Origin of the sequence: Bradyrhizobium sp. Leaf396 (assembly GCF_001424605.1) — a bacterium.
GTDB lineage: Bacteria > Pseudomonadota > Alphaproteobacteria > Rhizobiales > Xanthobacteraceae > Bradyrhizobium > Bradyrhizobium japonicum_C.
Window position 1 is genome coordinate 280801 of sequence record NZ_LMQJ01000012.1, and the last position, 54893, is coordinate 335693.

Below are 54893 nucleotides of genomic sequence, written 5' to 3' on the forward strand. Positions count from 1 at the left end.
TTGGCGACCATCGCCGGATCCTGCGGCACGCGGTCGTCGACGGTCCTGCCCCAATAGCAATAGGGCCAGCCGTAGAAGCCGCCGTCGCGCACCGAGGTGAGATAATCCGGCGGGGTTTCGTCGCCGAGGCCGTCGCGCTCGTTGACGACCGTCCACAGCACGCCCGTGTTCGGCTCCCAGGCGAGGCCCACGGGATTGCGCAGGCCGCTTGCGAAGATGCGATGCGTGCCGGCCGCGAGGTCGAGCTCGTAGACCGCGGCGCGGCCTTCCTCGACCTCCATGCCCATCTCGGCGATGTTGCTGAGCGAGCCGACGCCGGCATAGAGCTTCTTGCCGTCGGGGCTTGCCAGAAGACTGCGCGTCCAGTGCCCGCCCGGCTTGAACGTCGTGAGCCGCTTGCCCGGCGCGGTGATGCGATCGGCATCGGCAACGTAAGGGAAGGCCATCACGCCGTCGGTGTTGCCGACATAGAAGGTGTCACCGACCAGGGCCATGCCGAAGGGCTGGCTCAGGTTCTCCATGAAGGCGCCGCGAACTTCGGCGACGCCGTCGCCGTCGTTGTCGCGCAGCAGCGTGATGCGGTTAGCGGAAACGCCAAGCGCCGCGGCACGCCGCATGGTCGCCTGCATCGCAAAGTGAAACACCGTGCGCGGGGGACCTGCGATCTGCGTTGCTTCCGCGATCAGCACATCGCCATTGGGCAGCACTTCGATCCAGCGCGGATGGTCGAGACCGGTCGCGAACGCATTGGCCTTGAGGCCGGGTGCAACAGTCGGCTTCTGACCCTCGCGCCAGCCGCGCGCGGTCGGCATCTTCAACGTCGGAATCGCGCCTTGCGGCTTCGCCTCGGGAATCGCCGGCGTCTCGCCCCAGGCCGGCGCGGGCTCAGTGCCCGACATCTTTCGCCATTGCAGCGCGATGCCGCCGATGAGAGCGACGAACTGCGCGAAGATGCTGGAAAACGTCATGACAGGCCCCCGTGTGCGCGCGCATCCAACTGGCTGACGGGGCTGACGTCAACCTGCGCGGCCGGCCACCGGGGCCTATTCCCGGGGAATGGCAGCCGATCGAATTTGCATGGGATCGACGCCGCGTCGCCGCGATCAGCGGCCGATCTGCCGCTCCAGCCGCCGCGCCGCGCGAAAATCTTCCAGGTGGTGGATGTTGGGGGCCAGCGCGGCTTCTCTGGACAACAGATGGTAGACCCGGGCCACCGTGCGCTGCTTCTGCTTCGCCCGGCCACGCGGAAGCGCCCGCGCCTTGCGGACGGCGGCAATGGCGTGCTCGCGAAAATAATCGTAGGCGTCCGACATGGCTCGGTGCTCTGCGAATGGTACAGGTGTCGAGGGAGTAACGGGCGTGGGGAGGGGCGGTTCCCTGGCCAACAGCGTCGTCGCCGGATGAGCGAAGCGCGATCTCCGGGACGACAGGTCCCGCATGTCGTCTTGCTCGTGCGGGCTACAGGCTCGCGCTTCGGCCTACCGTGGCGACAGGAACGGAATGATCATCGGCACGCGGCGGCAATAAGCACCATAGGCATCTTCACCGAGTTCCTTCGACAGGAACACCTCTTCCATCCGGCCCTTTTGCCACATGCCGAGCGAGATCAGGATGGCGCCGAGGATAGCAGTCACCGTGCCGACGGCGATGCCGGTCGCCAGCATGCCCGCGATCAGGCCGGTGTAGATCGGATGACGCACGATGCCGTAGGGGCCGGTGTCGATGACGCGATGGTCTTCCTTGTGGGTGATGGTGTTGGACCAGAACTTGCCGAGATGCAGCCGGCCCCACCAGGTGAACGAGATGCCGGCGAGCACGATCAGCGCGGTGACATAGACAGCCGTGTTGCTGAACACCCAGAGCGGCTTCTCGTTCAGCACTTCCGCAGTCCACGGCGTGAACAGGATGCCACCGACGAGAATCGGGATGCGATAGCGGCCGGACTCCAGCGTCATCACCTGCTTCTGCGTGCGGCCCTGCCAGAACGAGGCGCCGATCCAGCTGGCGAGCCAGGCAAGCCAGATCAAGGCGAGGAGTTGCGTCGGCCAGGTCGTGGTCCAGCCACCCCAGGCGACAGACAGAAGTTTGCTGAAATCGAAGGACATGAAGGTTCTTTGCGTTGGGCGGCGACTCTAGCTCGCGCGCGAGGAGAGCGCGTGATGCTTGAGGGCGCCGGAGGGCTGCTCGCCGTTGCGGGCGAGCAGATGGGTAATGGTTTCGCGCAACACCGGCTCGATCGGACGCGGCGAATAGCCGAGCTCGGTGCGAGCCTTGCCGATCGACAGATCGCTCGCGGCAAGCGCGATGCGCACGCCCTCGGCGGTGCCGTTGGGCGGCCGGCGGGTCACGTGATCGGCGATGTATTCGAGCATGATGGCTGATAGCTCAGCGAGCTTTCCGGGCACGACGACCGGAAGCTGCCGGCGGCCGCTCATCGCCGACATCATCCGCAGGACACTCCCGAGCGTGACGCAGTCGCCGCCGAGGATGTAGCGCTGGCCGGCGCGGCCGCGCTCCATGGTCAGCAGGAGGCCCATGGCGACGTCGCGGACGTCGACGAGATTGACCAGGAAGTCGAGATGCGGCTGCACCTTCTTCTGGAGGAAGTACCAGAGCATCGCAGTCGGCGGCGTCAGATTGTGGTCGGCAGCGCCGATCGGCATGGTCGGCGTGCCGATCACAAGAGGGAAGCCCGCGGCTGCAGCCTTTGCGACATGATGCTCGGCGAGCGCCTTCGACCGCGTATAGGCGCCGGGCATTGCCTCGGCCGCCTGCAGCGCTTCCTCGGCGGGAACACCCTTGAGGTCGGAATAAGGGAACAGGATCGATTCGGTCGAGCAATGCAGGAACCGCGAGACGCCGCGCTTCATCGCCGCCGCGAGCACGATCTCGGTGCCGCGGCAATTGACCTCGTGGAAGTCCTGCTTGTTGGCGACCCACATGCCGGGCAGGGCGGCGAGGTGATAGACCCGATCGACACCGGCGAGCGCCGCATCCACCGCATCGCGGTCCAGCACCGAGGCATGGGCATATTCAACGTCCGCGTTCGCGGCGGCCGGTGGACGGACATCGAGAACCCGCACCCGCTGCCCACGGGCGCGGAGCGCTTCTACGAGATGATGTCCGATGAAGCCACTGCCACCGGTAACCAGGACGAGAGCCATGCAGAAGGTTGCTGTTTCGCTTTTGGGGTTATCGGGCGGAAAGGGAATTGGTCGGAAGAGGCGCCAGAATCGCGGCAAGGTCGCGACGGAAGCCCAAGGCAATGAATAATTTTGCCATCACGAACATCGGTCCAAGCAAAAGATGCGAGGGAAAAGTGAACAACGAGGCCTCGCGGCCCTCAAAAACCTTGTGGCCGATGGTTTGCGCGGCGAGGCCGAGCACCACCAGCGCGGCGAAAATCGCCCACATCGTCGCGATGCTGACTTGGGCCGTGATCGTCGTCGCCACCGAAAACAGCACGATGGAGACGGCCAGAATGCCGAGCCCGAGCGCCACGTCGAGCAGCAGCCAATAAATCAATACCGGCAGGGCCAGGATCACTGCCAAGCTGACGTCGAAACCGAACAGCGGAAACTTGACCAGCGTCAACGGCAGCACTGCGCCGGTGAAGAGCAAGAGAATACCGATCACATGCATCGCCGTGTTCCGGGGATCGCGATGATACTCGACGTAGACGGCAAGTTGGCGCTGGAAAAAGCCACCCATTTCGGTCTCATGCAGCATGTTGGTCGGGAAGGGCGAACATTGGCTATAGCACTGGACCGGGCGGTGCACAAACCGGTGCTTTGTCGCTTGAAGCCGCATTGGCGCGCCTGGAACACGCTACAAATCAACAGCACTTCAACAGGTTCCGTCGGCAGCGAAGCCCGCGTTCGTTCAGTGCTTCCTGGCGGGTTTTTTCGCCGCAGGCGCAGGAGCAGCCGGACGCGGCGCCTCCTCCGGCAGCTTGGCATAGGTCAGGATCTGCAACTGGCCGTTGACGGGCGAGGTCGGCTTGGCCCGGTCGAGAAGCTGCTCCTCGCCGAGGCCGATCGGATGCAGTCGCTTGGTCGAGATCTTGAACGTGTTCACCAGCACATCGCGGATTGCATCTGCGCGGCGCTGGCTCAGGATCGCATTGGCCTCGCGCGTCTTCGAATTGGATTCGACATGGCCGACGATCAGGAACGTGTAGGGCAGCAGCGAGGAATGCACCAGCGCGTCCGCGATGCGGCCGACGGTCTGGTAGGAAGCCGGCTGAATGATCGGCGTGTCCGTGTCGAACTGGATCTGCGCATTGAAGGCGGGCAGCTTGGCCAGATCGGGCGCTATCAGCGGCCGGTTCACGGGTCCTGGATCGTTCTTGATCCTGGTCTTGGCGCGCTCCATCACCTGCTGCTTCAGCGTCGGCAGATCGAGCTCGGCCGCTTCTTCGAACCGGTTCAGCTTGCTCACGATCTCGTCGCGGGTCGGCGCTGACGTCTGCGCGCCCGCGGTGCCCGGCAGCAAGGCGAGCCCCAGCGCAACGGCCGCTCCAGTCATGATGTGCCTGGGCGCGCGCATCAGCGATACCCCGCGTCGTCAACGGCCTTCAGGCAGTTGTTGCTGATGCCCTTGGGCGTCGAGACCAGGCAGGGAATCGACTTGCTTGTCTCCTTGGTCGAGCCCCCGCAGACTTTGACGATCTCGCGCTGACAGGCATTCGCCACGGTCACGCGCGCGGCGACGCGCTTCTGAATGGCCTCGAAAGCGCCGAGGTAATCGCTCGCGCATTGCGGCGAGAGGACGTCACGGTTGCGCGACAGGCACTCCTTCAGCCGGTTCGAATCCGGGTTGACGCCGCGGCAATTGGCGATGATCTCTGCACCGCAGCTCGCCGCCAGCTTGCCGATCGAATCACCAAAGCTCATGGTCTCCGCCGCCGCAAGCGACGGCATCCCCAATGCAAGCACGATCAGTGTGACGGATCCCCGGACCATGGGGCGCATCTGATACGGGGAAGTTCGCGATGGTCAAGACCTGTTCGGGCGAGAACTGTCGGGAGTCGGCCCGGTGAGGCGAACAGTCCTCAATCCGCAGCCGGGAGGGGCGGCCATTCGACCAGGACGGCCGTGTGGTTCCTGAGGTCGTCGGCAAATTCAGGGGCGGCCCTGAGCTCGTCCAGCGTCCGCGGCGGAGGAAGCTCGCGCCCCTCCGCGATCAGCTCCTGCGCGTAGAACGCGATTGCCTCGGGCGCATTCTCCAGCGCCTCGTCGACGTCGTCGCCGCCGGAGATGCAGCCGGGCAGGTCGGGAAACCAGAGGCTGACCGCGTCCGGGGCTGCGTCCTCGATGATGGCAACGTACTGAGCCATACCGGCCGTCACGCCCTCTGCACGAAGCTGTCCACGACCTTCTTCTCGCCGGCCTTGTCGAAGGCGATGGTGAGCTTGTTGCCGTCGATCCTGGTGACGCGGCCATAGCCGAATTTCTGGTGGAAGACGCGGTCGTCCAGCGCAAATTCCGAGGTCGTGCCGGTGGATTTGGCGACCAACTCGCCTTCGATGGTCATCGGCCCGCGACGGCGCGAGGAGAAGCTGCCGAAATCCGGTCCGGATGACGAGGCCGAGGAGAACGTCGCCGTCTCTTCCTCGAAGCCGCTTCTGCCGCCACCGCGATTGCGATTGGCCTGCGCGCGCTGCCAGCCCGGCGTCGAGTAGCTGGAGCCGAACGCCTCCATGTCGTCGAAGCGCGAGGCGCCGTAGCCGCCGCTGCCGCCCCAGCCGGAGCCGCCCTTGGATTCCGTGATCTCGACATTGGCCGCCGGCAATTCGTCGAGGAAGCGCGAGGGGATCGTGGTCGACCAGGTGCCGTGGATGCGCCGGTTGGTCGCAAAATAGATCTTCGCGCGGCGGCGCGCGCGGGTCAGGCCGACATGGCCGAGCCGGCGCTCTTCTTCCAGGCCAGCGCGGCCCTGTTCGTCCAGCGTGCGCTGGCTCGGGAACAGGCCTTCCTCCCAGCCGGGCAGGAACACGTTATCGAATTCGAGGCCCTTGGCCGAATGCAGCGTCATCAGCGACACCGCGTCGTCCTCGGCGCCGCCCTCGCGGTCCATCACCAGCGAGATGTGCTCGAGAAATCCTTGCAGGTTCTCGAACTCCTCCATCGAGCGCACCAGCTCTTTGAGGTTCTCCAGCCGGCCTGCAGCATCCGCCGAACGGTCCTTCTGCCACATCTCGGTATAGCCGCTCTCGTCGAGCACGATCTGGGCGAGATCGGTGTGCGCGGTGACCTCGCGCTGGGCGCGCCAGCGGTCGAACTGTGCGATGAGATCGCGCAAGGAGCCGCGCGCCTTCGGCTTCAGCTCGTCGGTCTCGACCACGGCGCGCGCGGCCTCGAACAGCGGAATGCGGCGCTTGCGGGCATGGTCGTGCAGCATCTGCACGGTGGCGTCGCCGAGGCCGCGCTTGGGCGTATTGACGATGCGCTCGAAGGCGAGATCGTCGGCCGGCGAATTGATGACGCGCAAATAGGCCAGCGCGTCGCGGATCTCGGCGCGCTCGTAGAAGCGCGGGCCGCCGATGACGCGATAGGACAGGCCGAGCGTGACGAAGCGGTCTTCGAACTCGCGCATCTGGTAGGAGGCGCGCACGAGAATGGCGATCTCGTTGAGCTTCTCGCCCTGGCGCTGCAGCTGCTCGATCTCCTCGCCGATGCCGCGGGCTTCCTCTTCCGAATCCCAGGAGCCCGTGACGGTGACCTTCTCGCCGTCCTGGTCCTCGGTGCGCAACGTCTTGCCCAGCCGGCCTTCGTTGTGTGCGATCAGATGCGAGGCGGCGGCGAGGATATGCCCGGTCGAGCGGTAGTTGCGTTCCAGACGAATGACCTTGGCGCCGGGGAAATCGTGCTCGAAGCGCAGGATGTTGTCGACCTCGGCGCCGCGCCAGCCATAGATCGACTGGTCGTCGTCGCCGACGCAGCAGATGTTCCTGGTGGGGCCCTTTTCGCTCGCGGAAACAAGCCTCGCATCATGTCTCTCGTCATCAGGCCGACGCGCAGCGTCGAGACCCGGTGATCCATCTTGTGACGAAGCGATGGATTGCCGGGTCAAGCCCGGCAATGACGAACTGGAGGACGGCGCCTGCGACAGCAGCCGCAGCCACAGATATTGCGCGACGTTCGTATCCTGATACTCGTCCACCAGGATGAATTTGAAGCGCTGCTGGTACTGCCTGAGGATATCGGGATGCTCGCGGAAGATGCGGATGTTCTCCAGCAGCAGATCGCCGAAATCGGCCGCGTTCAAGATCTTCAGCCGCTCCTGGTAGCTCGCATAGAGCTTGCCGCCTTTGCCGTTGGCGAACATCGCAGCTTCGCCCGAAGGCACTTGCGAGGGCATCAGGCCGCGGTTCTTCCAGCCGTCGATGAGGCCTGCCAGCATGCGTGCCGGCCAGCGCTTGTCGTCGATGTTCTCGGCCTGCAGCAGCTGCTTCAGCAGCCGTACCTGGTCGTCGACATCGAGCACGGTGAAGTTCGACTTGAGCTGCGCCAGCTCGGCATGGATGCGCAGGATGCGCCCGCCGATGGAGTGGAAGGTACCGAGCCACGGCATGCCTTCCACGGCATGGCCGAGCATCTGGCCGAGCCGGTGCTTCATCTCGCGGGCGGCCTTGTTGGTGAAGGTCACCGACAGGATCTCGGCGGGGCGGGCGCGGCCCTGGCTGAGGATGTGGGCGATGCGCGTGGTCAGCACGCGCGTCTTGCCGGTGCCGGCGCCGGCCAGCACCAGAACCGGGCCGTCCAGCGTCTCCACGGCCTCGCGCTGCTCCGGATTGAGCCCGGAGAGGTATTTCGGGCCCACCGAGGCGCGCGCACGCGCGGCGATGCCGCCGGCTGCGGGTTGGTGGTCGGGAACGGCTGTGATCTTGCTTGGCTCGGTCATGCGAATCATTGGCCCCACGATGGCACCGCGGGGTGACGGAAGGGAGCCTTCTTAACAGGGATCGGTGGCTATATGGGGTGCCGAAACCGGGTTTTCCACGTGCGGGACAAGCCGATTTGTTCCCGCGAAGGACGCGAATTTCGCGCCTGGATGGGGCGGAACAATCGTTCCCGCCTTGAGATTGTCTGGGCATGTGGCGCGGCAAGCCGCGTCGACGCAGACAACATCAGGACGAGGGATTGACCATGCTAGGCTGGGTTGTGACGTTTCTGGTTATTGCACTGATCGCCGGCATCCTTGGCTTCGGCGGCATCGCCGGCGCTTCGATCGAGATCGCCAAGATCATCTTCTTCATCGCCGTGGTGCTGTTCCTGGTCTCGGCCGTGGTCGGCTTGGCGCGCGGCCGCAACAGGATATAGCAGCGATGGTCACCTCTCCCGCAGGGAGAGGTCAACCGCAGGCAGCACGACGCTGTCACCGCTTCGAGGGCATCGCCACGTTCCGGCCGATGCCCTCCGGTCGCGCCACGGCGCTGTGGGCCTTGGTGACCACAGCGATACGCTCGCGGATATCGGGCGGAAACGGCGCGACGCGCCGCGCGCTCATGTCCATGTGCAGTGACATGTTCTCCGAGGTCGCCGACAGCCAGCCTTCGCTCGCGTGCCGCATCTCCTCGAACGTGTGCAGCCGCTTGTCGTCCGCTTCCAGCAGCCAGACGAAGATCTGCACGGGATCGCCGAGATGGATCTCGCGCAAGTACCGCACGTGGCATTCGGCGGTGAAGGTCGAGCCGCCGCGCTCCTTCATGTAGCCGGGCCCGATCCCGAGCTCGAGCCAGAGCTGGTCGATCGCGCGGTCGAACATCACGTTGTAATAGGCCATGTTGAGGTGGCCATTATAGTCGATCCAATGCGGCTCGATTTGCATGATCGAGGCGCGGAACGGTCCGGCTTTGGGCGCTGAGGCGGCGGTGTCCGGCATGTTTCCTTCCAGCTATGCGTCCGGTCGCTTGACTTGACCGGTTTTATGTCCTTTGCCACGGTTCTTCTGTCGGGAGGAATTCCGTGGGCACCACCATCACCAATAATCCGCCGCGGCCGGAGCCGAAAGCCCTTGCGAGCGCGCTGGAGCAGCTTGCCGCACGCTTCGGCAACCGCCTCATCACCTCGCAGGCCGTGCGCGAGCAGCACGGCCATACCACAACATGGCTACCCAACCAGCCGCCGGATGGCGTGGTGATGGCGCAGGAGACAGCCGACATCCAGGACGTGGTGCGGATTTGTGCCAGAAACCGCGTGCCCGTCATCGCCTTCGGCACCGGCACCTCGCTCGAAGGCCAGGTCAACGCGCCGGCCGGCGGCATCTCGATCGACTTGCGCGACATGAACAAGGTGCTCGCGGTGCATGCCGAGGACCTCGACTGCGTGATCCAGCCCGGCGTCACCCGCAAGGCGCTCAACGAGCATCTGCGCGACCAGGGCCTGTTCTTCCCGATTGATCCCGGCGCGGATGCCTCGCTCGGCGGCATGGCCTCGACCCGAGCCTCCGGCACCAACGCGGTACGTTACGGCACCATGCGCGACAGCGTGCTGGCGCTGAAGGTGGTGCGCGGCGACGGCGAGATCATCACCACCGGCACGCGCGCCAAGAAGTCATCCGCCGGCTACGACCTGACGCATCTGTTCGTCGGCGCCGAGGGCACGCTCGGCATCATCTCCGAGCTGACCATCCGCCTGCGCGGCATTCCCGAGACCATCGCCGCCGGCGCGGTGTCGTTCGGGACCGTGCACGGTGCCTGCCAGGCCGTTATCCTTGCGATCCAGACCGGCATTCCCGTGGCGCGCATCGAACTGCTCAACGCCGCGCAGGTGAAGGCCTGCAACGCCTATTCGAAGCTGACGCTGCCGGAGACGCCGCTCCTGCTGATGGAATTCCACGGCAGCGAAATCGAGGTCGCCGAGCAGTCCAAGGCCTTCGGCGAGATCGCCAAGGAGTGTGGCGGCGGCGATTTCTCCTGGACCACCAAGCCGGAGGACCGTACCAAGCTATGGCAGGCGCGGCACGACGCCTATTGGTCCGTGAAGGCGTTGCGGCCCGGCGACAGCATCGGCGTGGTCGCGACCGACGTCTGCGTGCCGATCTCGCGGCTCGCCGATTGCGTCGGCGAGACCGAGGAGGATCTCAAGCGCCTCAATCTGCTGTCGCCGATCGTCGGCCATGTCGGCGACGGCAATTTCCACTGCTCGCTGGTCTGCGACATCAACGACCCCGACGAGATGGCGCGTGGCGAGGAGTTCATGCATCGCCTGGTCGAGCGTGCACAGTCCATGGACGGCACCTGCACCGGCGAGCACGGCATCGGCCAGGGCAAGCAGAAATATCTCAAGGCCGAGCTCGGCCCCGAGGCGATCGAAGCGATGCGGGCGCTGAAGAAGGCGCTCGATCCGCTCAACATTCTGAACCCCGGCAAGATCGTCCCGGAAGCATAGCGCACAGCGCAAACCCCGCTTATGCTCGCTCCGACATTGACGGAGCGGGCAATGCGCTGGTTGGCGCGCAAGATGCGACAGGACATCTGGGACGAGGCGATCGAAGGGCCGCTCGGCGACATCGAAGCCGCCGCGCGCATTCGCGCCATCTGCGATTCCGCTTCAGCGATTGCGGCACAGGCCGGCGAGCGCCAGCGCTATGAACGCGCCGCCCGGGTCGCCATGGAAGTCGCGATGAAGATGTCCGACGATCTGATGCGCGATGACGCCGTGCGCCGGATCGTCAATCTCTGCATGAAGGCCGATGATCTCAAGACCGCGCAGATCCTGTCTCGCGCGATCCAGGCCGGCTGGATCCGGGAAGCAGTCCAGCGGGACCACCCGACGCTGTCGCAGGAAGCACCGGCTCGGGCCTGAGCGCGAGCCGGTGCGATATTGTGGCGGGTCGGATCAGTATCTGCGGTAGTCGCCGCGTGCCGGGCCGCCATGGCCACCAACATAGCCACCGCCGTAGCCACCGCGGCTCATGCCGATTCCGATCCCGATGCCGACACCCACGGCTGCGGGTGGGGGGGGCGGCGGGGCACGCTCGTAGACGACCACTTCGTCGGGCGGGGGCGGCCGGCGCGGCTTCGGCGGCGTCTCGACCACCTTGCGCTTTGGCGGGGTATCGTCGACGCGCTTCTTGAGGGTGGGCGGAACACTCGGATTGACAGGCGTCGCCGGCGTCGAGCACGGGCAGGTCGGTGCCGTCGCGACGGCGACCGGGGTCGCCGCCGCAGCGGTAGGCACGCCATAATTGCGGTTCTGGACGCGGAGCAGCAGCCGGCGCGCAGTTGCCGCGAGGTCGCTATTGTCCCAGTTCGCAAGATAGGCCTCGAACGAGGCGCGCGTGTTGATCGCCGTTGCACGCTCCCACGCCAGCATCTGGCGCCGTCGCTCCAGCACGGTGCGCAGGCGCGGCGTGCGGGTGTCCTGCGCGTAGAGTTCGATGTAGGCCTGATACGCCTCGACGGTGTCCTCGGTGATCACGAGCTCATAGGCGGTCATGGCTGGCTTGCCGCGCAATTCCTTGCGCCAGTCCTCGAGGCTGCGCGTGCCGCCGGCGAGCGCCATCGCGGATGCGCCGGGAAGGGCGGGCGTGTTGCCGCTGCTCTCGCCGAAGAACCTGAAGTCGGTGGTCAGCGACGAGCTTTCCCAGGGAATCTGCCGGCCGTCGGTCGATTGCGCCACGGCGACGCGGATGCGCTTGAACATCTCCTCGATCGGCAGATTGGGCTGTTTCGCGATCGTCAGCACAGCCGCGGTGTAAGGGCTGTCGATGCCGTTGCCGTCCTCGGCTTCGGCGCCGGGCGAGGTCGAATAGGAGATGAAGGAGCCGGGGGCGCCGGCCTTGGTGTCGACGATCGCAAGCCCGTGGCCGGCGCCGCGGAGCGCGGGGAACGGATTGTTGCGGCAGGCATCCAGCATGAAGATGCGCGCCCGCGTCGGCAGAGCGCCGAGCGTGTTGAGCATGTCGTTCAGCCGCACGCCCTGCAGCGGAATGTCGGCCTCGCGCTTGGGATCGAGATCCACGGGAACGAGATAGTTCTCGCCGTCGATCTGCAGGCCGTGGCCGGCATAGAACACCAAGGCGACCGTATCGGGGCCGCTGGCACTGACCTTGCCGGCGAAGTCCGAGATCGCCGCCCGCATCTCGTTCTGCGCCAGATTGGCGGCGGTCGTGACGGTAAAGCCGGCGTTGCCGAGCAGCTCCGTCATGCCCTTGGCGTCGTTGGCGGCGTTGGGCAGCTCCGGCACCGTCCGATAGGCGGATTGGCCGATCACCAGCGCGAGCCGCGCTTCGGCCGCGGCATCGGCCGGAATCATCAATTGCGTGAGCGCGAGAAGACCGGAAGCAAGCAGAAAGTTGGATAACGTAGGGCGGCGCATGGTGTCACCTCCATCGGCAATGCGCGCGATGATGTCACTTTTTCTAGGTCGGCGCCATGAGGCAGTCTGTGCGCTGGATCACGCTCATAGCCGCGACAAACGGTCAGGTGGTGTTTCGACACGTCGAGGCGACAGGCGGCGACCGTGAACGGCCCTACAGCCGATCCACCGCCCTGAACGTCCCGTCCTTCTGAATCACCGTCAAGTACACCTTCGGCGGCGCATCGATCATGCGAATGCCCACGGTGACGGTGCTGCCGCTGATGTCGAAGCGCCCGACATCGTTGATGGCGCGCAGCAGGCTTGCGCGCGTCGGTTGCGGTCCGGCCTTCTCCAACGCCGCGGCCACGAGACGGCCGGAGAGATAGCCTTCCAGGGACACGAAGTCCGGTGTCAGCGTCGGATCGAACGCCCGCTGCGCCGCCTGGTAGTCGGCGACCAGCTTGAGCGAACGGTCCCAGGGAGACGGCACGACCTGCGAGACGATGACGCCTTCGCCCTCAGGGCCGAGCTCCGTCGCGAGCGCATTGGCGCCGACGAAGGAGATGTTGACGAAGGTCGGATAGAAGCCGCTGCGGTGTGCGAGCTTGATGAAATCCGCGCAGGGCCCGTAGGTCCCGACCATCACGATGGCCTCCGGTTCGGCACGCTTGATCATCCGCCAGGCCCCGCTGACCGCGCGGGTGTTGCGTTCGAAAGTGCCTTCGGCGGCGAGCTCGAGGCCGCGCTTCGCGAGCGCGCGCTTCACGCCGAGGAGACCGTCGCGGCCGAAGGAATCGTCCTGGTAGAAGATGCCGATGCGGGTGAAATGGCGATCCTCGGTGAGGTGCTTGATCCATGCCTCCGCCTCCGCGCCATAGCTCGCGCGGATGTTGACGACGTTGGGAAGCTCGAGGTCGCGCAGGAACTCGGCGCCGCTGAAGGGGCCGATGAACGGAATGTTCCTCGCACTTGTGATCGGTATCGTCGCCATCGCTGTCGGCGTGCCCACCGCGCCGATCAGCGCGAACACCTTGTCGTCCTCGATCAGGCGCAGCGTCTGCGCCACAGAACGATCAGGGTCGTAGCCGTCGTCGCGGCTGATGAGCTGGAGCTTGCGGCCGTGGACGCCACCCTTGGCGTTGACTTCGGTGAACGCTGCGACGATGCCTTGCCGCATGCGCTGTCCGAGCGCCGAGGAGGGACCCTCGAGCGCAGCGGCCTGTCCGAACAGGATCGCATCCTCGCTGACGCCGGCCTCGTCGCCGCTGGCGGCCAACGTGGTCGCGGCCAGGAACACGACTGTCAGGACGACGGATCTCGCGGATCGGAATCGATGCATCGTATGGTTTTGCCGAATGTGAGGTACATGCCTGCCGCAACATATTCCTGCGAGCCTGAATCGCTCACTAAGCGCCGCTCTGTCGGAGGTCCGTACTACTCCGGGCTAAACCGGCAATTTGTTTCCACTCTGGCGGGTTGTCTGCACACTTCATTAACTAATTCGTGCACCGCGGAACGGCCGGGTTCCGACATTGTGCATTTTCTTAACCGCGGTCTTGTTCCGATAGCGGGGCCGGCACCTCAACCAGAGGTTCGGTTCGTCGAGAGAGGGGACGGCGGTTTCAACATGGGCGATCGCGATCAGAATGATCAGGATCGGAGACGTTCGAGCGGATGGTGGCGCGCCGCGCCGCTGCTCGGGCTCTATCGCCCCGCGCTCGTTGCGATCGGCGTCGGCCTGCTATTCTCGGTTGCCGGTGCTGCCGCCGTGGCGCGATGGGAGGATCGCGTCAACAGGATCGAGTTCGGCAACGCGGCCGAGACCCAAGCGATCGTCATGCAGAACGGCATGAACGAGTACATCTCGAGGCTTCTCGCACTGCGCACGCTGTTCGAATCGACCAGTGACGAAGTCACTCGCAGCGAGTTCGAGACCTTCAGCGCGCGCCTGTTCGAGCGCCATCCCGGCATGCTGCGCATTGCCTGGTTGCCGCGCGTCAGCCGCAAGGAGCGCGCAGATTACGAGGCTGCAGCGATCAGGGAAGGCGTGTCCGGCTATCGCATCAGATCGCTCCAGGGCGAGAGTTTCGCCACCGCGCCGCAGAGCGACGAATATTTTCCGGTGTTCTACTCGACGCAGCCGAAGACCTCCCCGGTCTACGGCATGGACTACACGACCGTTCCCGAACGGCGGGCCGTGCTGGAGCGTGCGCGCGACAACGATCGCGTCGCCGGCATGCGCACGCGCCTGTTCGTGCCGCGGGAGGGGAGCCGGCTGCCCGACGTCCTCGTCGCGATTCCAGTCTACGCCAAGGGTACGTCGCGCGATGAGATCGCGGACCGGCGCCGCAATCTCGCCGGCTTCGTCGTCGGCATCTTCGACCTGCCTTTGCTGATCCAGTCCATTCGCACGACCACCGGAGCGAGCTCTGCCGTCAGCATGAACGTTTATCCGCCCTTCACGCCCCAGATCGTGAGCCTGGAGCAAACGCTGCCGGATTATTCGTCGGACGCCACGGCGCCCCAGTCGATGCCGGACGTCGCGCGGATCCGCCACTGGTCGGGCACTCTCCGTATCGGCGATAGCGAGTGGCAGGTGCGGGCGGTTCCAAGCGCCGGCGGTCCGCTGGCGACCAGTTACGATCGCGCCGTTGCCGTCCTCATCGTCGGCATGCTGCTGACGCTGTCGCTGTCGACCTATCTGATGCTCGCGAGCCGCAATTCGCGACGGCTGTCGCTTGCCAACCGGCGCGTGCTCGAGCTTGCCCAGACCGACATCCTCACCGGGCTGCCGAACCGCGCTTTTTTCCTCGCCCGGCTAGAGGAGATCAACATGCAGCTGAGCGTGAGGGGCCTGCCCTTCTCGATCCTGATGCTCGACCTCGACCGCTTCAAGAACGTCAACGACTCCCTCGGCCACGCAGCCGGTGATGCGCTGCTGCGCCAGGTCGGGCAGCGGCTGAAATCCGCCCTGCGTCCCAAAGACGTGCTGGCGCGGCTCGGCGGCGACGAATTCGCCATCATTCAGGAAACGGGCGAGGATCAGCGCACCTGCTCGACCGAGCTGGCGGCCCGGATCGCCAGGCTCGTGAGCGAGCCGTTCCTGCTGCCCGGGCATCGCGTCGAGATCGGCACCAGTATCGGCATCGCGATCGCGCCGGATCACGGCAGCGACCAGGAGCAGCTCCTGAAGAAGGCAGACCTCGCGCTCTATCGTTCGAAATCGGCGGGCCGCAACTGCTTCACCATCTACGACGAGGCGATGTCGGCCGAGCTGGAGGCTCGCAACACGCTGGAGGGGGATCTGCGCGACGCCATCGCGCAGTGCCAGCTTGAGGTGCATTACCAGCCGTTCGTCGACGCGCTCAGCGGCGCCCGGCGCGGCTTCGAGGCGCTGGTGCGCTGGCGGCACCCGATGCGCGGACTGATTCCGCCGGACCAGTTCATCGCGCTCGCGGAGGAGACCGGGTTGATCGTGCCGCTCGGCGAGTTCGTGCTGCGGCGCGCCTGCGAAGATGCCGCCGGATGGCCCTCCGATCTCAGGGGCGCCGTCAACCTGTCACCGATCCAGTTCAAGGAGGCCGAGCTGTTCGGGATGATCTGTGCGGCGCTCGCCGATTCCGGCCTGCCGCCGCAGCGGCTTGAGATCGAGATCACTGAATCGGTGTTGCTGGAGCGCGGCGCCGAGAACCATGCCTTCATGGAGCGGCTGAAGGGCATCGGCATCGAACTCGCGCTCGACGATTTCGGCACCGGCTATTCGTCCCTCAGCTATCTCACCGCGTTCCCGTTCGCCAAGATCAAGATCGACAAGTCGTTCATCCGCAATCTGACGCAGCAACCGCGCAGCTCCGCGATCATCTCCGCGATCGTGACGCTGGCGCGCGGGCTCGGCATGTCCGTCACCGCCGAGGGCGTGGAGACCCGCGAGGAATTCGAGCGGCTGAAGGCGCTCGGCGTCAATTTCGCGCAAGGCTATCTGTTCGGCCGACCGCAGCCCATCGAGCGGATCGCGATCGACGCGCCGGTCAAACGCTCACGCCTCGACGCCGCCTGAGCACGCTGTCCAAACGGCAACGTATGAGTTGACCCCGGTACGCTGAAGCGTCCGCAGCGTCATGTCCGGTATTCCTCCGTGAAGACCTCACACGCGGAATTCGCTTGACCCGGACGGCCCCGGATGTTCGGTAGAACCGTCTAGGGGTGAAACAATCTGATCATGCGGCTTCCGTTCTTCTACGGCTGGGTCGTGGTGGCCGTGACCTTCGTTACCATGGCCATCGGCGTCAACGCGCGCACGGCCTTTTCGCTGTTCTTTCCGCCCATCATCTCCGAGTTCGGCTGGGAGCGCGGTGTCACCGCGGGCGCCTTCTCGTTCGGCTTCGTGGTCTCGGGCGTGGTCAGTCCGCTGATCGGCCGCCTGATGGATCGCGCCGGTCCGCGCGCGGTGATGGAGCTCGGTGTCGTGTTGATGGGCGGCGGGCTGCTGCTGGCTCCGCTGACGAGCGCGCCTTGGCATCTCTACGTCACCATCGGCGTCATGGTCGGGGCCGGCTCGGTTTGTCTGGGCTATTCCGGCCAGTCGCTGTTTCTGCCGAACTGGTTCATCCGCAAGCGCGGCTTCGCGATCGGGATCGCTTTCGCCGGCGTCGGCATCGGCTCGGTGACGCTGCTGCCATGGGTTCAGCACATGATCGAGCAGACCGGTTGGCGTACCGCCTGCACCGCGATGGGCCTGCTCATTCTGGTCGTGCTGGCGCCGATCAATTTGCTGCTGCACAAGCGGCCGGAGGACATCGGTCTTTCGCCGGATGGCGATGCCGCTCCGGCGGCGGGCGCGGCCCAGCCGATCTCCAATATCGTCGATCCCGCCTGGGTCGGCACCGATTGGACGCTCAAGCGGGCCGTCGCGACCGCGCGGTTCTGGTGGATTGCTCTGGGCTATTTCTGTGGTCTCTACATCTGGTACGCAGTGCAGGTGCACCAGACTAAATTCCTGCTCGACATCGGCTTCAGCCCGGGCGTTGCGGTGTGGGCACTTGGCATTGTCAGCCTGCTCGGCATTCCCGGCCAGATCCTGCTCGGCCACGTCTCGGACCGCATCGGACGCGAATGGGTCTGGGCGACCAGCTGCGCAGGTTTCGTCATCTGCTTCGCAGCGCTGATCGCGCTGAAGTACCTGCCAGCACTCTGGCTCGTTTACGTCATGGTGTTCGTGCAGGGCGCGCTCGGCTACGGCCTCACCTCGATCATGGGCGCCGTGGTGTTCGAGATATTCCAGGGCAAGCATCAGGGCAGCATCTTCGGCACGATCATGCTGGCGGCGCTGGCCGGCGGTGCGGCCGGACCGTGGGTGACCGGCCTCCTCCATGATCGCGCCGGCGATTACACGCTCGCCTTCGGTATCGCCATCGCCATGAGCGGACTGTCGGCATTCGCGATCTGGCAGGCCGCACCGCGCAAGGTGCGCGCCGTCGCCGGCCGGCTGCACAAGCTCCGCGGCGGTGTCGGGACTTAGGTTCTCGAACGCTGCATTACCGTTCTTCTTTTTGGGAGAACGTTAAGCATGCCGCCTCTTGCCGGGACCGCCACGGCATCGCAAAAACGTCTTGGACACCATCGGAGCGCTAGCGTCGGGAGAATGCCATTTATTCCCGATGCCTTCTGGGTCCGATGATGACTGCCTCAGATTGTCTTGTGACCGAAGCGCCGGACGTGCTGCGGGCGGCGCTCGAACGCGCCGACGACGGCATCGTCATCATCGACGGCGCGCGCCGCATCACGCATTTCAACGCAGCCGCAGAGCGAATCTGGAAGCTCGCGCGCGCTGAGGCGCTCGGTCTCGGCGCCGCAATTCTCGATCTCAGATGCCTGCAGGCGGATGCGGTCGCGGAGTTGCGCGACGAGATCAGCCTCACCCGGCGCGACGGCAGCAGGATCCGGGTGGCCATTTCGGTTTCCTGCATCGACAGCGGCACAGGGGTTCATCACGTCGTGTTCGCGCGCGACGTCACCGCCGAGGTCGAACGGCGCGCGCGGATTGCGCTGCTCGACGCCGTCTCGGACCAGACCAACCGCGCCGTGCTCGTCACCGACCCGGAGCTGGGCATCCGCTACACCAATGCGGCGTTCACATCGTTGTTCGGCTACTCCGCCGCGGAGGCGGAAGGCCGGCGAGTGACCGATCTTCTGGCTGGTCCCCACACCGACCGGAAGGCCATGATGACGATCGGAAGGCGTCTCATCAAGGGCGGTCCAGGCGGCGAAGCCGATATCCTCACCTATGCCAGGGACGGCGAGGAAATCTGGGTCTCTGCCCGGATCGATGCCTTCCGCGACGGGAAGGGCCGGGTCAAGCACATCTTCGCGCTGCTCCAAGACATCACAGAAACCAAGCAGCTGCGCTCACTTCAGCAGCTCATCATGACCGCGCTCGCGGACGAGGTGCCGATCGGCGAGATCGCCGACCGGCTGTGCCGCCGCGTCGAGGAGATCGCGCCCGACGTCGTCTGCTCGCTGCTTCACATCGATGCCGCCGGCCTGATCCATCCCCTCGGCGGTCCCAGCCTGCCTGAGGATTATTCCCGCGCGCTGGACGGCCTCGCCATCGGTCCCAATGTGGGCTCTTGTGGCACCGCCGCCTTCTATGGCGAGCCGGTGCTGGCGACCGATCTCGACACTGATCCGCGCTGGCAGCCTTTCAAGGCGATGCCGCTCGGGGTCGGCCTGCGCGCCTGCTGGTCGACTCCGGTCAAGGCCAAGGACGGCCGCGTCATTGCGACCTTTGCCTTCTACTATCGGGAGTCACGTGCCCCGAGCAATTGGCACCGGCGCATTGTCGAGGCTTGCGTCAATCTCGGCGCCTTCGCGATCGAGCGCAAGGAAGCCCGCGCCGAGATCGCGCGGCTGGCCTATCATGACATCCTCACCGGGTTGCCGAACCGCGCTCAGCTGCGGCACCTGATCACCACGGCCATTGATGCCTGTCCGACCGGCGGCCATGTCGCACTGGCCTTCCTCGACGTCGATCACTTCAAGGACGTCAACGACACGCTCGGCCACGCCGCCGGCGATGAGCTGTTGGTGCAGCTCGCGCAGCGCCTGCGCGAGCATATCGACCCCGGCGACATGCTGGGGCGGCTCGGCGGCGACGAGTTCGTCATTCTGCTGCCGCAACGCAACGCCGCGAGCGCCGAGCGCGTCGCTGCCGAAATCACCCGAGCGCTGGCCCGGCCGCTGCGTCTCGGATCGAAGCTGATGCCGATGTCGGCCAGTATCGGCATCAGCCTCTACCCCGATCACGCCACCGATATCGACACGCTGATGCAACAGGCCGACGCTGCCATGTACATGGCCAAACAGGCCGGCCGCTCGACCCATCGCATCTTCAATGCCGAGATGAACGGGCTGGCCGAGCAGCGGTTGGCGCTGATCGCGGCGCTGCGCCGCGCCACTGCGGAGGGCGCGCTGAGCCTCAGCTACCAGCCGCAGATCCGCAGTTGCGACGGCGCCATCCACGGCGTCGAGGCACTGGCGCGCTGGCGTGATGCCGTGCTCGGCGACGTCTCCCCCGCAAAATTCATCGCGCTCGCGGAGGAATGCGGGCTGATCGAGCAGATCGGCATGTGGTCGGTGCGCGAAGCCTGTCGGCAGATGGCGAGCTGGCGTCGCGCCGGCCTCAACATTCCCTGTGTCTCGGTGAACCTGTCGCCGATCAATTTCCGCAACGTCACGCTGGCTGCGCGGCTCAAGGACATCCTCGCCGAATACGATCTGCCGCCGGACGCGCTGGTGCTGGAGATCACCGAAGGCGCGTTCATGCAGGACGGCGCCGCAGCGCTGGAGACGATGAACGCGATCCGCGAGCTCGGCGTCGGCCTCTCGGTCGACGACTTCGGCACCGGCTATTCCAGCCTGAGCCGGCTCGCGCATCTGCCGATCCGCGAACTCAAGATCGACCGCAGCTTCATGCGCGACATCGAGACGGATGCGGGCGCGCTTGCGATCGCCACCGCCGTGGTCCGCGTCGGGCAGGGCCTCGGCATGACCGTGGTCGCCGAGGGCGTCGAGACCGAGGGACAGCGCAAGACGCTGGCCGAGCTCGGCTGCGACATCGTCCAGGGCTTCCTCTATGCACCGGCGCTGCCTCCGGTCGCCTTCGAACGTTGGCTGATCGAGCACTGCGCGGAGCAGGCGAGGACGATGCTGGGACGGCTCGATGTCGCGGCAGTCGGACACGAGGCGGTGAAGCGGACGGCGTAGCTGCCTTTGGGCGATATTCCCCGCAGATTGGAACGCATCGGTATCCGGCGATTTGGTCTTCGACTTCCGCCGGAGGGGCACCGCGCCATGCCCTGTTTGCAATTTGCGTGGGCTCGATGAAAAGACCGGAAAGCAGCGCCACCGTCCGCGCGGCAGGCTTTCGACCTTCGCAAGCGCAGCTTAGGGCCATCACGGCCTGGGTGGCTCGTCAGAACGACAAGCCCGGCCTGTCGGAGGCAATAAGCCGCCTGGTGGAGCTGGGGCTGGCGTTCCACGCCGAGCCGGATCGCCAGAAGCAGCGCGCCCGCAAAATGGCCGCCGATGCGATCGACGGCATGGGAGACACGACCACGACGGTGGAGGGTAGGGCGGTCCGCAAGCGGGATCTGCTCGATGGACCCAAGGAGTTCGGCCGGGTACGAATTGATCGGTCGAAGCGCAACAAGCGGGTCCGGGAATAGGCCGAGCTCGAAGAAGCCGCCGACATCGGGGACTTCGAATCACCAAAGACATGGAGAACAAGCAATGAAACGGCATTCCCAATCGCGTGCAGCGATCGAGGCGAACAATGTCTTCAGGCAGGCCGCAGCGAAGCCCGCCACCGATTACGAAAAGGCGGAACAGGCTTTCCAGGCAAATCGAGAGCGCTTGAAGGCCGAACGGCTGGCGCGTGAGGCTGAACGACGAGGCCAGTCCGAAAGGACGAGCTAGTGTCGCAATTCTACTTCGATATCTGGGATGGTGAAGCGCTCGCCGTAGACGAGGAAGGTCTCGATCTTGCCAGCCGGCGGGCCGCAGAGATCGAGGCGGCGCTGTCCCTTGCCGACATCGCCAAACAGCTCGAGCCGTTCGCCAGCAGCGATGGCGTTGCCATCAATGTTCGGGATGCTGGTGGTCCCGTCTTGAGCGCGACGTTCGTCCGCGAGAGAGTTCGGTTGGTCAATTGAGATCGATCAAGGTGCTCACACTTGCGTGCTCCGGCTAGAGCATCGAAAGCACGACAATCCCGTCTTCGAGCTCGCCTGAGGCCATTCGCGCCCGCGCCATGCGCTCGAACTCCGTTCGGTGCTTCTGCAGATAGCTGAAGGCCTGCTTCTGTGTGTTGAACGTCGTGGCAAGCCGGCACATCTGGCGATTTGCGCCGGAGGCGAGAAAGAAGGTGATGGTTCCGTGGTCTGGCTTGAGTCTAGGCACGATCTGCTCTCCGGCATGTGATCGGCATTTCAGATCTTCGCCGGCGACGCTGAAGGCGACTATCGCGCCGGCTTCCTCAAGCGCTTCTTGGGCGTCGGCGGCGGCAACGCCAGCCGAAGAGCTTCATCGGCCGATTCCTTCGCCTGGCGCGCCTCGCGAAGCCGCGCCATGTTCTTGCGAACCTCGATGCCTTGCCTCTCGACGTCAGCCAACGCCCGCGCGCCTTCTTCAGCGGCCAGGCGCTTGCGATCGGAACGCGCGATGCTTGTGGGTGACGGCTCTGCCGATTTCTTGGTGCTCATCGTTCACTCGGCTCCGCAAACGACTAAACCCGCTCAATCCCTAGAATTGAGCGGGCGGAGCGGCCGTTTCAGTACATCCGTGAAACGGCGCCACGATCTCAAGCCAGCGAGAGGTTCTCGGCGCTGGATTTGCCGCGCATCTTGTCGGTCTTGATCTCGAAAGTGACCTGTTGGCCCTCTCCGAGCCCGGCAAGCCCAGCCCTTTCAACGGCGCTGATGTGAACGAACACATCGTTGCCGCCGTCGTTTGGCTGGATGAAACCGAAGCCCTTTTGGCCATTGAACCACTTGACTGTACCAGTCGTCATTTTCTTCTCCAAAGCGCGCAAGCGCATCCCGCGTGACAATCACGCGTTTATCTTCAACTTCGTCGATGTCTTTGGAAAAGGAGCCCGCGGGCGCATTCAACAAGGCACAGCGGCTAATCGAACGAAGCTCAATATATATGAGTTTCGCGGATTTGCAAGGAGCGAAGCCGGTTTGTTTACGGCAGGGCAGGTTCGTCTGCTCCGATCAAGGCGCTTTGCGTGCCTCCATCGACCTGCCACCCGGACGTTATCGATTGACAGCGATGCACGACGGTGGTCACGTCCATGCTACCAAGCTGCTCCCCGCAACAGGCAGATCGGCTCATCGGAAGCCGCGACGAATGTCGCCGCTACTATCCCCAAGAATCGAGAATGAAGCTCCTGCGCAATTGGCTGCCCTGCAGGACGTGTCGCTTTCGCAGCCCGCGCGCCAGGAGGATCAATGCACGTACTCGTCAGAGACAACAATGTTGAGCAGGCACTTCGCGTTCTCAAGAAGAAGATGCAGCGCGAGGGCGTCTTCCGGGAAATGAAGCAGCGCCGGTCCTACGAAAAGCCGTCCGAGCGCAAGACCCGCGAGAAATCCGAGGCCATTCGCCGTGCCCGCAAGCTCGCCCGAAAGCAGGCGATCAGGGAAGGGTTGCTGCCTGCACCGCCGAAGAAGAAGCCTTTCGAGCGCAAGCCGCCCTTGCCGGAGATCAAATCAAAGTCGGAGTAGAAGCCGTCTTCGTCTCCTTATGGAGTTATGGCTTGAAATCGATGCCTCGAAGCACGATGCCCGGCGGCGTGCCTTCGAACTCCGTGGCGCGATACTTGTTCGCAGCGCATGCTTCGATGCGAGCCCGCAGACGGGTGAATTGGGCTTCCCGCTGTTCGGGCTTGACCTGGGGGCCTCGCTCGAGATTGTCCATCGCGGACGTCGAGATCGCGCAAGGGATCTCCCGTGCGCCGTCATGCATCGAGAACCGGACGATCATCCGGTCGTATTCGTGGCCAATAAAGCGGCCGCTCGTCAGCGTCATGGCTCACTCCGTTGCGTAAGTGCCTCTTCGCTTCCCGGCCCGCATTCAGAATGCGCATAGAGAATGCGAGCGACGTCGCTCGGCTCAGCCCTCGCCGGCCAGCCGGGCGAAATCGTCGAACAGCGCCGACACAAGCGCGCGGTGGCGCGTGTCCTCGGCGGGCAGGCTCGCAGCATAGAGGTTGAGCAGATGGCGCGCCTTCACCGCAGCCTCCGGCCATGACGCCGCGGGCACCGTCATCATGCGGTGTTCGAGATCGGCCTCGCGCTCGCGCAGCTCTCTGACATGGGCCTCGACCTCGGCCAGCGCGCGGCGCAGGTCGGTTGCCTTTTGCGCGGCCATGCCACGGTGCCTATCGAGATCGACCGGCTGATCACTCATGGGTCATGCTCGCGTCTGCAGCTTGCGCATTCGCAAGATCGACAGAGCCGATCGACAGTCGCTCCATCGCACCGCGCGCACCCTCGGCGGGCACGGTGATCATCGTGGCAATCCGGCGATAGGCGGCGAAGGTCAAGCCGTCGATTGTCTCCTCGTCCGTGACGACCTCATAGGCGCCCGCCGGCAAGATGCGCTCGATGCCGCGGATCTGAAACGGATGTCTGAAGATCACGGTCTCTCGCCGCGAGCGGATGGTCATGCACGCCTGCCTTTCGCAAGTGAAGCCCCAACCGGTGCCGGCTGCCTGCGAGCACGCGCCTTTGGCACGGCAATAGCCAGCACTATCGTCTCCGCACCGGCGCGGTAATGTCACGGCGCGGCGGCAGCCCGCGACCCATTTAACGCTCGCTATTGGTTCGGCCCGGGCGTAGGGTCGTCGGCATCACCGCGCTTCTCAACGGCATCGACCGGTGACTGAGGGTCACGTGTGCTCCCGCCGAAGGCTTCGCAGGAGCATTCGATGTCGCGTGTACGCATCTCGGAATGGATCGTGCCGCCGGTGATCGTTCCGCTGTTTCTTCTGCTTCTCGTCTGCGCCGCTGCGGTCTTCAATGGCTAGGACGATACGCGTGCCGTATCTGGTGAGCGGAACCAACGAATACGGCAGCTCCAATCTCGGCCGTGGAACTGCGACCGTCGCGCTACGTCTCGCGGAAAAACTGCTGCGCGAGGGCTACATGGACGTCAGGGTCTGCACCCCGCGTGGCCGTGTCCTGCAGCCGAATGAATTCGACGAACTCAAACCAGCAAGGGAGAGCGACATGGCAAAGGGCCAGCAACGCGGCAACCGCGAAGCCAAGAAGCCGAAGAAGGACAAGGCCAAGGTCATCGCTGCGGCACCGTCCCGCAAGGAAGCCGCCTGGCAGCCGGATTTCGGACCTGCAAAGAAGAAGTAGCAGCCGGCCGGCCGCATCTGAGGATTTTCACGGCCTTGCCGGTGGGATCGCCGGAAAGCTTGCCGTCTAGTCCGAGGCCAATCCCGTCCTGCGCCTGAGATCCGTGATGGCGCGCAGGAAACTGTCGGCCGGGGTCGTTTCCGGGTCGATCAGCCGGTGCAGGCGAAATCCGTCTTCCAGCGCGAGCACGATCGAGGCCATCCAGGGCGGGTTTACCGAGCTGTTCCTGCCATTGCTCTTCAATGTCGCCTCAATGATGTCGGCGACCAGCTTGCGCCGCGCCCGCAGGCGTTTTGCCAGTTCGGGCCGGCGCTTCTCGGCGCGCGCGACGAACAGGATCATCTCCATGTGGAGGAGGGGCGAGCGGCCGAGCGGATCCTGCCGGCTCCGGTCCATCGTCTTCAGCGCCGCGATGAAATCGTCGAGATTGTCGTGCTGGGCGAGGATGTCCATGTTGCGCCGGATCGATTGCTCGACATGGTCCTCCAGCATGGCGATGATCAATTCGTCCTTGCTGCCAAAATTCGAATAGAACGCGCCCCGGGTGAAGCCCGCCGCCGCCGCGATCGCCTCGATGCTGGCGCCGCCGATGCCGTCCGCCTCGAACACGCGGGCGGCCGCCTCGAACAGTTTGTCGCGCGTGTCGTCCCTGGTCGGTCTCGTCCTCACCCTTGACATCGCGCAAGGCTAGGGCAGAATGCAACTCGATACAAGAATGTATCGAGTTGATAATTTTCAGGGATGGTTACGCCGGGCGCATGGGGCAGCCTTGCGTCTTCGTGTCATGCGGCAACCGATCTGAGGTCACCATGAACGAGCAAGTGCAACCGGCCGGCGGACCGCTGTTCAACCCGCTCTCGCCGGATTTCATCCGCGATCCCTACCCGCATTACGACCGGCTGCGCACGCTCGATCCGATCCACGTGACGCCGTTCGGCCAGTTCGTCGCCAGCCGCCATGCCGAGGTCAGTCTCGTGCTGCGCGACAAGCGCTTCGGCAAGGATTTCGTCGATCGCACCACGCGCCGCTACGGCCCCGAGATCATGAAGGAGCCGGTGTTTCGCAGCATGAGCTACTGGATGCTGCAAGCCGATCCGCCGGACCATACCCGCCTGCGCGGCCTCGTGGTCAAGGCCTTCACCGCCCGCCGCGTCGAGGACATGCGGCCGCGGATCCAGCAGATCGTCGACCAGACCATCGACGCCGTGATCGACCGCGGCCATATGGACCTGATCGAGGATTTCGCCTTCCGCCTGCCCGTCACCATCATCTGCGACATGCTCGGCATTCCCGAGGAGCATCGCGAGACCTTCTACAAGAGCTCGCGCGACGGCGGGCGGCTGCTTGATCCCGTGCCCTTGTCTCCGGAGGAGATCAGCCAAGGCAACGCCGGCAACCTGATGGCGCAGATGTATTTCCAGCAGCTGTTCGAGCTGCGCCGCAAGAATCCCGGTGACGACCTCATCACCCAGCTCGTGCAGGCCGAGGAGGACGGCAACAAGCTCACTAACGAGGAGCTGACCGCCAACATCATCCTGTTGTTCGGCGCAGGCCACGAGACCACGGTCAACCTGATCGGCAACGGGCTGCTCGCGCTTCACCGCAATCCGGATCAGCTTGCGCTGCTCAAGGCGCGGCCGGACTTGATGGAGGGCGCGATCGAGGAATTCCTGCGCTACGATTCCTCGGTCCAGATGACCGGTCGCGTCGCGCTGGAGGATTTCGACGACCTCGGCGGCGTGAGGATACCCAAGGGCGAGACCGTGCTCTGCCTGCTCGGCTCGGCCAACCGCGACCCCGCGGTCTATCCTGACCGGCCCGACCGGCTGGACGTCACCCGCCAGAACGTGAGGCCGCTCTCGTTCGGCGGCGGCATCCATTTCTGCCTGGGCGCCCAATTGGCGCGCATCGAGGCCGAAATCGCCATCGCCACGCTGCTGCGGCGGCTGCCGGATCTGCGCATCGACGATGTCGAAAACCCGGAATGGCGGCCGACCTTCGTGCTGCGCGGCCTGAAGCGGCTGCCCGCGAGCTGGTAGGCGCTGGCCGGTAGGAGCCGACATCGCGGGCGCAGCGCCTCACCATGAGGGTCGTCCCGTTAACCGCCGCGCGCAACAGTCGCTGTGACTTCGCCACACTTCCCTCTATATAAGGGCTGTTCCGGCACGCCTGAAGTCCGCTGCGGCCAGGGTTTGGTCCGGATGCCGGTTTGGCCGAGGGGAGACCCGTGCAGACGACGCTGCTCGGATTGGCGATTGCCTTCATCATTGCGCTGCTGGCCGCGCTGATCGGGCCTTACTACATCGACTGGAACCAGTTCAGGCCCCAGTTCGAGGCGGAGGCTGCCAAGATCATCGGCGTGCCGGTGCGGGTCGCGGGCGAACTCGACGCACGGCTGTTGCCGGCGCCGACCCTGCGGCTGCGCGGCGTCACCTTCGGCGGCAACAACGATCTCGGGCGCCTGCGCGCCGACAAGCTTGACGTCGAGTTCAGCCTGGGCTCGCTGATGCGCGGGGAATGGCGCGCCACCGAGCTTTCGGTGGGCGGCATGGCGGTCGATCTCGGCTTGGACGCGCGCGGGCGGGTCGACTTGCCTTCCACCGCGAGCGGCACCTTCAATCTGGCCTCGCTCGCCATCGAGCGGCTCCATCTCACCGGCCGCATCGCCCTGCACGATGCCGCCAGTCGCTCGACGCTGGAATTGAACGACATCGCCTTCTCCGGCGACGTGCGCTCGCTCGCGGGCTCGGTGCGGGGCGACGGCAGCTTCAGCGCCGATGGGGTGCGCTACCCGTTTCGCATCTCCTCCGGTCCCAGCGCCGACGGCAAGGCCACGCGTCTGCATCTCAACATCGATCCCGGCGAGCGTGCCATTCTCGCCGACCTCGAAGGGGTGCTCGCCTTCGACAACCGGCAGCCGAAATTCGACGGCGCGCTGACGCTCGCCGTGCCGGAGACCAAGAAGCCCGGCGAGGCGGGGCCGACGCCCTGGAAGCTCGCGACCAGGCTCAAAGCCGATCCGGCCGGCGCCAAATTCGACCAGATCGATGCGAGCTTCGGCACCGAGGACGCGGCGCTGAAATTTGGGGGCGTCGGCGATCTCAGGTTCGGCGCCTCGCCGCTGCTGCGAACGGTGCTGTCGGCGCGGCAGGTCGATGCCGACAAGCTGACCGGCAGGACCGATGCCGATCCGCAGCGCGTCATGCCGGCGCTGCGCGCAGGGCTGGCGGCGATCCCGCAGGCGCCGATCCCGGCTCAGATCGAGTTCAATGCCGACCAGATCATGCTTGGCGGCCGTCCGCTTCAGAACATCGCGGCCGAGCTTGCGACCGACGGACGATCCTGGACCTTCCGGCGGCTCGAACTGCGCGCGCCCGGGATGACGCAGCTCTCGCTCAATGGCGCAGCTCCCGGCGCCGACAGCTTCAGCGGCCGGCTCAGCGTGGAGTCCTCAGACCCCGACGCGCTGGTGGCCTGGCTCCAGGGCCGCAGCGAAATCAATCGCCGCAGCAGCCGGCCGCTGCGGCTCGCGGGCGACGTCACGATCGCCGCCAATCATCTCGCCATCGACAGGCTGAAGGCCGATATCGACGGCGGCGCCGTGGAGGGACGTATCGTCTTCGTGCAGACCGGCGCGAGCCGGGGCTCGCGGATCGATGCGGACCTGAAGGCCGACCGTCTCGACCTCGATGCCGCCGCAAGCTTCGTGCGCGCGCTGGCGGGGCCGCAAGGCGAGTGGCCGGAAGAGGCGAAGCTCTCGCTCGATATCGGCCGCGCGATCTCCGCCGGTCAGGAGCTGCGGCCGTTCGCAGCCAAGCTCGCTTACAGCCCCGCATCGCTGACGCTGGAGCAGTTGCGCTTCGGCCAGGCCAGCGGCGTGACCACGGAGGCGAGCGGCAGCTTCGACCGCACCAAGGTCACCGGCAAGCTCGCGCTGAAATCCTCGGCCAGTTCGCTGCGCGAGCTGACCGCGCTGACCGAGCCGTTTGCGCCGGCGCTGCGCGCGCGCATCGATGCCCTCCCGTCATCGTCAGGCGCGACCCGTCTCAAGCTCGATCTCAGCCTCGACAACAGCGCCGAGCATGCGGACCGCAGCAATGTCCGCGCCGTGCTCGATCTCGACGCACCTCAGCTCAAGGCCAGTGCGACGCTGACCGCACAGACGCAGGCGGCCGCCATTGGCGGCGTCGACCTCGACCGCCTGCGGAGCAGCGACTTCACGCTGGACTCGAAAGTGTCGGCGCCGCAGGCCGGTGCGCTGCTGGCGCTGCTCGGGCTCGATCGCATGGTGGCGGCAGGCGAGGGCGCCGGGCAGATCGAGGGCCGGCTGAGCGGCGCCTGGCGCCGTCCGGTGCAGTTGAACGCAAAGTTCAGCGGCGGCGGGCTGGACGCCGATGCGCAAGGCAGCGTCGATCTGTCGGAACCGAAAGGCAGCGTGAACCTGCGCCTGCGCAACGTCAATCTGGCGCCGCTGCTCGGCATTAGCCCGGGCGACAGATCGGTGCAGAATGTCAGCCTGTCCTCTCGTCTCACGCTCTCGGCAAACCGTCTGACGCTCGATGATCTCGACGGCACCGCAGCGGGCTCGCATTTGCGCGGCCGTGTTTCAGTGACGCTCGATCAGGACAGGACCCTCGAGGGCGAGATTGGCCTCGATTCGCTCGATCTTGCGCCTGCGTTCGCAATCGCCATCGGCGCGGCCGGACATGACTCCAGCGAGCCGCTCAGTGCCGGGCTCGTCAGCAACTGGCGCGGTCGCATCGCCTTCCAGGCGTTGCGCGCGACCTTGCCGGGTGGCATCGAGCTGCGCCCTTTCGGCGGCACGGTCCGCAGCGACGGCCAGTCGCTCGCGCTGGATGCGCTCAAGGGCAGCGTCGGTGGCGGCGAGATGTCCGCAAGCTTCGACGCGCGCAATGGCGCGGCTGGTCTTGCGCTGAACGCACGCATCGAGCTCGGCAATGTTGACGCGGCGGCGCTGCGCTATCGCGACCTCGGGCTGCCGAAGGGACGCGCTTCGGTGCAGATGGCGCTGACCAGCCAGGGCCGCAGCGTCGCGGCGCTTGCCGGCGCGCTCGCCGGCAACGGCACGGTGACGCTCGAGTCCGCCGAGATCGCGGGCCTCAATCCCCGTGCCTTCGAGATCGCGATCCGCGCCAGCGACGGCGGTCAGGTCAGCGACGACAACCGATTGCGGCAGCTCGTCGAGCCCGTGCTGTCGGCAGGTCGCATCGCGGTACCCTCGGCGCAGATTCCGTTCACCATCCGCGACGGCCGCCTGCGCGTCGGCGCAACGCCGCTCGAAGCCAAGAACGCCCGGGCCATCATTTCCGGCGGCTACGACATTCCCGCCGACCAGGCCGACATCCGCGCCAGCCTGACGCCGATCATGACCGGGCTTTCCGGCGCGCCGCCGGAGATTCAGCTGTTCGCGGCTGGGCCGCCCGACAGGTTGAGCCGCACCATCGACGTCACGCCGCTGTCGTCATGGCTTGCCGTCCGCACCATCGATCGCGAGACGCGACGGCTAGATGCCATCGAGCGCGGCGAGCCGCCGCCCGCCACCGCGGCGCTGCCGACGCTGGTCTCTCCGGAAATTGCGCCAGAGCAGCCGCCCGCCAGCGTGCCGCTCCCGGGCCAGGATCCGCGCCGGGCGCCGGCCAAGCCCAGGACTGAACCCAAGGCCGCACCGACGCCGAAAGCGCCGCAGGCGGCCCCCGCCGCGCCGAGCCCGCCGCTCGCGAGCCAGCATGTTGCGCCGCTGCCGCCGCCGATCGACGTGAAGCCAGCCCCGGGGCCGGCGCCCGCAAAGCCCAGGCCGAAGCCGCCGCTGGTGCTGACGCCGCAGAATCCGTAAGCCCGTTGGTTTGCGCGAATTGAGCTGCGGACTCGCTCACCTCTCCCGTCCTCCCGCAAACGGGCGAGGGAGCGCACCTCCCGCGCGGCACCTTTTCAACCGATTGACCCATTCTCCCGCATTTGAATGAATTTTGCCCGGCAAAACTGATTTGCCGATTTTACCGAATTCTCGCGTTTCGCCTCTAGCGTCCGTCCCCGAGGAATTCGGCGTCTCGCCCCAGCGGCGGGACGGCTCGCCAAAAGGCGACCAAGAACTGGGGTGATCGAGATGGACGGGGCGAAATCGCTTCTGCAGGATCTGGACGACGCGATCGCGCGCGGGACCGACGAAAGCCGGGCCAAGGCGCTGTGGCACGCAACCGATATCCTGATCACCGGCCGCTACAGCGACGACGAGATCTCCACGTTCGGCGAGGTCATCGGCCGGCTCGCCGACGAGATCGAGGTTGCTGCGCGCGCGCAGCTTTCGGAGATGATGTCGGCCTACGATCACGCGCCTCTCAACGTCATCGAGAAGCTCGCGCTCGACGACGAGATCGAGGTGGCGGGTCCGGTGCTGCGCGACTCTACTCGTATCGACGAGAAGATGCTGGTGGAGAGTGCCCTGACCAAGAGCCAGTCGCATCTGCTCGCGATCTCCCAGCGCAAGTCGATCGGCGAGGCCGTGACCGACGTGCTGGTCAAGCGCGGCAACCAGGAGGTCGTGACATCCGTTGCAAAGAACGAGGGCGCGCGCTTCTCCGGATCAGGCCTGTTGCACATGGTCCGCCGCGCCGAAGGCGACTCGATTCTCGCCGAACAGCTTGGCCTGCGCAAGGACGTGCCGCGCCACATCTTCCAGCAGCTCATCTCGAAGGCGTCGGAAGACGTCCGCCGCCGCCTCGAGACCGAGCGGCCCGAAATGATGGCGCAGATCCAGAGCTCGGTGACCGAGGTGACCGGCGATCTTCAGTCCAAGTTCGGCCCGTCCTCGCGCAGCTATTTCGTCGCCAAGCGCGTGGTCACGACGCAGTACCGGCAGGGCAACCTCAATCAGGACTCCATCTCGAACTATGCGCGCCAGCATCGTTTCGACGAAGTGCAGATCGGCCTGTCGCTGCTGTCCTCGCTGCCTGTGGACGTGATCGAGCGTGCGCTGATGGACCGCAACCGCGAGATGATCCTGGTCCTGTGCAAGGCGCTCGATTTCTCCTGGGACACGACGATGTCGCTCCTGTTTCTCGGCGCCAAGGATCACCTGATCACGGCGCGCGACCTGCAGGACAACGAGCGCGATTTCGGCCGGCTCAAGATCGAGACCTCGCGCAGCATCTTGAAGTTCTACCAGTCGCGGAAGACCGGCGCCGGTGCCGATGCGGGCCGTCAGCCCGAGCTACAGGTCCACTGAGGAGAGGGAGTGTCTGCAATGTTGCCTCAATTCGGCACCGCCGTTCGCAAGAAGAATCCCGGCAATGCCGTGAACGCCGATCTCGGCGGCGCGGCTCCGGACAAGTCCTCGGTCGACGCCGCCTGGCTCGTGCTCGAAGCGGCCAACGACCTCGGCGACCATGCCGCGGTGGACGCCTGCCGCCGCGTCATCGACGCCGAGCTGAACGGCACGGCGGCCCGCAGCTCGGATATCGATCTCGTGCTGGGGTACTTCAGGTAGAGATCACGCGTAGCCTGGATGGAGCGCGGCGAATCCTGGGCTGCTCTCAACGGGAACTCGAGCGTTTGGATTCCGCATCGCGCCGAAGGTTTGACTTCGCGGCGGCCAAGGCTGCAGCGAGCTCGTCGATGTGATAGGGCTTGGGCAATATCTCGATACCCGCGCTCTCCGCGTCGCTGACCGAGGCTTCGGCGTATCCGCTGGTCAGCAATATCGGGATGTCACTTCGTCTGTTCTTGATCTCGCGCGCAAGCTCGACCCCGTTCATGCCACCCGGCATCATGATGTCGGAGAAGATCAGATCGATGCGACGCCCGTCAGCCAGGGCACCGAGCGCTGCCGCGGCGCTGGAGGCGCGCGTGACCTCGTAACCGAGCTGGCCGAGCATCTCGCTGACGAGTGCGGCAACTTCATCATCGTCCTCCACCAGCAGGACTTGCCCCTGATTGCTCTTTTTCGGCCGCACCCTGGTGAGATCGATGAGATGCCGCTCGCTGGAAGGAGCATCGAACGATCGCGGCAGGTACAGCTCGATGCTCGTGCCCCGGCCAACCTCCGACCGAATGCGGACCGTACCCCTGGATTGCCTCGCAAATCCATGGACCTGCGCGAGCCCGAGCCCCGACCCCTTTCCCACGTCCTTGGTCGTGAAGAACGGTTCGAACACGCGCGACAGAATCTCCGGAGGCATGCCGACGCCGGTGTCGATCACCGATAGCCGGACGTAGTCGCCGGAGATCTGATCCTCGTTCAGATCAGGCAGATTCTCCCCACGCACGACGATCGTGCCGCCATTGGGCATCGCGTCGCGGGCATTGACGGCCAGGTTGAGAACGACCAGCTCGAGCTCGCCGGGGTCGACCTCCACAGGCCAAAGCTGCTCCGGAAAGTCGAACTCGACATGAACGTCGCCCCTCAGACTGCGGTCGAGCAGCTCGCGCATGCCGCCGATCTGCGCGGCGACGTCGACGGGCTGCGGCCGAAGCTTCTGCCGCCGGGAAAAAGCCAGAAGCTGCTTGGTCAGGCTGGCACCGCGCTGCGCGGCCTGGATCATCCCGTCCATCAGGCGGCGACGCCGGTTCGGATCCGTCTGGCGGTCGATCATGTCGAGGCCGCCGGAGATCACCATCAGGAGGTTGTTGAAGTCATGCGCCACGCCACCGGTGAGCTGGCCGATGGCTTCGATTTTCTGGGCCTGGCGAAGGGTTTCCTCGACCCGAGCGCGCTCCTTGATTTCCAGCCGCAGCTGCTCGTTGGCTTCCTCCAGTGCCCGCGTCCGCTCGATAACCAGTTTCTCGAGCTCTTGTGCGGTCTGCTCGCGCGCTTCGAGAAGAGCACGAATTTCATATTGGCGCCGGCGTGCCCGTGTCGCTGATTGAATTGCGCTGGTCAGCGTGATCGGCTGAACAGGACGTTCGAGCAATGAAACGTTGCGAAGAAGTTCGACGATGCTGCGCCGCCAGGCGACGACCGCCGGCTGCTCGCGGTGGCTGGTGAGAACGACGAAGGGTAGATCGGACCACGGCGGCTGGCTGGCGATCCATTGCGCCAGCGGTTCGGTGTCTTTGCCGAACAATCCTTCCTCGGCCAGAAACACGGTGCCGACGCCTGCCGCCATTTCGCTGACGAGCTCGGGCAAGTCCCGGCAATTGATCGCGTTGAGATTCGCGCTGCGCAAGAGTTCGGCCGAGGCTGGTCCGTCGCGGCCGATCGGGGCGAATACGAGAACGCGGTGATCGCGATCGGCGGTCATTCGCCCGGCCCTTCCGGGAGTACCGTGCCGGTATAGCGCGGATTGCCGGAAAAGATGCCGCTGAACTCGTGAAGCGGCGGGCCAACTTTGATCCCGCTGCTGCCGAGCCGGAATTCGCGGATGCCATGCTCATGGCTGCCGCTGCGCTTCTTGACGACCGACAAGGCGCGCCGAACCGTTCCCGCGAACTCGAAATAGCGTAGCATGACGACTGCATCGCTCAGATAACTGAGATCGACTGGCGTATCCATGGGACCGACAAGCCCATGCTGGGCAAGGATGAGGATTGTGAACACGCCCTGCTGGGCCAGATAGCTGAGCAGTTCATGCATCTGCAGAATGAGAAAGCGTTCATCCGGCATCGCGTTCAGATAGCCGTTCAGGCTGTCGATGATGATCACGCGTGCATTGTCGACCTCGACGCTGCGGCGGAGGCCTGCCGCAAACTCACCGGGCGACAATTCGGCGGGATCGATTTGCTGAAACCGGATCTTCCCGGAGGCGAGATGCTTGTCCAGAGGCAGGCCGAGCGTCCGGGCCCGTGCCTCAATCGTTCCGCGCCCTTCATCGAAGGCGAAGAATACCGCGTGCTCGCCACGTGCCGCTGCCGCGATGGCGTAGGTCAGCGCAACCGACGACTTGCCGACGCCGGCAGAGCCGAGGAGAAGCGCGTTGGTGCCGCGCTCGAGCCCGCCGCCCAGGAGACGATCGAGCTCGGCGTTGCCGCTGGATACCGTGTCACCTTCGAACGACCTGTGATGCTCGGCCGCCACGAGCCGGGGGAAGATCCGCAGGCCCCCTTGCATGATGGTAAAGTCGTGGTAGCCGCCGCGAAACCGGATGCCGCGCATCTTGATCACGCGAAGCCGTCGCCGCTCGGCACCGTAGTCTATGGCAAGCTGTTCGAGCATCACGACGCCGTGCGCGATCGAATGCAGCTGCAAGTCGTCCTGAGACGACGAGAGATCGTCGAGCAGCACGATGGTACAGTTACGATTGGTGAAGAAGTGCTTGAGGGCCAGAACCTGGCGCCTGTATCGCAGCGGGTTCTGCGCCAGCAGGCGAAGTTCGGACAGGCTGTCGAGCACCACGCGGGAGGGATTGATCCGTTCGACTTCCTTGAAGATCAAACCGGTGGTTTCACTCAGCTCCATTTCGGCGGGATGAAAAACCGTGAGCTCCCGCTCGGGATCAAGCGTTGTTTCCGGCGGAACGAGCTCGAAGATGTCGACACCGTCCAGTGACCATCCGTGGCGCTCGGCCACAACAGTGAGCTCGCTCTTGGTCTCGGAGAGAGAGATGTAGAGAACGCGTTCGCCGTCGCGCACCCCACGTAGAAGAAACTGGAGGGCAATCGTGGTCTTGCCCGTGCCCGGCCGCCCCTCGTAGAGATACATCCGGTTGGCATCGAGACCGCCCCCGAGGATGTCGTCCAGCCCTTCGCTGCCGGTCGAAACCCTCGGCAAATCCTTGAGGTCGCTGCCTGGAGCAGCCGCTGATTGACCGGTCATGAACCCCCCTTACGCGGAAATCTTCCGAAAGCTCGCCATGCGCTCCGGGCGCACGCCTCGAGCCGGATTTGGCTGAGAAGGTGCGGTCTAAGGAACTCCCAAGCCGGGCTTGAGTTCCCGACCCGAAGCGCCCTTGGAGCGCGAGAGGGCGCCGTGTCGTTGCTGCTCAACAGCTGGATATGACTGTTAAAAAATGAACACAGGCGATCGCCTGCGGTCCGTCCTGCGCGGCATTCACTGCGGGATGCGATAAATCGCGACCTCCTCGCCGTGATGGCTCGTGATCCGCTCGAGCAGATAGTTCGATTTCTCCAGCACACGGCGGGATGCGCCGTTGCCGACATTCACGATTCCGATGAGGGACGGCAACGCGAGTTGTGACAGCCCTATGCCCGTCAGCGCGGTCGCGATCTCGCTTGCGAATCCCCGGCCCCAGAATTCGCCCTTGAACGCGTAGAAGATCTCGACCTCGTCGACGTTCTCCATGACGATGTGCCTGATACCGGCCCGTCCGGCGAACGCCCCGTCTTTCGTCCGGAGCGTCCAGAGTCCGAAGCCGTGCTGGTTCCAGTGGGCCATGTTGGCCGCGAGATAGGCCTTCGTGACCTCGGGCGTCCGCACGCCGCCGAGATAGCGGGAGACCTCGGCATCGCGGTGCAACGCGACGAGGTCGGCTAGGTGATCTTCGCGCAGCTGCTCAGCCGTCAGTCGGCTGGTGGCGAAATGGTTGATGGCGACGGATCGCCGTTTCCGTGGCGTGTCGTCGTTCATGCTGCAATCGATGCGGGCTGATCGTGACATCCTGCCCCTGTTTTGCCCGACAGGTCAACTCGTGGCCGCACGCATGCTTGCCCGCACGCAAGTCATTGATTTCGCGGCCCCGTCTACTGTGCATGGGGTTGTTTTCGCAGTTTGGCTTTGGACGGGGCTAACCCGCGCCAAGCGCGACCGCGACGTTGTAGGTGACGAGGCTCGCCGCATAGGCCAGCACCAGCATGTAGGTGAAGGTCACGCCCATCCAGGTCCAGCTTCCGGTCTCGCGCCGGATCACGGCCAGCGTGGAAGCGCATTGCGGGGCGAAGATGTACCAGGCCAGCATCGACAGCGCCGTCGCGAGCGACCATTTCGTCGCCAGCACGTGGCCGATCTGGTCGGCCGCCTCCTTGCCGCCCTCGATCGCATAGACGGTGCCGAGGGCTGCGACAGCGACCTCGCGGGCCGCCATGCCGGGGATCAGTGCGACCGCGATCTGCCAGTTGAAGCCGACGGGTGCGAGCAGCGGCTCGAGAGCCTTGCCGATCATCGCAGCTAAGCTGAAGTCGATGGCGGGCTCGGTACTGCCGGCCGGGGGCTGCGGGAACGAGGCCAGGAACCAGATCAGCACCATCATCGAGAAGATCGTGGTGCCGGCGCGCACCAGGAACATCTTGGCCCGGGTGTAGATGCCGATCGCGATCGATTTCAGCCGCGGCATCTTGTAGTCCGGCAGCTCCAGCATGAAGGGTGCCGGCGCGTAGTCGCGCAGCATGAAGAACTTGATCAGGAAGGAGACGACGAGGGCGCTGATGATGCCGGCCGCATAGAGGCCGAACATCACGAGGCCTTGCAGGTTGATGAAGCCCCAGACGTCCCTGGCCGGAATGAAGGCGGAGATGATCAGCGTGTAGACGGGAATTCGCGCCGAGCAGGTCATCAGCGGCGCGATCAGGATCGTGGTCAGGCGGTCGCGCTTGTTGTCGATCACGCGCGTTGCCATGATGCCGGGAATGGCGCAAGCAAAGCTCGACAGCAGCGGAATGAAGGCGCGGCCGTGCAGCCCTGCGCCGCCCATGATGCGGTCCATCAGGAACGCGGCGCGCGCCATGTAGCCGAAATCTTCCAGCAGCAGGATGAACAGGAAGATGATGATGATCTGCGGCAGGAACACGATCACGCTGCCGACGCCCGAGATCACGCCGTTCTGAAGGAAGCTCTGCAGCAGGCCGGCGGGCAGGGTGGCCTGGACGAGCTCGCCCAGCGCTTCGAACCCGGAGTTGAGCAGCTCCATCAGCGGCTGGGCCCAGGCGAACACCGCCTGGAACATCACGAACAGGATCAGTGCGAGCACGATCAGGCCGCCGACCGGATGTAGCACGATCGCGTCAATCCGCGCGGTCCAGGTGTCGGGGCTGGCCGGTAGGCTGACGCAGTCGGCGATGATGCGGTCGGCCTCGCGCTGCGTCGCGCGCAATTCGGAGACGCTGAGCGCGCGCCAGCTGCTCTCCCGAGGCTCAGCGGCGAGCTTGGCCGCGGTCTCGTCGGTCAGCTTGAGCAGGTCGGCCGTGCCGCCCTTGCGCACCGCGATCGAGGTGACCACGGGCACGCCGAGCTCCTTGGCGAGCCGCTCGACGTCGACGGTGATGCCGCGGCGGCTCGCGATGTCGAACATGTTGAGCACGAGGATCATCGGCCGTCCCGTGCGCTTGAGCTCGAGCAGCAGGCGGATCGTCAGCCGCAGATTGGTGCTGTCGGCGACGCACAGCACGAGATCCGGCATGGTCTCGCCGGAGGCCTTGCCGAGCACGAAGTCGCGGGTGATCTCCTCGTCGGGGCTGCGGCCGCGCAGCGAATAGGTGCCGGGCAGGTCGACCAACGAGACCTGGCGGCCGAGCGGGGTGACGAAGAAGCCTTCCTTGCGCTCGACGGTGACGCCGGGATAGTTCGCGACCTTCTGCCGGCTGCCTGTCAGGGCGTTGAACAGCGAGGTCTTGCCGCTGTTCGGCGTGCCCACCAGGGCAAGATGCAGCAAGGGTAATTCCATGTGATCAAGGGCCCGGGATACGGCGTCCCGTCGCAATCTAGGCGACGATGATGGCCATGGCTTCGCGACGGCGGACCGCGATCGTGATGTTGTCGACCCGCACGGCGATTGGATCGCGCCCGACCAGCCCCTCATGCAGGACCTCGACGCGGGCGCCTTCGACGAAGCCGAGCTCGATCAGGCGGCTTTCGAGCTCGACGTCCGAGAGCGCCGAGCCCGCCTCCTTGGCGGAAAGGTGCTGGATGACGCCGGTGTAGCCGCGCTGGGCCAGACCCAGCGGCATGTGCGAACGCGTGTCAGCGGTGTCGGTCATGCCCTGTATTTTCAACGCAGGGCATTGAGGTCAAGCGCACATGCTCGCCGAACCTGCACCTTAGAGTGATTTTAAAGTGCTGGGGCCGGGGCGCCGTCGGCGGCGCCCCCGTCGGCTATTGGGCCGGGACCTTGTCCGGCTGGGCGGCCATGGCGCGGCTCTTGAAGTAGTCCAGGACGAAGAGGCGGATCGCCGACGACAGATTGCCCTGCTGGCGGTTGCTATCGATCTCGCCGACCAGTTCGGACAACGTCATGTTGCGAAGGCCGGAGATTTCCTTCATGCCGTTCCAGAACGCCTCTTCCAGGCTGACGCTGGTCTTGTGGCCGGCGACGACGATCGACCGTTTTACGACCGGCGACTTCATGGCTGCTCCTCGCGATCGATCCGGTGCTGGTCCAGATGCTCCTTGGCCTGGTCCGCCCGTTTCTCCTCCGCGGACCGCTTCGCCTTCGTGCGACCGAACTTCGCCCGGTTGGCGTCCGCCTGCTTCGCCGAGGCTTCCCGCTCGGCGCGCTTCCTGAAACGATTCAGGTTGATGACGTTCCCCATGCCGCGTCTCCATCACCCGATCCTCATTTTGCCGGATGAAACATTCAGAAACAGGGCGCTCCGTTGCGCCCCACAAGACTTGATCGTCATTCGCTCGTCCTCGTCAATCGGCCTCTTGGGCCATTAAACGATGAATTCGCCCATGGAGGGCAGAGGGGCTGCGTAGCACGGCGCCCCGCCGCAACATTGACGGTAATCAAATCCCGCCCTCAAAGCCGCATATTTCTCGGCGCCGAGCGTCCGTATCATTACGGACGGATATCGGAATCTGGAATTTAGCCCGGGCTGGTCATCTTCTCGGGGCGTACCAGACGGTCGAACTCGTCGGCCGAGACGAAGCCGAGCCGAAGCGCCTCCTCCTTCAGCGTGCTGCCGTTGGCGTGCGCGGTCTTGGCCACCTTGGCCGCGTTGTCATAGCCGATCTTCGGGGCCAGCGCCGTCACCAGCATCAGCGATCGCTCCATCAGCTCCTTGATGCGCTTTTCGTCGGCGCGGATGCCGCTGACGCAATGTTCGGTGAAGGAACGTGCGGCATCCGCCAGCAGGCGGATCGAGTGCAGCATGTTGTAGGCCAGCACGGGCTTGTAGACGTTGAGCTCGAAATGGCCCTGGCTGCCGGCGACGGTGATGGCGGTGTGATTGCCGAACACTTGGCAGCAGACCATGGTCATCGCTTCGCATTGGGTCGGATTGACCTTGCCCGGCATGATCGATGAGCCCGGCTCGTTCTCCGGCAGGATCAGCTCGCCGAGACCCGAACGCGGGCCGGAGCCGAGCAGGCGGATGTCGTTGGCGATCTTGAACAGGCCCGTCGCGACCGAATTGATGGCGCCGTGTGCCAGCACATAAGCATCGTTCGAGGCCAGCGCCTCGAATTTGTTGGTGGCGCTGGTGAAGGGCAGCTTCGTGATTGCGGCCGCGTGCTTTGCGAACAGTCTTGCGAAGCGCGGCTTCGAGTTGAGGCCGGTGCCGACAGCGGTGCCGCCCTGCGCCAGCGGATAGAGGTCCCTCACCGCGACCTTCAGCCGGGCGATGCCGCTTTCGACCTGTGCGGCATAGCCGGAAAATTCCTGGCCCAGCGTCAGCGGCGTCGCATCCTGGGTGTGGGTGCGGCCGATCTTGACGATCTTCGAGAACTGCTTCTCCTTCTTGCGCAGGGCGCGGAGCAATTCGCCGAGGGCAGGAACGAGATCGGCATTGATGCGGCTTGCGGCCGCGATGTGCATCGCGGTGGGAAACGAGTCGTTGGACGACTGGCTCATGTTGACGTGGTCGTTGGGATGCACCGGCTTCTTGGCCCCGAGTTCGCCGCCCAGGAGCTCGTTGGCCCGGTTGGCGATCACCTCATTGAGGTTCATGTTGCTCTGCGTGCCGGAGCCGGTCTGCCACACCACCAGCGGAAAATGATCGTCCAGCCTGCCCTCGATCACTTCGCGCGCAGCGCGGATGATGGCGTTGGCGCGGCGCCGGTCGAGCAGGCCAAGCTCGAGATTGGACTGCGCAGCCGCAAGCTTGACGATGCCGAGCGCATGAATCAGCGAGATCGGCATGCGGTCGGTTCCGATGCGGAAATTCTGGCGCGAGCGTTCGGTCTGCGCCCCCCAGTAGCGGTCGACCGGGACCTCGACGGGACCAAAGCTGTCGGTCTCGATGCGGGTCGCGGAGCGGGCGGTTCTCGAGCGGGAAGCTTTGACCATGAGCACATCCATTCTGCCGCGCGAAACGCCGCACGGACTTCATGTGCACCTCTATATAGGCAGTTCGGCCGCGCGCGACGGGCTCAAGCCCAATCTAGATCATTTCTTGCGGAAACGATCGAGCCGCACGACTTCGGCGCCACCCTGGTTCGGCGGGGTCGGTTCGTCGGCAGCTTCTGCCTTTTCCGTGGCAGGTGCCGGCACCGCGACCGCCGATGGTGCGGGAGCCGCCGGCAGATTGTCCGGCGCGACCTCGGCGACATCGGAAGTGTCGAACTGAAGGCCGAACTTCACGGACGGGTCGAGGAAGCTCTTGATGGCACTGAACGGCACTACCAGCCGCTCCGGAATGCCGCCAAAGGACAGGCCCACCTCGAAGCGGTCTTCGAGCACGGTCAGGTCCCAGAACTGGTGCTGGAGGATGATCGTCATTTCGTCTGGATATTGCGCGAGCAGCCGCGGCGACAGCTTCACGCCCTCGGCTTTCGACACGAAGGTGATGAAGAAATGGTGCTCTCCCGGCAGGCCATGGGCCGCGGCATCGGTCAGCACCTTCCGCAGCACGCCGCGAAGGGCGTCGCGGGCCAGCACATCGTATCGGATATGATCGGTCGCCATGGTGGTCCTGTTGCATCCCCGAGGCCGGACCCTGCCGGTCCCGACTCGTCAAGCCGCAATAGTACCGCGCCTGACGGATGAGCAGGAGTCCCCGCCGGGAAGAAATCAAAGAGTAAAGTGGAGGCTTCTGTTGCCAGGTGCCTCCGAACCCCGCCTAACGGAGCTTAACCCGTTAGGACTTTAAGATGGTCTTTCAAACTGCGTTACGCAGCCTGAGCAACCGGAGCAAAGTTGTCGTTGGCAACTATTGCAGTAGCCCGATAACGGCGGAACAATACCGGGAAAAAGTACGCCCTTTACGCCCTCGTCGATCCTATTTCGCCCCCGCCAAAGCCCGCTGCTGAGGCAAGCACCGAGCGGGCTTTGGTGGAGGCGCCGGGTACCGCCCCCGGGTCCGAATGGTTTATTGCGACGACCGTTTATTTCCATAGCCGGCGAACCGGCATCCCTAATATAGGACGCAAAGCTTTCGAAAAACAGGGGTTTCGAGCGGGGTGGATGCGGTTCCCTTTGGATAGGTTCCGGACCGTCTTGGCCATGGCGCGGCCCTCGTTCTACGCTTCTGACATGTCCTCGGATTCAGCACCGGCCCCGCAACAGCCGGATCTCGCCGCCGCGCCGCCAGGTCTGGCCGCATTATTCCTGGCGTTTGCCGGGATGTCGTTGGCGGGCTTCGGTGGCGTCTTGGTGTTTGCCCGACGCGCGATCGTCGAGCAGCACCGCTGGATGACGGCGGACGAGTTCAACGAAACCTTTGCGCTCTGCCACTTCCTGCCCGGCCCCAACATCGTCAATCTGTCGATGGTGTTCGGATCGCGCCTGCGCGGCATCGCCGGCGGCGTTGCCGCCTTCGCCGGGCTGTTGCTGCCGCCAACGCTGATCATGATGGTGCTTGCGATCGCCTATGCCCATTTCGGCGATCTCGAGGTGCTGCGCCGAATCCTTGCCGGCATCTCATGCGCTGCGATCGGCCTCTTGATCGCGGTGGTCTTGCGCATGATGACGCCGCTGCTCAAGCGGACGGATCCCCTCCCGGTGATCCTGATGCTCGGCGTGTTCCTGGCCGTCGGCGTGCTCCGTCTGCCTCTGCAGGCGGTGCTGCTGGTCGCGATTCCCGTCAGTGTCGGCGTCACTTATTTCCTGCGGCGGAAAGTAGCAGCATGAACGGCCAAAGTCCGATCTGGTCGCTGATCTCCACCTTCGGTCTGATGTCGCTGTTCGCCGTCGGCGGGGCTGCGGCGGCGGTGCCCGAGATGCACCGCATCGCAGTCGAGGTGAATCACTGGATGACCGACAGGCAGTTCACCGACGCCTATGCCATCGCGCAGCTCTCGCCCGGTCCGAACGTGCTTATCGTCACGTTAATCGGCTATGCCGTCGCTGGCATCCCCGGGGCGCTGGCCGCGACGTTGGCGATGTGCCTGCCGACGGCGCTGCTTGCCTACTATGTCAGCCGGCTCCTGAACCGTCCCCGCGAATCGCGATGGCCCGGTGTGATTCAGGCTGCACTGGTTCCGCTGTCGATCGGATTGATGGCGGCCAGCGCGCTGATCCTGGCCCAGTCGGCCGAGCGCACGATTGCTGCACTGCTTCTGACCACCATGGTTGCGGTGATCGCATCCATCTCGCGCATCAATCCACTCTGGCTCCTGCTTGCCGGCGGTCTGTTGGGTTTTGCTGGCATTGTGTGATGAAAATCGCTAGGCAGTGTTCCGGCGGGGGATCCAGTTCCAGCCGATTTAGAACAACAGTGCTCGTGACTTACGGGTCGCGGAGGAGACATGCATGGCCGACACGATGGGCCACTCAGCGACTGCCATCCGGAACACCAAGGTGGCGCTCGGCTTTTGTCTGCTGGCGATTGCGCCGCAGATTTTCGAATTGATCTGGTCGATCGGGACGATCTTCGGCTGGGGCGCGGGGCGGGGCCCCGCGACCGTTGTCACCAGCCACGCGACAGCACTGATCGTCGGCGCGCCCAGCGCCTTATTCGGATCGTTTGGCGGCGGCACCAAGAAGATGTCATCCGAGGTGCTGCTGGCGCTGATCTATTCCTATCCACTGTTTGCGGTGGCGATCCTCACGCTTCTCATGACGATCCGGTCGGCGCAGGACTATGTTGGCGGTGTCGTCTTGATGGCCGTTGCCCTGTTCGCTCTGTACGCGTCGAGCGATTTGCAGGGCATGCGGGGCTTCTCCTTCGGCGCAGGGACCGCGCCGCGCATGTTCGGCGGACTGCTGGTCGCCTTGTCCGCCGGCATCGCCTTGACCGGCCTTTTGACCGATGGGCCGGCGATGGCCCATTATTCCTGGCGGGGGCCGCTGTTCGTGGTCGCCGCGATCCTCTTCTTCGCCCTGTCGATCCGGTCGCTCGGCCTCGTGGTCACGGCTTTCACCAGCTTCATGATCGCAGCGACGGGCTCGCAAGAGACGCGGTGGCTGGAAGCGGTGATCGTCGGCGCCTGCCTGACGGTCGGTTGCGCGATCCTGTTTCCGTACGTGCTCGGGCTGCCGATGCCGATGTACCCGCGTTTCCTGATCCAGTGAGGGCGTGATGGATATCTTTGCCAACCTCGCTCACGGCTTCGCCGTCGCGTTCTCTCCGATCAACCTTCTGATGTGCCTGATCGGCGCCCTGGTCGGGACGCTGGTCGGCGTTTTGCCGGGCATCGGCACCATCGCGACGGTCGCGATGCTGCTGCCGATTACCTTCGGACTGCCGCCGGTCGGCGCGCTGATCATGCTTGCTGGCATCTATTATGGCGCCCAGTATGGCGGCTCGACCACGTCGATCCTCGTCAACATACCTGGCGAGGCGACATCGGTCGTCACCGCCATCGACGGTCACCAGATGGCAAAGCAGGGCCGCGCCGGTCCGGCGCTGGCGATCGCCGCGATCGGCTCGTTCTTCGCCGGCTGCGTCGCGACCGTCTTGATCGCTGTGCTTGGCGCGCCGCTCACCAAGCTCGCATTGGCGTTCGGCCCGGCCGAATATTTCTCGCTGATGGTGCTGGGCCTGATCTTTGCCGTAGTGCTGGCCAAGGGGTCGGTGCTGAAGGCGATCGCGATGATCGTCCTCGGCCTGTTGCTCTCGATGGTGGGTTCGGACATCGAGACCGGCGCCTCGCGCATGGCGTTCAACATTCCGGAGCTCGCTGACGGACTCGGCTTCGCGACCGTCGCGATGGGCGTATTCGGTTTCGCGGAGATCATTCGCAATCTTGACGCTGGCGCCGAGCTGAACCGTGATCTCGTGCAGCAGAAGATCACCGGCCTGATGCCGACGAAGCAAGATCTGGTCGATTCGACGCCCGCCATCCTGCGCGGCACCGTGCTCGGCTCGATCCTCGGCATCCTGCCAGGCGGCGGTGCGACGATCGCATCGTTCGGCGCTTATACGCTCGAGAAGAAGCTCGCCAAGATCCCGTCGCGATTCGGTCGTGGTGCGATCGAGGGTGTGGCGGGGCCGGAGAGCGCCAACAATGCCGCGGCGCAGACCTCGTTCATCCCGCTGCTGACGCTTGGCATCCCGCCGAACGCGGTGATGGCGCTGATGGTGGGTGCGATGACCATTCACGGCATCGTGCCGGGACCGCAGGTGATGCAGAAGCAGCCGGATCTCGTCTGGGGCATGATCGCGTCGATGTGGATCGGCAATCTGATGCTGATCATCATCAACCTGCCGCTGGTCGGAATCTGGGTGCGGCTCTTGCGCGTGCCGTACCGGCTGATGTTCCCCTCGATCGTGATCTTTTGCGCGATCGGTATCTATTCGGTGAACAACGCGCCGGTCGACGTCATCCTGGCAGGCGTATTCGGTCTCGTCGGCTACTGGCTGATCAAGCACGATTTCGAGCCGGCGCCGCTGCTGCTCGGCATGGTGCTCGGCCCGCTGATGGAAGAGAACCTGCGCCGGGCGCTGCTGATCTCGCGCGGCGACTGGAGCGTGTTCCTGACCCGTCCGTTGTCGGCGGTGCTGCTTGCAGTCGCGGCGAGCCTGCTTGTCCTTACGGTGCTACCGGCATTGCGCGCCAAGCGTGACGAGGTATTCACCGAGTCCGAAAACTAGGTCGCCGCGCTCAGGATGGGCTCGCGACCTGCGTCGGCGCGCCGCATTCGGAAGTCGAATCGACTTGTGCGACGGCTTCATGAAATGAAAATGCCGGCCTTTGGGCCGACATTTTGTTTCTGTCCAAGGGGGAACGCCATGACCTTCGTTCGCGCGCTAACGGGCGCATGTGCCGCAGCGCTTGCGTCGCTTGCTACATTCACCGCAACCGCTGAGGCACAGACCTTTCCGACGCGCAGCATCACCATGATCGTGCCGTTCGCGGCCGGCGGGCCTACCGACGTGATCTCGCGCATCGTTAGCGGGCACATGGCGCAGACGCTTGGGCAGAGCATCATCATCGAGAACGTGGTCGGTGCCGGTGGCACCACCGCCACGACGCGCGCCGCGCGCGCGGCCAATGACGGCTATACGCTGATCACCGGTCACATGGGCACCCATGCCGCATCGGTGCCGCTCTATCCGAAGCTCGCCTATCATCCCGAGAAAGACTTCGAGCCGATCGCGCTGCTGGCGGGCACGCCGATCCTGATCCTGGCCCGCAAGGATTTTCCGCCGAAGGACCTCAAGGAGTTCGTCACCTACGTGAAGGCGAATGCCGAGAAGGTGAATGCCGCCCATGCCGGCGTGGGCTCGGTTTCGCACGTCTCGTGCGAGCTTCTGCACTCCATCCTCGACATCAAGCCCGTCGGCGTGCCCTTCAACGGCACGGGCCCAGCGATGAACGCGCTGGTGGCCGGACAGGTCGACTACATGTGCGACCAGATCGTCAACGCCGTCCCGCAGATCAACGCGGGCACCATCAAGGCCTATGCGATCGCGACGGCGGAGCGCAATCCGTCGCTGCCGAACGTGCCGACCACGGCGGAGGCCGGCTTGCCGGCATTTCAGGCTCAGGCTTGGAACGCGATGTTCGCGCCCAAGGGGACCTCGCCTGCGATCGTGGCGAGCCTGAACGCCGCCGCCGTCAAGGCGCTCGACGACGAGACCGTGAAGAAGCGGCTTCTCGAACTCGGCAGCGTCATTCCCGGGCCGAAGGACCGTACGCCGGAGGCGCTGGCGGCCCTCGTCAAGAACGAGATCGCGAAGTGGAGCCCGGTGCTCAAGCCGACAAATTAAGCAAAGGCGATCAGGCCGATAGGCCAGGGGCGGGACGCTGAGTTCCGCCCCTTGTCGTTTGCGGCGGGAACACTCACTTTTTCCGGGTATAATCGGCCGGGACAGCGAATCGCCGCTGTCGCAGCGCGGAGGCTGTCGCTAAGATCGCTGCCTCCCCAAAGGCTTATTCGCCCATGCACCAATATCAGGACCTGCTCGAGCGGATTCTTTCCGACGGCGTCGAGAAGACCGATCGGACCGGCACCGGCACGCTCTCGGTATTCGGCCATCAAATGCGCTTCAATCTGTCGACCGGCTTCCCGATGCTGACGACCAAGCGGCTGCCGTTGAAGGCGATCGTGCATGAGCTGCTCTGGTTCCTGAAGGGCGACACCAACATCAAATACCTGCGCGACAACGGCGTCACCATCTGGGACGAGTGGGCGGATGCCAATGGCGATCTCGGCCCGGTCTATGGCCATCAGTGGCGCTCATGGCCGGCCCCGGACGGCCGCAGCATCGACCAGATCGCCAACGTCGTGGACATGATCAAGCGCAATCCGGACTCGCGCCGCCTGATCGTCTCGGCGTGGAATCCGGCCGAGGTCGACAAGATGGCGCTGCCGCCGTGCCATTGCCTGTTCCAGTTCTACGTCGCCAACGGCAAGCTGTCCTGTCAGCTCTATCAGCGCTCCGCCGACGTCTTCCTCGGCGTGCCCTTCAACATCGCCTCGTACTCGCTGCTCACCATGATGGTGGCGCAGGTCACCGGTCTGAAGCCCGGCGATTTCGTGCATTCGTTCGGCGACGCGCATCTCTATTCCAACCACCTGGAGCAGGCGAAGCTCCAGCTCACCCGCGCGCCGCGAGCGTTGCCGGTGATGCGCATCAACCCTGAGGTCAAGGACATCTTCTCCTTCCGCTTCGAGGATTTCGAACTCGTCGGCTACGATCCGCACCCGCACATCAAGGCGGAAGTCGCGGTCTAGCGCCCTATGTCGCTCAACATCCGCCGAGTGCGCCAAGGCGAAGCCGGACTTGTTCTCGCTTTTATCCGGGAACTGGCCGAGTACGAAAAGCTTTCCCACGAAGTGGAGGCGACCGAAGCCGACATCGCCGATGCGCTGTTCGGCGAAAGGCCGCAACTCTATTGCGCCATCGCGGAGTGGAACGGTGAGCCGGTCGGCTTCGCGGTGTGGTTCGCGAATTTCTCCACCTTCAGCGGCCGCCACGGCATCTATCTCGAAGATCTCTACGTGCGGCCGTCGCATCGGGGCAGGGGCCTCGGGAAGGCGCTGCTGGTCTATCTGGCCAGGGAATGCGTCGAGAACGGCTGGTCGCGTCTGCAATGGGCCGTGCTCGACTGGAACGCACCGTCGATCGCCTTCTACAAGTCGCTCGGCGCGGTCATGATGGATGATTGGACGCTGTGCCGCGTCACCGGGCCCGCACTGACGCGGCTTGCCGGGAGCACGTCCTGATGGAAATCGTCTTCGTCGTTGCGATCGCGGAGAACGGCGTCATCGGCGCCGGCAACGCCATTCCATGGCGGTTGAAATCCGATATGGCCCACTTCAAGGCGCTCACGATCGGCAAGCCGGTTATCATGGGCCGCAAGACCTTCGAATCCCTGCGCCGGCCGCTGCCGGGCCGTACCAACATCGTGATCACGCGCGATGCCGCCTATCGCGCCGCAGGCGCCATTGTCACGACGTCGGTCGCGGCTGCGGACGCGGTTGCGCGAGGCGATGCCCTGCGGCGTTCGGTCACTGAGGTCGCTGTGATCGGCGGCGCGGAAATCTACCGGCAATGGCTCGATCGCGCTGATCGCCTTGAGATCACCGAAGTGCATGCACGGCCCGACGGCGACACGCATTTTGATATCGACAAGGCAAAATGGAACGAGATCGTGCGCATCCGTCATCCTGCCGGCCCCGACGACAGCGTCGATTTCTCCTATGTGACATATCGTCGGCGGTCGGGCCATTAACCGCACTCGCCAATGTTTACATTGACTTTTTCGTGCCCGAGCATAGCTCGGAAGACGGCCCGGGTTGCGTTGTAAGGGACTTGCCTGTCCCCTATAAAGCCGGACCGGATAAAGCGGGCGGGGGGCATTCCACCCTGCCGAGGAGAGCATCGAATGCCGTGGAAGAATCAGGGCGGTGGCCCATGGGGCTCGGGTCCAAAGGGACCGTGGGGCTCAGGCCCGCAACCGGTCGGGCCGAGGCCTCCGGATCTGGAAGACCTTCTGCGGCGCGGCCAGGACCGCCTCCAGCAGATCATGCCGGGCGGCTATTTCTCCGGCATCGGCATCACGCTGATCATCCTGCTGATCGCCGCATTCTGGCTGCTCTCGGGCTTCTTCCGCGTCCAGTCCGAAGAACTCGGCGTCGTGTTGCGCTTCGGCAAGCATGTCCGCACCGTGCAGCCGGGCCTGAACTATCATCTGCCTTATCCGATCGAGACCGTGCTGCTGCCCAAGGCGCTGCGCGTCAACACCATCTCCATCGGCATGACGCTGATCGAAGATCCGGCGCGGCGCGGCCGCTCCGTTCGTGACGTGCCGGAAGAGAGTCTGATGCTGACCGGCGACGAGAACATCGTCGACGTCGACTTCACCGTGCTCTGGCGCATCAAGCCGGACGGGGTCGGCGACTTCCTCTTCAACATCCAGAACCCCGAAGGCACCGTGAAGGCAGTCGCCGAGAGCGCGATGCGCGAGGTGATTGGCCGCTCGCAGATCCAGCCGATCCTGACCGGCGCGCGAAACGTCACCGAGCAGAACGTGCACGAACTGATCCAGAAGACTCTGGACAGCTACGGTGCGGGTATCCAGATCAGTCAGGTGCAGATGCAGAAGGTGGATCCGCCGGCGCAGGTGATCGACGCTTTCCGCGACGTCCAGGCGGCGCGCGCCAACCAGGAGCAGTTGCAGAACGAGGCGCAGACCTACGCCAATCAGGTTATCCCGCAGGCGCGCGGCCGTGCCGCGCAGATCCTGCAGGCTGCCGAAGGTTACAAGGAGCAGGCGGTCGCCGAGGCCAAGGGCCAGAGCGCGCGCTTCCTCAACGTTTACGAGGAATACAAGAAGGCGCCCGACGTGACGCGTGAACGGATCTATCTGGAGACCATGGAGCGCGTGCTCGGTGGCGCGGACAAGCTCATTTTTGACGGCGGCGGCGCCTCGGGCCAGGGCATCGTGCCCTATCTGCCCCTCGGCGAATTGACGACCAAGCGGCCGCCTACCACCGGTCCGCAGTCGAGCGGAGGCAGCCGATGAGGTCTCCGGTCACAGGTATCGTCACGTTGCTCGGGCTCCTGCTCGTCGTGATCGTCGGCTACATGTCGCTGTTCACGGTGCAGCAGACCGAGCAGACCATCGTGCTCCAGTTCGGCCGGCCCGTCGACGTCGTCACCGCGCCGGGCCTGCATTTCAAGGCGCCTTGGAATTCGGTGATCAACATCGACAAGCGAATCCTCGACCTGGAGAACCCGTCGCAGGAAGCGATCGCGTCCGACCAGAAGCGGCTCGTGGTCGACGCCTTCGCGCGCTATCGGATCGAGAATGCGTTGCGCTTCTATCAGAGCATCGGCTCGATCCAGGCTGCCAACGTCCAGCTCACCACGCTCCTGAACGCGGCGCTGCGCCGTGTGCTCGGCGAGGTCACCTTCATCAACGTGGTGCGTGACGACCGCGAGAAGCTGATGCAGCGTATCCGCGACCAGCTTGACCGCGAGGCGGAGGGCTACGGCATCGAGGTTGTGGACGTCCGGATCCGCCGCGCCGACCTGCCGGAGCAGAACAGCCAGGCGGTCTATCAGCGCATGAAGACCGAACGTGAGCGAGAGGCGGCTGAGTTCCGCGCGCAGGGCGGCCAGAAGGCCCAGGAGATCAGGTCCAAGGCCGACCGCGAGGCGACGGTAATCATCGCGGAGGCCAACTCGCAGGCCGAGCAGACCCGGGGCGCGGGCGATGCCGAGCGCAACAGGCTGTTCGCCGAAGCCTACAGCAAGGACGCCGATTTCTTCGCCTTCTATCGGTCTATGACGGCCTATGAGAACGGGCTGCGGTCCAACGACACCCGCTTCCTGCTGCGGCCGGAATCGGATTTCTTCCGGTACTTCAGTAATCCGTCCGGCAGGATGGCACCCGAGACGCTCGCGAAGCCGTAAGATAGACAAGGGCGGCCGGTCTGGCCGCCCTTCGTCCAGACAAGAACAGCACTACGGGAGGTTCCATTCCGATGAGGTCCATTGCGTTCGCCGACTTCCTCATCGGCCTAGGCATCCTTTTCGTGCTGGAAGGCTTGATGTTCGCGGCCAGTCCCAACTGGATGCGCAAAGCGATGAAGAGCGTCATCACGACGCCGGACAACATACTGAGGGCCGTCGGGATCGGCTCGGCCGTGGCCGGGCTGGTGCTGATCTGGGTTATACGGCGCCCGATTTAGGCATCAGGCCAACGCCAAAGTGAAGGCGCCAGACTGGTTTTCGCCGTATTATCCAGGTCTTGAGGCCCGTTAACGGCCGCGCTTGCACCCTGCCCCCGTTCGAGCGCAGTCTGGCGCCGAATCCCTTTGCCTGGAGATCACAATGACCGCTGCCACCACTGCCCCGTCCCGCTCGCGCCGTGGCGTGCGACTTGGTGTGCGAATTGGGCTGGCCGCGCTCGCCGTCGGTGCTTTCAGCATGTTCGGCACGCCGGCCGATGCGCGCGGACCGGATGGCATTGCCGACGTCGCCGAGAAGGTGATCGATGCGGTCGTCAACATCTCGACCTCGCAGAACGTCGAGGCCAAGGGCGGGGGCAGCAACTCCATGCCGCAACTGCCGCCCGGCTCACCCTTCGAAGAGTTCTTCGATGATTTCTTCAAGAATCGCCGAGGGCCCGGCGGCGGCAGCAAGGGCGGCGAGAACAGCGCGCCGCGCAAGACCAATTCGCTCGGAAGCGGTTTCATCATCGACACTTCGGGCGTCGTCGTCACCAACAACCACGTCATTGCGGACGCCGACGAGATCCACGTCATCCTCAACGACGGCACCAAGATCAAGGCCGAGCTGGTCGGCGTCGACAAGAAGACCGATCTCGCCGTGCTCAAGATCAAGCCGACGAAGCCGTTGGTCGCGGTCAAGTTCGGCGATTCCGACAAGCTGCGCCTCGGCGACTGGGTGGTCGCAATCGGCAATCCCTTCAGCCTGGGAGGCACGGTGACCGCCGGCATCGTATCGGCCAAGAACCGCGACATCTCCTCAGGCCCTTACGACAGCTACATCCAGACCGACGCATCCATCAACCGCGGCAATTCCGGCGGTCCGCTGTTCAACCTCGACGGCGACGTCGTCGGCGTCAACACGCTGATCATCTCGCCCTCGGGCGGCTCCATTGGCATCGGTTTCGCCGTGCCGTCGAAGACGGTGGTGGGCGTCGTCGATCAGCTCCGCCAGTTCGGCGAGCTGCGCCGTGGCTGGCTTGGCGTGCGCATCCAGAGCGTCACGGACGAGATCGCAGAGAGCCTCAACATCAAGCCGGCGCGTGGTGCATTGGTCGCCGGCGTCGACGACAAGGGCCCGGCCAAGCCCGCCGGCATCGAGCCCGGCGACGTCGTCGTCAAGTTCGACGGCAAGGACGTCAAGGACCCGAAGGACCTCTCCCGCGTCGTCGCCGACACGGCGGTCGGCAAGGAGGTTGACGTCGTCATCATCCGCAAGGGTCAGGAAGAGACCAAGAAGGTCACGCTCGGCCGCCTCCAGGAGCCCGACAAGGTGCAGGCCGCCGTGAAGACCGAGGGGCCGGCGCCGGAGAAGCCGGTGACGCAGAAGGCGCTCGGCCTGGATCTCGCAGCGCTGAGCAAGGATCTGCGGACGCGCTACAAGATCAAGGACAGCGTCAAGGGTGTCGTCGTCACCAATGTCGACGCCAATTCGGACGCCGCCGAGAAGCGCCTGTCCGCCGGCGACGTCATCGTCGAGGTGGCGCAGGAGGCCGTCTCCAGCGGTGCCGACATCCAGAAGCGGGTCGATCAGCTCAAGAAGGACGGCAAGAAGTCGGTGCTGCTGCTGGTCTCGAACGGCGAGGGCGAGCTGCGCTTTGTTGCGCTGAGCGTGCAGTGAGATGAAGAGCTGTTCGCGCTCACACTCACTGTCATTCCGGGATAGTGCGCAAGCACAAGGCCCCAGGTGCGCAATGCGCACTGGGAGTGTCGGGATTCCGGGTACGATGCTTCGCATCGCCCCGGAATGACGGACAGGAAGCTAAGCTTCCACGAACTCGTCCCGCCGATACCCCTGCGCATAGAGCAGCGCGGTGAGATCTCCGTGGTCGATCCGTGCGGCCGCGGCTGCGGCCACTGCGGGCTTGGCGTGATAGGCCACACCGAGCCCTGCCGCCTGAATCATTGCGAGATCGTTGGCGCCGTCGCCGACGACGACCGAGTCGATGTCGTCGAGATCGAACGACTCGATCAGATCCACCAGCGTCGCGAGCTTTGCAGCGCGCCCTAGGATCGGCTCCTTCACCTCGCCGGTGAACTTGCCGTCGCGCACGACAAGCTCGTTGGCGCGGTTCTCCTGGAAGCCGAGCTTGGCGGCGACCGCGCTGGTGAATAGCGTGAAACCGCCCGAGACGAGACAGGTATAGGCGCCGTTCGCGCGCATGGTCGCGACCAGTTCCCGGCCTCCCGGCGTCAGCGTGATGCGCTTGGCCAGCACCTCGTCGACCGCGCCGGCGGGCAGGCCCTTCAAAAGCGCGACGCGCTCGCGCAGCGCCGGCTCGAACTCGATCTCGCCGCGCATCGCGCGCTCGGTGATGGCGGCGACATGCGCCTTCACCCCGACGAAATCGGCGAGCTCGTCGATGCATTCCTGGCCGATCATGGTGGAATCCATGTCGGCGAGAAAAAGCTTCTTGCGCCGGACGCCGACTGGCTGCAGGACGATGTCGATGGGCAGGTCGCCGCGGAGTTCGCGGAGCCGCTGCTCGATGGCGTGACGGTCGCCTCCGAGGTTACTGTCGGCGCCGAAGGGAATGTCGACCGCAACCCCGTCGAACAGCCAGTGCGCGGGAGCGGCCTGAGGCAGTACGGCGCGTGCGCCGTCGACGATGGTCGAGTCCAGCGCGGGATTGTCAGGGTTGCAGATCAGCGTGGCGACGAGGGACATTTGAGGTTTTCGTGAGCGAGGAGCGAGCCGGCAGAAGGCCTACTGGCAAGGCCGTGCTTATCGCAGGCCCGACCGCCAGCGGCAAGTCGGCGCTGGCCCTCGAGCTCGCGCATGCCACCGGTGGTATCGTCATCAATGCCGATTCCATGCAGGTCTATCGCGACCTGCGCATCATCACGGCGCGGCCGACAGAGGATGAGGAAGCCCGCGCTCCGCACCGTCTCTACGGGCATGTCGATGCGGCCGTGAATTTCTCGGCTGGCGCCTGGGTTGCCGATGCGGCGCAGGCGCTCGAACAGGCGAGAATCGAAGGCCGCCTGCCGATCTTCATCGGCGGCACCGGGCTGTACTTCAGGGCGCTGACGGCGGGGCTCTCGGTGGTACCTCCGATTCCTGCCGAGGTGCGCGAGGACGTGCGCGCGCGACTGGAACGGAACGGCGTGGAGGCGCTGCACGCGGAACTGGCTGTCCGCGATCCGCTTGCGGCCGAGCGATTGAAGCTGCGCGACCGCACCCGGATCGCGCGCGCGCTGGAGGTGATTGAGGCGACCGGACGGTCGCTGCTCGACTGGCATCGGGAGGGACAGCCGCCGCTGCTGCCCAAGGATAGCTTTCGCGCGGTGTTTCTCGCACCTGAGCGGAACGAGCTTTATGCCCGCATCGACGCACGCTTCGATGCCATGCTGGGAGCCGGAGCGCTCGGCGAGGTCGAGCGGCTCGCCGCCCGGCACCTCGACCCGCTGCTGCCGGCGATGAAGGCGCATGGCGTGCCGTCTTTGATCAGGCATCTGCGCGGCGAGCTCAGCCTGGGAGAAGCAGCTGCCATCGGCCGCGCCGACACCCGCCATTATGCCAAGCGGCAATTCACCTGGTTTCGGCACCAACTGCCCGAGTTCGAATGGGTGCGGCCGGAGGAGGCGCGAGGATGGCTTGCCGCGACCGTGGCTGAGGGTGCCACCGGCTGACTCGCTTTTCTGGTCGGGTTCCCCAATTTACCTCTCGCCGAACCCCGGGAACACCGCTACACTGCCAAAATCGTGCGGGAACGGCCGCATTGCCTTGACATCCAAGCTTTGGCCGCTAT

57 protein-coding genes and 1 other RNA gene (1 of these 58 running past the window's edge) are annotated in these 54893 nt (G+C 64.9%); 28 read left to right on the forward strand and 30 right to left on the reverse strand.

Features of this window, described 5'->3' with window-relative positions:
* From ASG57_RS14375 to ASG57_RS14415, 9 genes are all read right to left on the reverse strand, one after another.
* On the reverse strand, positions 1–968 hold the 5' portion of the coding sequence (locus tag ASG57_RS14375; protein ID WP_024339572.1) for a PQQ-dependent sugar dehydrogenase. 337 nt of this gene lie to the left of the window's left edge; only the first 968 of its 1305 coding nucleotides appear in the window; its start codon is at positions 966–968; its stop codon lies beyond the left edge, outside the window.
* 135 nt (positions 969–1103) lie between these two features.
* On the reverse strand, positions 1104–1313 hold the full coding sequence (locus ASG57_RS14380; protein WP_024339573.1) for a hypothetical protein: 210 nt from the start codon (positions 1311–1313) through the stop codon (positions 1104–1106).
* 165 nt (positions 1314–1478) lie between these two features.
* Positions 1479–2105 carry a methyltransferase family protein gene (locus ASG57_RS14385; protein ID WP_024339574.1) on the reverse strand — a complete coding sequence of 209 codons (627 nt, stop codon included), beginning with the start codon at positions 2103–2105 and terminating at the stop codon, positions 1479–1481.
* Positions 2106–2132: 27 nt separating this feature from the next.
* Positions 2133–3164 (reverse strand): NAD-dependent epimerase/dehydratase family protein, encoded by a 1032-nt coding sequence (locus ASG57_RS14390; RefSeq protein ID WP_024339575.1) that lies wholly within the window; start codon positions 3162–3164, stop codon positions 2133–2135.
* A 28-nt stretch (positions 3165–3192) separates the two neighbouring features.
* Positions 3193–3729 (reverse strand): Mpo1 family 2-hydroxy fatty acid dioxygenase, encoded by a 537-nt coding sequence (locus ASG57_RS14395; RefSeq protein WP_063828467.1) that lies wholly within the window; start codon positions 3727–3729, stop codon positions 3193–3195.
* 153 nt (positions 3730–3882) lie between these two features.
* Positions 3883–4548 carry an OmpA family protein gene (locus tag ASG57_RS14400; protein ID WP_024339577.1) on the reverse strand — a complete coding sequence of 222 codons (666 nt, stop codon included), beginning with the start codon at positions 4546–4548 and terminating at the stop codon, positions 3883–3885.
* Positions 4548–4964, reverse strand: coding sequence for a hypothetical protein (locus ASG57_RS14405; RefSeq protein WP_024339578.1), 417 nt, complete (start codon positions 4962–4964; stop codon positions 4548–4550). Before ASG57_RS14405 ends, ASG57_RS14400 begins: the two co-directional genes overlap by 1 nt.
* An 89-nt stretch (positions 4965–5053) precedes the next feature.
* Positions 5054–5338 carry a type II toxin-antitoxin system HicB family antitoxin gene (locus tag ASG57_RS14410; RefSeq protein ID WP_024339579.1) on the reverse strand — a complete coding sequence of 95 codons (285 nt, stop codon included), beginning with the start codon at positions 5336–5338 and terminating at the stop codon, positions 5054–5056.
* A gap of 8 nt (positions 5339–5346) precedes the next feature.
* Positions 5347–7914, reverse strand: coding sequence for an ATP-dependent helicase (locus ASG57_RS14415; protein WP_057196588.1), 2568 nt, complete (start codon positions 7912–7914; stop codon positions 5347–5349).
* A gap of 236 nt (positions 7915–8150) precedes the next feature.
* Between ASG57_RS14415 and ASG57_RS14420 the strand changes: the two genes are divergently transcribed.
* A complete protein-coding gene (locus tag ASG57_RS14420; RefSeq protein WP_008556598.1) occupies positions 8151–8324 on the forward strand; it encodes a DUF1328 domain-containing protein in 174 nt (57 codons plus the stop codon).
* A gap of 55 nt (positions 8325–8379) precedes the next feature.
* On the opposite strand, the gene ASG57_RS14425 is transcribed toward ASG57_RS14420, so the two are convergent.
* Positions 8380–8886, reverse strand: coding sequence for a thioesterase family protein (locus ASG57_RS14425; protein WP_057196590.1), 507 nt, complete (start codon positions 8884–8886; stop codon positions 8380–8382).
* Between the two features lie 83 nt (positions 8887–8969).
* Between ASG57_RS14425 and ASG57_RS14430 the strand changes: the two genes are divergently transcribed.
* Entirely contained in the window at positions 8970–10394 is a 1425-nt protein-coding gene (locus ASG57_RS14430) for an FAD-binding oxidoreductase (protein WP_024339582.1), read from the forward strand.
* A gap of 51 nt (positions 10395–10445) precedes the next feature.
* Entirely contained in the window at positions 10446–10811 is a 366-nt protein-coding gene (locus ASG57_RS14435) for a hypothetical protein (protein ID WP_024339583.1), read from the forward strand.
* A gap of 33 nt (positions 10812–10844) precedes the next feature.
* Here ASG57_RS14435 and ASG57_RS14440 read toward each other — a convergent pair whose 3' ends face one another.
* Both ASG57_RS14440 and ASG57_RS14445 read right to left on the reverse strand, forming a co-directional pair.
* Positions 10845–12326, reverse strand: coding sequence for a caspase family protein (locus ASG57_RS14440; RefSeq protein WP_057196591.1), 1482 nt, complete (start codon positions 12324–12326; stop codon positions 10845–10847).
* Positions 12327–12480: 154 nt separating this feature from the next.
* Positions 12481–13647, reverse strand: a complete 1167-nt coding sequence (locus ASG57_RS14445; RefSeq protein WP_024339585.1) for an ABC transporter substrate-binding protein — start codon at positions 13645–13647, stop codon at positions 12481–12483.
* 288 nt (positions 13648–13935) lie between these two features.
* On the opposite strand from ASG57_RS14445, the gene ASG57_RS14450 reads away from it, so the two are divergent.
* From ASG57_RS14450 to ASG57_RS14475, 6 genes are all read left to right on the forward strand, one after another.
* Entirely contained in the window at positions 13936–16365 is a 2430-nt protein-coding gene (locus tag ASG57_RS14450) for a bifunctional diguanylate cyclase/phosphodiesterase (protein ID WP_057196592.1), read from the forward strand.
* Positions 16366–16527: 162 nt separating this feature from the next.
* A complete protein-coding gene (locus tag ASG57_RS14455) occupies positions 16528–17826 on the forward strand; it encodes an MFS transporter (protein ID WP_024339587.1) in 1299 nt (432 codons plus the stop codon).
* Positions 17827–17984: 158 nt separating this feature from the next.
* On the forward strand, positions 17985–20570 hold the full coding sequence (locus ASG57_RS14460; RefSeq protein WP_057196678.1) for an EAL domain-containing protein: 2586 nt from the start codon (positions 17985–17987) through the stop codon (positions 20568–20570).
* Between the two features lie 116 nt (positions 20571–20686).
* Positions 20687–21031 (forward strand): hypothetical protein, encoded by a 345-nt coding sequence (locus ASG57_RS14465; protein WP_057196593.1) that lies wholly within the window; start codon positions 20687–20689, stop codon positions 21029–21031.
* A 64-nt stretch (positions 21032–21095) separates the two neighbouring features.
* Positions 21096–21281 carry a hypothetical protein gene (locus ASG57_RS14470; protein WP_024339590.1) on the forward strand — a complete coding sequence of 62 codons (186 nt, stop codon included), beginning with the start codon at positions 21096–21098 and terminating at the stop codon, positions 21279–21281.
* Positions 21281–21517, forward strand: a complete 237-nt coding sequence (locus ASG57_RS14475; RefSeq protein WP_057196594.1) for a DUF6894 family protein — start codon at positions 21281–21283, stop codon at positions 21515–21517. Before ASG57_RS14470 ends, ASG57_RS14475 begins: the two co-directional genes overlap by 1 nt.
* 34 nt (positions 21518–21551) lie before the next feature.
* Here the strand turns inward: ASG57_RS14475 and ASG57_RS14480 are convergent, their stop codons facing one another.
* The 3 genes from ASG57_RS14480 to ASG57_RS14490 all read right to left on the reverse strand — a co-directional run bounded on the left by ASG57_RS14480 (position 21552) and on the right by ASG57_RS14490 (position 22374).
* Positions 21552–21764 (reverse strand): hypothetical protein, encoded by a 213-nt coding sequence (locus ASG57_RS14480; protein WP_024339592.1) that lies wholly within the window; start codon positions 21762–21764, stop codon positions 21552–21554.
* Between the two features lie 59 nt (positions 21765–21823).
* A complete protein-coding gene (locus ASG57_RS14485) occupies positions 21824–22066 on the reverse strand; it encodes a hypothetical protein (RefSeq protein WP_024339593.1) in 243 nt (80 codons plus the stop codon).
* Between the two features lie 98 nt (positions 22067–22164).
* A complete protein-coding gene (locus tag ASG57_RS14490) occupies positions 22165–22374 on the reverse strand; it encodes a cold-shock protein (RefSeq protein ID WP_024339594.1) in 210 nt (69 codons plus the stop codon).
* A gap of 442 nt (positions 22375–22816) precedes the next feature.
* On the opposite strand from ASG57_RS14490, the gene rpsU reads away from it, so the two are divergent.
* Positions 22817–23092, forward strand: coding sequence for a 30S ribosomal protein S21 (rpsU, locus tag ASG57_RS14495; RefSeq protein ID WP_024339595.1), 276 nt, complete (start codon positions 22817–22819; stop codon positions 23090–23092).
* Positions 23093–23117: 25 nt separating this feature from the next.
* On the opposite strand, the gene ASG57_RS14500 is transcribed toward rpsU, so the two are convergent.
* From ASG57_RS14500 to ASG57_RS14510, 3 genes are all read right to left on the reverse strand, one after another.
* The gene (locus tag ASG57_RS14500) at positions 23118–23396 is read right to left on the reverse strand and encodes a DUF1488 family protein (protein WP_024339596.1); all 279 of its coding nucleotides are present in this window, start codon (positions 23394–23396) and stop codon (positions 23118–23120) included.
* Between the two features lie 84 nt (positions 23397–23480).
* Positions 23481–23777: a hypothetical protein gene (locus ASG57_RS14505; RefSeq protein ID WP_024339597.1), complete on the reverse strand. Its 297-nt coding sequence runs from the start codon at positions 23775–23777 to the stop codon at positions 23481–23483.
* The gene (locus ASG57_RS14510) at positions 23770–24036 is read right to left on the reverse strand and encodes a hypothetical protein (protein ID WP_024339598.1); all 267 of its coding nucleotides are present in this window, start codon (positions 24034–24036) and stop codon (positions 23770–23772) included. Before ASG57_RS14510 ends, ASG57_RS14505 begins: the two co-directional genes overlap by 8 nt.
* A 370-nt stretch (positions 24037–24406) precedes the next feature.
* Between ASG57_RS14510 and ASG57_RS38690 the strand changes: the two genes are divergently transcribed.
* The gene (locus ASG57_RS38690; protein WP_057196595.1) at positions 24407–24733 is read left to right on the forward strand and encodes a hypothetical protein; all 327 of its coding nucleotides are present in this window, start codon (positions 24407–24409) and stop codon (positions 24731–24733) included.
* A gap of 66 nt (positions 24734–24799) precedes the next feature.
* Here the strand turns inward: ASG57_RS38690 and ASG57_RS14520 are convergent, their stop codons facing one another.
* Entirely contained in the window at positions 24800–25411 is a 612-nt protein-coding gene (locus ASG57_RS14520; RefSeq protein WP_024339599.1) for a TetR/AcrR family transcriptional regulator, read from the reverse strand.
* 131 nt (positions 25412–25542) lie between these two features.
* On the opposite strand from ASG57_RS14520, the gene ASG57_RS14525 reads away from it, so the two are divergent.
* From ASG57_RS14525 to ASG57_RS14540, 4 genes are all read left to right on the forward strand, one after another.
* Positions 25543–26772, forward strand: a complete 1230-nt coding sequence (locus tag ASG57_RS14525; RefSeq protein ID WP_024339600.1) for a cytochrome P450 — start codon at positions 25543–25545, stop codon at positions 26770–26772.
* A 188-nt stretch (positions 26773–26960) separates the two neighbouring features.
* Positions 26961–30587, forward strand: a complete 3627-nt coding sequence (locus ASG57_RS14530; RefSeq protein WP_057196596.1) for an AsmA family protein — start codon at positions 26961–26963, stop codon at positions 30585–30587.
* Between the two features lie 270 nt (positions 30588–30857).
* Entirely contained in the window at positions 30858–31976 is a 1119-nt protein-coding gene (locus ASG57_RS14535; RefSeq protein ID WP_057196679.1) for a DUF2336 domain-containing protein, read from the forward strand.
* Between the two features lie 18 nt (positions 31977–31994).
* Positions 31995–32237: a hypothetical protein gene (locus ASG57_RS14540; RefSeq protein ID WP_024339603.1), complete on the forward strand. Its 243-nt coding sequence runs from the start codon at positions 31995–31997 to the stop codon at positions 32235–32237.
* Between the two features lie 46 nt (positions 32238–32283).
* On the opposite strand, the gene ASG57_RS14545 is transcribed toward ASG57_RS14540, so the two are convergent.
* The 10 genes from ASG57_RS14545 to ssrA all read right to left on the reverse strand — a co-directional run bounded on the left by ASG57_RS14545 (position 32284) and on the right by ssrA (position 41964).
* A complete protein-coding gene (locus tag ASG57_RS14545) occupies positions 32284–33990 on the reverse strand; it encodes an ATP-binding protein (protein WP_057196597.1) in 1707 nt (568 codons plus the stop codon).
* Positions 33987–35501 carry an ATPase domain-containing protein gene (locus ASG57_RS14550; RefSeq protein WP_024339605.1) on the reverse strand — a complete coding sequence of 505 codons (1515 nt, stop codon included), beginning with the start codon at positions 35499–35501 and terminating at the stop codon, positions 33987–33989. Before ASG57_RS14550 ends, ASG57_RS14545 begins: the two co-directional genes overlap by 4 nt.
* Before the next feature lie 234 nt (positions 35502–35735).
* The gene (locus tag ASG57_RS14555) at positions 35736–36233 is read right to left on the reverse strand and encodes a GNAT family N-acetyltransferase (protein WP_024339606.1); all 498 of its coding nucleotides are present in this window, start codon (positions 36231–36233) and stop codon (positions 35736–35738) included.
* A 196-nt stretch (positions 36234–36429) separates the two neighbouring features.
* On the reverse strand, positions 36430–38301 hold the full coding sequence (gene feoB / locus ASG57_RS14560) for a ferrous iron transporter B (protein WP_057196598.1): 1872 nt from the start codon (positions 38299–38301) through the stop codon (positions 36430–36432).
* Positions 38302–38338: 37 nt separating this feature from the next.
* A complete protein-coding gene (locus tag ASG57_RS14565) occupies positions 38339–38614 on the reverse strand; it encodes a FeoA family protein (protein ID WP_024339608.1) in 276 nt (91 codons plus the stop codon).
* Positions 38615–38729: 115 nt separating this feature from the next.
* Entirely contained in the window at positions 38730–38981 is a 252-nt protein-coding gene (locus tag ASG57_RS14570; RefSeq protein WP_024339609.1) for a ribbon-helix-helix domain-containing protein, read from the reverse strand.
* Entirely contained in the window at positions 38978–39166 is a 189-nt protein-coding gene (locus tag ASG57_RS14575) for a DUF4169 family protein (protein WP_024339610.1), read from the reverse strand. The genes ASG57_RS14570 and ASG57_RS14575 overlap by 4 nt, the downstream gene beginning before the upstream one ends.
* Before the next feature lie 275 nt (positions 39167–39441).
* Complete coding sequence (gene fumC / locus ASG57_RS14580; RefSeq protein WP_057196599.1) at positions 39442–40875, reverse strand: class II fumarate hydratase; 1434 nt, start codon at positions 40873–40875, stop codon at positions 39442–39444.
* Between the two features lie 87 nt (positions 40876–40962).
* A complete protein-coding gene (locus tag ASG57_RS14585; RefSeq protein WP_024339612.1) occupies positions 40963–41481 on the reverse strand; it encodes an SspB family protein in 519 nt (172 codons plus the stop codon).
* 116 nt (positions 41482–41597) lie between these two features.
* Positions 41598–41964: a transfer-messenger RNA gene (gene ssrA / locus ASG57_RS36205) on the reverse strand.
* Positions 41965–42048: 84 nt separating this feature from the next.
* Here ssrA and ASG57_RS14590 point away from each other — a divergent pair.
* From ASG57_RS14590 to ASG57_RS14645, 12 genes are all read left to right on the forward strand, one after another.
* A complete protein-coding gene (locus ASG57_RS14590; RefSeq protein WP_057196680.1) occupies positions 42049–42645 on the forward strand; it encodes a chromate transporter in 597 nt (198 codons plus the stop codon).
* On the forward strand, positions 42642–43172 hold the full coding sequence (locus tag ASG57_RS14595) for a chromate transporter (protein ID WP_057196600.1): 531 nt from the start codon (positions 42642–42644) through the stop codon (positions 43170–43172). The genes ASG57_RS14590 and ASG57_RS14595 overlap by 4 nt, the downstream gene beginning before the upstream one ends.
* A gap of 94 nt (positions 43173–43266) precedes the next feature.
* A complete protein-coding gene (locus tag ASG57_RS14600; RefSeq protein ID WP_024339615.1) occupies positions 43267–44028 on the forward strand; it encodes a tripartite tricarboxylate transporter TctB family protein in 762 nt (253 codons plus the stop codon).
* A 7-nt stretch (positions 44029–44035) separates the two neighbouring features.
* Entirely contained in the window at positions 44036–45550 is a 1515-nt protein-coding gene (locus tag ASG57_RS14605) for a tripartite tricarboxylate transporter permease (protein WP_024339616.1), read from the forward strand.
* Between the two features lie 138 nt (positions 45551–45688).
* A complete protein-coding gene (locus ASG57_RS14610) occupies positions 45689–46669 on the forward strand; it encodes a tripartite tricarboxylate transporter substrate binding protein BugD (RefSeq protein WP_057196601.1) in 981 nt (326 codons plus the stop codon).
* Between the two features lie 173 nt (positions 46670–46842).
* Positions 46843–47637 (forward strand): thymidylate synthase, encoded by a 795-nt coding sequence (locus ASG57_RS14615; RefSeq protein ID WP_057196602.1) that lies wholly within the window; start codon positions 46843–46845, stop codon positions 47635–47637.
* Between the two features lie 6 nt (positions 47638–47643).
* A complete protein-coding gene (locus ASG57_RS14620) occupies positions 47644–48129 on the forward strand; it encodes a GNAT family N-acetyltransferase (protein ID WP_024339619.1) in 486 nt (161 codons plus the stop codon).
* Entirely contained in the window at positions 48129–48638 is a 510-nt protein-coding gene (locus ASG57_RS14625; RefSeq protein ID WP_057196603.1) for a dihydrofolate reductase, read from the forward strand. The genes ASG57_RS14620 and ASG57_RS14625 overlap by 1 nt, the downstream gene beginning before the upstream one ends.
* Before the next feature lie 153 nt (positions 48639–48791).
* The gene (gene hflK / locus ASG57_RS14630) at positions 48792–49931 is read left to right on the forward strand and encodes an FtsH protease activity modulator HflK (protein WP_024339621.1); all 1140 of its coding nucleotides are present in this window, start codon (positions 48792–48794) and stop codon (positions 49929–49931) included.
* Positions 49928–50824 carry a protease modulator HflC gene (gene hflC / locus ASG57_RS14635; protein ID WP_024339622.1) on the forward strand — a complete coding sequence of 299 codons (897 nt, stop codon included), beginning with the start codon at positions 49928–49930 and terminating at the stop codon, positions 50822–50824. The genes hflK and hflC overlap by 4 nt, the downstream gene beginning before the upstream one ends.
* Positions 50825–50895: 71 nt before the next feature.
* Positions 50896–51102: a DUF2065 domain-containing protein gene (locus ASG57_RS14640; protein ID WP_024339623.1), complete on the forward strand. Its 207-nt coding sequence runs from the start codon at positions 50896–50898 to the stop codon at positions 51100–51102.
* Between the two features lie 142 nt (positions 51103–51244).
* Positions 51245–52762 (forward strand): Do family serine endopeptidase, encoded by a 1518-nt coding sequence (locus ASG57_RS14645; protein ID WP_024339624.1) that lies wholly within the window; start codon positions 51245–51247, stop codon positions 52760–52762.
* Between the two features lie 141 nt (positions 52763–52903).
* On the opposite strand, the gene serB is transcribed toward ASG57_RS14645, so the two are convergent.
* The gene (serB, locus tag ASG57_RS14650) at positions 52904–53809 is read right to left on the reverse strand and encodes a phosphoserine phosphatase SerB (RefSeq protein ID WP_057196604.1); all 906 of its coding nucleotides are present in this window, start codon (positions 53807–53809) and stop codon (positions 52904–52906) included.
* Between the two features lie 11 nt (positions 53810–53820).
* On the opposite strand from serB, the gene miaA reads away from it, so the two are divergent.
* Entirely contained in the window at positions 53821–54774 is a 954-nt protein-coding gene (miaA, locus tag ASG57_RS14655) for a tRNA (adenosine(37)-N6)-dimethylallyltransferase MiaA (RefSeq protein WP_057196605.1), read from the forward strand.
* Positions 54775–54893: the final 119 nt, after the last annotated feature.

What these genes read in the sequence shown, in the direction of transcription:
- ASG57_RS14585 (WP_024339612.1), bottom strand. Translation starts at nt 41,481, where the DNA reads ATGGCGACCGATCATATCCGATACGATGTGCTGGCCCGCGACGCCCTT.
- serB (WP_057196604.1), bottom strand. Translation starts at nt 53,809, where the DNA reads ATGTCCCTCGTCGCCACGCTGATCTGCAACCCTGACAATCCCGCGCTG.
- ASG57_RS14595 (WP_057196600.1), top strand. Translation starts at nt 42,642, where the DNA reads ATGAACGGCCAAAGTCCGATCTGGTCGCTGATCTCCACCTTCGGTCTG.
- ASG57_RS14525 (WP_024339600.1), top strand. Translation starts at nt 25,543, where the DNA reads ATGAACGAGCAAGTGCAACCGGCCGGCGGACCGCTGTTCAACCCGCTC.
- ASG57_RS14490 (WP_024339594.1), bottom strand. Translation starts at nt 22,374, where the DNA reads ATGACGACTGGTACAGTCAAGTGGTTCAATGGCCAAAAGGGCTTCGGT.
- ASG57_RS14400 (WP_024339577.1), bottom strand. Translation starts at nt 4,548, where the DNA reads ATGCGCGCGCCCAGGCACATCATGACTGGAGCGGCCGTTGCGCTGGGG.
- ASG57_RS14395 (WP_063828467.1), bottom strand. Translation starts at nt 3,729, where the DNA reads ATGCTGCATGAGACCGAAATGGGTGGCTTTTTCCAGCGCCAACTTGCC.
- ASG57_RS14625 (WP_057196603.1), top strand. Translation starts at nt 48,129, where the DNA reads ATGGAAATCGTCTTCGTCGTTGCGATCGCGGAGAACGGCGTCATCGGC.
- ASG57_RS14645 (WP_024339624.1), top strand. Translation starts at nt 51,245, where the DNA reads ATGACCGCTGCCACCACTGCCCCGTCCCGCTCGCGCCGTGGCGTGCGA.
- ASG57_RS14565 (WP_024339608.1), bottom strand. Translation starts at nt 38,614, where the DNA reads ATGACCGACACCGCTGACACGCGTTCGCACATGCCGCTGGGTCTGGCC.
- ASG57_RS14420 (WP_008556598.1), top strand. Translation starts at nt 8,151, where the DNA reads ATGCTAGGCTGGGTTGTGACGTTTCTGGTTATTGCACTGATCGCCGGC.
- ASG57_RS14380 (WP_024339573.1), bottom strand. Translation starts at nt 1,313, where the DNA reads ATGTCGGACGCCTACGATTATTTTCGCGAGCACGCCATTGCCGCCGTC.
- ASG57_RS14510 (WP_024339598.1), bottom strand. Translation starts at nt 24,036, where the DNA reads ATGACCATCCGCTCGCGGCGAGAGACCGTGATCTTCAGACATCCGTTT.
- hflC (WP_024339622.1), top strand. Translation starts at nt 49,928, where the DNA reads ATGAGGTCTCCGGTCACAGGTATCGTCACGTTGCTCGGGCTCCTGCTC.
- ASG57_RS14640 (WP_024339623.1), top strand. Translation starts at nt 50,896, where the DNA reads ATGAGGTCCATTGCGTTCGCCGACTTCCTCATCGGCCTAGGCATCCTT.
- ASG57_RS14505 (WP_024339597.1), bottom strand. Translation starts at nt 23,777, where the DNA reads ATGAGTGATCAGCCGGTCGATCTCGATAGGCACCGTGGCATGGCCGCG.
- ASG57_RS14435 (WP_024339583.1), top strand. Translation starts at nt 10,446, where the DNA reads ATGCGCTGGTTGGCGCGCAAGATGCGACAGGACATCTGGGACGAGGCG.
- ASG57_RS14570 (WP_024339609.1), bottom strand. Translation starts at nt 38,981, where the DNA reads ATGAAGTCGCCGGTCGTAAAACGGTCGATCGTCGTCGCCGGCCACAAG.
- ASG57_RS14440 (WP_057196591.1), bottom strand. Translation starts at nt 12,326, where the DNA reads ATGCGCCGCCCTACGTTATCCAACTTTCTGCTTGCTTCCGGTCTTCTC.
- ASG57_RS14575 (WP_024339610.1), bottom strand. Translation starts at nt 39,166, where the DNA reads ATGGGGAACGTCATCAACCTGAATCGTTTCAGGAAGCGCGCCGAGCGG.
- ASG57_RS14405 (WP_024339578.1), bottom strand. Translation starts at nt 4,964, where the DNA reads ATGGTCCGGGGATCCGTCACACTGATCGTGCTTGCATTGGGGATGCCG.
- ASG57_RS14460 (WP_057196678.1), top strand. Translation starts at nt 17,985, where the DNA reads ATGACTGCCTCAGATTGTCTTGTGACCGAAGCGCCGGACGTGCTGCGG.
- ASG57_RS14500 (WP_024339596.1), bottom strand. Translation starts at nt 23,396, where the DNA reads ATGACGCTGACGAGCGGCCGCTTTATTGGCCACGAATACGACCGGATG.
- ASG57_RS14540 (WP_024339603.1), top strand. Translation starts at nt 31,995, where the DNA reads ATGTTGCCTCAATTCGGCACCGCCGTTCGCAAGAAGAATCCCGGCAAT.
- ASG57_RS14520 (WP_024339599.1), bottom strand. Translation starts at nt 25,411, where the DNA reads ATGTCAAGGGTGAGGACGAGACCGACCAGGGACGACACGCGCGACAAA.
- ASG57_RS14390 (WP_024339575.1), bottom strand. Translation starts at nt 3,164, where the DNA reads ATGGCTCTCGTCCTGGTTACCGGTGGCAGTGGCTTCATCGGACATCAT.
- ASG57_RS14620 (WP_024339619.1), top strand. Translation starts at nt 47,644, where the DNA reads ATGTCGCTCAACATCCGCCGAGTGCGCCAAGGCGAAGCCGGACTTGTT.
- ASG57_RS14610 (WP_057196601.1), top strand. Translation starts at nt 45,689, where the DNA reads ATGACCTTCGTTCGCGCGCTAACGGGCGCATGTGCCGCAGCGCTTGCG.
- feoB (WP_057196598.1), bottom strand. Translation starts at nt 38,301, where the DNA reads ATGGAATTACCCTTGCTGCATCTTGCCCTGGTGGGCACGCCGAACAGC.
- ASG57_RS14410 (WP_024339579.1), bottom strand. Translation starts at nt 5,338, where the DNA reads ATGGCTCAGTACGTTGCCATCATCGAGGACGCAGCCCCGGACGCGGTC.
- rpsU (WP_024339595.1), top strand. Translation starts at nt 22,817, where the DNA reads ATGCACGTACTCGTCAGAGACAACAATGTTGAGCAGGCACTTCGCGTT.
- ASG57_RS14455 (WP_024339587.1), top strand. Translation starts at nt 16,528, where the DNA reads ATGCGGCTTCCGTTCTTCTACGGCTGGGTCGTGGTGGCCGTGACCTTC.
- ASG57_RS14445 (WP_024339585.1), bottom strand. Translation starts at nt 13,647, where the DNA reads ATGCATCGATTCCGATCCGCGAGATCCGTCGTCCTGACAGTCGTGTTC.
- ASG57_RS14470 (WP_024339590.1), top strand. Translation starts at nt 21,096, where the DNA reads ATGAAACGGCATTCCCAATCGCGTGCAGCGATCGAGGCGAACAATGTC.
- ASG57_RS14535 (WP_057196679.1), top strand. Translation starts at nt 30,858, where the DNA reads ATGGACGGGGCGAAATCGCTTCTGCAGGATCTGGACGACGCGATCGCG.
- ASG57_RS14545 (WP_057196597.1), bottom strand. Translation starts at nt 33,990, where the DNA reads ATGACCGCCGATCGCGATCACCGCGTTCTCGTATTCGCCCCGATCGGC.
- ASG57_RS14465 (WP_057196593.1), top strand. Translation starts at nt 20,687, where the DNA reads ATGAAAAGACCGGAAAGCAGCGCCACCGTCCGCGCGGCAGGCTTTCGA.
- ASG57_RS14615 (WP_057196602.1), top strand. Translation starts at nt 46,843, where the DNA reads ATGCACCAATATCAGGACCTGCTCGAGCGGATTCTTTCCGACGGCGTC.
- fumC (WP_057196599.1), bottom strand. Translation starts at nt 40,875, where the DNA reads ATGGATGTGCTCATGGTCAAAGCTTCCCGCTCGAGAACCGCCCGCTCC.
- ASG57_RS14600 (WP_024339615.1), top strand. Translation starts at nt 43,267, where the DNA reads ATGGCCGACACGATGGGCCACTCAGCGACTGCCATCCGGAACACCAAG.
- ASG57_RS14605 (WP_024339616.1), top strand. Translation starts at nt 44,036, where the DNA reads ATGGATATCTTTGCCAACCTCGCTCACGGCTTCGCCGTCGCGTTCTCT.
- ASG57_RS14485 (WP_024339593.1), bottom strand. Translation starts at nt 22,066, where the DNA reads ATGAGCACCAAGAAATCGGCAGAGCCGTCACCCACAAGCATCGCGCGT.
- ASG57_RS14385 (WP_024339574.1), bottom strand. Translation starts at nt 2,105, where the DNA reads ATGTCCTTCGATTTCAGCAAACTTCTGTCTGTCGCCTGGGGTGGCTGG.
- ASG57_RS14425 (WP_057196590.1), bottom strand. Translation starts at nt 8,886, where the DNA reads ATGCCGGACACCGCCGCCTCAGCGCCCAAAGCCGGACCGTTCCGCGCC.
- hflK (WP_024339621.1), top strand. Translation starts at nt 48,792, where the DNA reads ATGCCGTGGAAGAATCAGGGCGGTGGCCCATGGGGCTCGGGTCCAAAG.
- ASG57_RS14450 (WP_057196592.1), top strand. Translation starts at nt 13,936, where the DNA reads ATGGGCGATCGCGATCAGAATGATCAGGATCGGAGACGTTCGAGCGGA.
- ASG57_RS14550 (WP_024339605.1), bottom strand. Translation starts at nt 35,501, where the DNA reads ATGACCGGTCAATCAGCGGCTGCTCCAGGCAGCGACCTCAAGGATTTG.
- ASG57_RS14590 (WP_057196680.1), top strand. Translation starts at nt 42,049, where the DNA reads ATGTCCTCGGATTCAGCACCGGCCCCGCAACAGCCGGATCTCGCCGCC.
- ASG57_RS14415 (WP_057196588.1), bottom strand. Translation starts at nt 7,914, where the DNA reads ATGATTCGCATGACCGAGCCAAGCAAGATCACAGCCGTTCCCGACCAC.